At 71.7% G+C, this 56,961-nt stretch carries 46 protein-coding genes and 2 pseudogenes (1 of these 48 cut by a window edge); 20 read left to right on the top strand and 28 right to left on the bottom strand.

What is annotated here, in order from left to right:
- Positions 1-86 precede the first annotated feature (86 nt).
- Positions 87-1,355, top strand: a complete 1,269-nt coding sequence (locus ACFY6S_RS27760; protein WP_388818369.1) for an alpha-L-fucosidase — start codon at positions 87-89, stop codon at positions 1,353-1,355.
- A 44-nt stretch (positions 1,356-1,399) separates the two neighbouring features.
- Here the strand turns inward: ACFY6S_RS27760 and ACFY6S_RS27755 are convergent, their stop codons facing one another.
- Positions 1,400-2,365 (bottom strand): polysaccharide lyase family 1 protein, encoded by a 966-nt coding sequence (locus ACFY6S_RS27755; protein WP_388818366.1) that lies wholly within the window; start codon positions 2,363-2,365, stop codon positions 1,400-1,402.
- Between the two features lie 266 nt (positions 2,366-2,631).
- Here ACFY6S_RS27755 and ACFY6S_RS27750 point away from each other — a divergent pair, with 266 nt between their 5' ends.
- From ACFY6S_RS27750 to ACFY6S_RS27740, 3 genes are all read left to right on the top strand, one after another.
- Positions 2,632-3,252, top strand: a complete 621-nt coding sequence (locus ACFY6S_RS27750; protein ID WP_388818363.1) for a plasmid pRiA4b ORF-3 family protein — start codon at positions 2,632-2,634, stop codon at positions 3,250-3,252.
- A gap of 120 nt (positions 3,253-3,372) precedes the next feature.
- The gene (locus tag ACFY6S_RS27745) at positions 3,373-4,065 is read left to right on the top strand and encodes a TetR/AcrR family transcriptional regulator (RefSeq protein ID WP_388818360.1); all 693 of its coding nucleotides are present in this window, start codon (positions 3,373-3,375) and stop codon (positions 4,063-4,065) included.
- A 176-nt stretch (positions 4,066-4,241) separates the two neighbouring features.
- Positions 4,242-5,069 carry a lipase family protein gene (locus ACFY6S_RS27740; protein WP_388818358.1) on the top strand — a complete coding sequence of 276 codons (828 nt, stop codon included), beginning with the start codon at positions 4,242-4,244 and terminating at the stop codon, positions 5,067-5,069.
- Between the two features lie 66 nt (positions 5,070-5,135).
- Here ACFY6S_RS27740 and ACFY6S_RS27735 read toward each other — a convergent pair whose 3' ends face one another.
- Positions 5,136-5,867 carry a BPL-N domain-containing protein gene (locus tag ACFY6S_RS27735; RefSeq protein WP_388818355.1) on the bottom strand — a complete coding sequence of 244 codons (732 nt, stop codon included), beginning with the start codon at positions 5,865-5,867 and terminating at the stop codon, positions 5,136-5,138.
- 293 nt (positions 5,868-6,160) lie between these two features.
- Here ACFY6S_RS27735 and ACFY6S_RS27730 point away from each other — a divergent pair, with 293 nt between their 5' ends.
- On the top strand, positions 6,161-7,675 hold the full coding sequence (locus tag ACFY6S_RS27730) for a carboxylesterase/lipase family protein (protein ID WP_388818352.1): 1,515 nt from the start codon (positions 6,161-6,163) through the stop codon (positions 7,673-7,675).
- 237 nt (positions 7,676-7,912) lie between these two features.
- Here the strand turns inward: ACFY6S_RS27730 and ACFY6S_RS27725 are convergent, their stop codons facing one another.
- The 4 genes from ACFY6S_RS27725 to ACFY6S_RS27710 form a co-directional block, all read right to left on the bottom strand.
- Positions 7,913-9,115, bottom strand: a complete 1,203-nt coding sequence (locus ACFY6S_RS27725; protein ID WP_388818349.1) for a glycoside hydrolase family 1 protein — start codon at positions 9,113-9,115, stop codon at positions 7,913-7,915.
- 101 nt (positions 9,116-9,216) lie between these two features.
- Complete coding sequence (locus ACFY6S_RS27720) at positions 9,217-10,134, bottom strand: carbohydrate ABC transporter permease (protein ID WP_388818346.1); 918 nt, start codon at positions 10,132-10,134, stop codon at positions 9,217-9,219.
- Positions 10,131-11,123 carry a carbohydrate ABC transporter permease gene (locus ACFY6S_RS27715; protein ID WP_388818342.1) on the bottom strand — a complete coding sequence of 331 codons (993 nt, stop codon included), beginning with the start codon at positions 11,121-11,123 and terminating at the stop codon, positions 10,131-10,133. The genes ACFY6S_RS27720 and ACFY6S_RS27715 overlap by 4 nt, the downstream gene beginning before the upstream one ends.
- 5 nt (positions 11,124-11,128) lie before the next feature.
- Positions 11,129-12,373 carry a sugar ABC transporter substrate-binding protein gene (locus ACFY6S_RS27710; RefSeq protein ID WP_388818339.1) on the bottom strand — a complete coding sequence of 415 codons (1,245 nt, stop codon included), beginning with the start codon at positions 12,371-12,373 and terminating at the stop codon, positions 11,129-11,131.
- 232 nt (positions 12,374-12,605) lie between these two features.
- Between ACFY6S_RS27710 and ACFY6S_RS27705 the strand changes: the two genes are divergently transcribed.
- On the top strand, positions 12,606-13,604 hold the full coding sequence (locus tag ACFY6S_RS27705; protein WP_388818336.1) for an acetylxylan esterase: 999 nt from the start codon (positions 12,606-12,608) through the stop codon (positions 13,602-13,604).
- Positions 13,605-13,748: 144 nt separating this feature from the next.
- Here ACFY6S_RS27705 and ACFY6S_RS27700 read toward each other — a convergent pair whose 3' ends face one another.
- From ACFY6S_RS27700 to ACFY6S_RS27665, 8 genes are all read right to left on the bottom strand, one after another.
- Positions 13,749-14,804, bottom strand: coding sequence for a LacI family DNA-binding transcriptional regulator (locus ACFY6S_RS27700; protein ID WP_388818333.1), 1,056 nt, complete (start codon positions 14,802-14,804; stop codon positions 13,749-13,751).
- 164 nt (positions 14,805-14,968) lie between these two features.
- Positions 14,969-16,831, bottom strand: coding sequence for a glycoside hydrolase family 76 protein (locus ACFY6S_RS27695; protein ID WP_388818330.1), 1,863 nt, complete (start codon positions 16,829-16,831; stop codon positions 14,969-14,971).
- Positions 16,832-16,937: 106 nt separating this feature from the next.
- Positions 16,938-19,244: an AbfB domain-containing protein gene (locus ACFY6S_RS27690; protein WP_388818327.1), complete on the bottom strand. Its 2,307-nt coding sequence runs from the start codon at positions 19,242-19,244 to the stop codon at positions 16,938-16,940.
- Between the two features lie 347 nt (positions 19,245-19,591).
- Positions 19,592-20,419: an aldo/keto reductase gene (locus ACFY6S_RS27685; RefSeq protein WP_388818324.1), complete on the bottom strand. Its 828-nt coding sequence runs from the start codon at positions 20,417-20,419 to the stop codon at positions 19,592-19,594.
- 120 nt (positions 20,420-20,539) lie between these two features.
- Entirely contained in the window at positions 20,540-21,955 is a 1,416-nt protein-coding gene (locus tag ACFY6S_RS27680; protein ID WP_388818321.1) for an NAD-dependent succinate-semialdehyde dehydrogenase, read from the bottom strand.
- A gap of 346 nt (positions 21,956-22,301) precedes the next feature.
- Entirely contained in the window at positions 22,302-23,582 is a 1,281-nt protein-coding gene (locus ACFY6S_RS27675; protein WP_388818318.1) for an NAD(P)/FAD-dependent oxidoreductase, read from the bottom strand.
- Between the two features lie 69 nt (positions 23,583-23,651).
- Positions 23,652-25,769 (bottom strand): MMPL family transporter, encoded by a 2,118-nt coding sequence (locus ACFY6S_RS27670; protein WP_388818315.1) that lies wholly within the window; start codon positions 25,767-25,769, stop codon positions 23,652-23,654.
- 157 nt (positions 25,770-25,926) lie between these two features.
- Positions 25,927-26,424 carry a MarR family winged helix-turn-helix transcriptional regulator gene (locus ACFY6S_RS27665; RefSeq protein ID WP_388818312.1) on the bottom strand — a complete coding sequence of 166 codons (498 nt, stop codon included), beginning with the start codon at positions 26,422-26,424 and terminating at the stop codon, positions 25,927-25,929.
- Between the two features lie 396 nt (positions 26,425-26,820).
- On the opposite strand from ACFY6S_RS27665, the gene ACFY6S_RS27660 reads away from it, so the two are divergent.
- The 4 genes from ACFY6S_RS27660 to ACFY6S_RS27645 are packed head-to-tail and all read left to right on the top strand — an operon-like array spanning position 26,821 to position 31,535.
- Positions 26,821-27,894, top strand: a complete 1,074-nt coding sequence (locus ACFY6S_RS27660) for a polyprenyl synthetase family protein (RefSeq protein ID WP_388818309.1) — start codon at positions 26,821-26,823, stop codon at positions 27,892-27,894.
- Positions 27,895-27,952: 58 nt separating this feature from the next.
- A complete protein-coding gene (gene crtI / locus ACFY6S_RS27655) occupies positions 27,953-29,485 on the top strand; it encodes a phytoene desaturase family protein (RefSeq protein WP_388818306.1) in 1,533 nt (510 codons plus the stop codon).
- Entirely contained in the window at positions 29,482-30,495 is a 1,014-nt protein-coding gene (locus tag ACFY6S_RS27650; RefSeq protein WP_388818303.1) for a phytoene/squalene synthase family protein, read from the top strand. Before crtI ends, ACFY6S_RS27650 begins: the two co-directional genes overlap by 4 nt.
- On the top strand, positions 30,492-31,535 hold the full coding sequence (locus tag ACFY6S_RS27645; RefSeq protein ID WP_388818299.1) for a DUF5914 domain-containing protein: 1,044 nt from the start codon (positions 30,492-30,494) through the stop codon (positions 31,533-31,535). The genes ACFY6S_RS27650 and ACFY6S_RS27645 overlap by 4 nt, the downstream gene beginning before the upstream one ends.
- A 5-nt stretch (positions 31,536-31,540) precedes the next feature.
- Here ACFY6S_RS27645 and ACFY6S_RS27640 read toward each other — a convergent pair whose 3' ends face one another.
- From ACFY6S_RS27640 to ACFY6S_RS27620, 5 genes are all read right to left on the bottom strand, one after another.
- Positions 31,541-33,091 (bottom strand): FAD-dependent oxidoreductase, encoded by a 1,551-nt coding sequence (locus tag ACFY6S_RS27640; RefSeq protein WP_388818296.1) that lies wholly within the window; start codon positions 33,089-33,091, stop codon positions 31,541-31,543.
- A gap of 228 nt (positions 33,092-33,319) precedes the next feature.
- Positions 33,320-34,579 carry a lycopene cyclase family protein gene (locus ACFY6S_RS27635; RefSeq protein ID WP_388818293.1) on the bottom strand — a complete coding sequence of 420 codons (1,260 nt, stop codon included), beginning with the start codon at positions 34,577-34,579 and terminating at the stop codon, positions 33,320-33,322.
- Between the two features lie 143 nt (positions 34,580-34,722).
- Positions 34,723-35,052 carry an antibiotic biosynthesis monooxygenase family protein gene (locus ACFY6S_RS27630; RefSeq protein WP_388818290.1) on the bottom strand — a complete coding sequence of 110 codons (330 nt, stop codon included), beginning with the start codon at positions 35,050-35,052 and terminating at the stop codon, positions 34,723-34,725.
- Between the two features lie 81 nt (positions 35,053-35,133).
- Positions 35,134-35,955 carry a tyrosinase family protein gene (locus ACFY6S_RS27625; protein ID WP_388819763.1) on the bottom strand — a complete coding sequence of 274 codons (822 nt, stop codon included), beginning with the start codon at positions 35,953-35,955 and terminating at the stop codon, positions 35,134-35,136.
- Between the two features lie 198 nt (positions 35,956-36,153).
- Positions 36,154-37,566, bottom strand: a complete 1,413-nt coding sequence (locus tag ACFY6S_RS27620; protein WP_388818287.1) for an NADP-dependent succinic semialdehyde dehydrogenase — start codon at positions 37,564-37,566, stop codon at positions 36,154-36,156.
- 376 nt (positions 37,567-37,942) lie between these two features.
- Here ACFY6S_RS27620 and ACFY6S_RS27615 point away from each other — a divergent pair, with 376 nt between their 5' ends.
- From ACFY6S_RS27615 to ACFY6S_RS27600, 4 genes are all read left to right on the top strand, one after another.
- Positions 37,943-38,416: a DUF5709 domain-containing protein gene (locus ACFY6S_RS27615; protein ID WP_388818284.1), complete on the top strand. Its 474-nt coding sequence runs from the start codon at positions 37,943-37,945 to the stop codon at positions 38,414-38,416.
- Between the two features lie 228 nt (positions 38,417-38,644).
- The gene (locus tag ACFY6S_RS27610) at positions 38,645-39,517 is read left to right on the top strand and encodes an NAD-dependent epimerase/dehydratase family protein (RefSeq protein WP_388818281.1); all 873 of its coding nucleotides are present in this window, start codon (positions 38,645-38,647) and stop codon (positions 39,515-39,517) included.
- Between the two features lie 307 nt (positions 39,518-39,824).
- Positions 39,825-41,183 carry a cupin domain-containing protein gene (locus ACFY6S_RS27605; RefSeq protein ID WP_388818278.1) on the top strand — a complete coding sequence of 453 codons (1,359 nt, stop codon included), beginning with the start codon at positions 39,825-39,827 and terminating at the stop codon, positions 41,181-41,183.
- Positions 41,184-41,441: 258 nt separating this feature from the next.
- On the top strand, positions 41,442-41,861 hold the full coding sequence (locus tag ACFY6S_RS27600; RefSeq protein ID WP_388818274.1) for a hypothetical protein: 420 nt from the start codon (positions 41,442-41,444) through the stop codon (positions 41,859-41,861).
- Here ACFY6S_RS27600 and ACFY6S_RS27595 read toward each other — a convergent pair.
- Positions 41,839-42,255 carry a hypothetical protein gene (locus ACFY6S_RS27595; protein WP_388818271.1) on the bottom strand — a complete coding sequence of 139 codons (417 nt, stop codon included), beginning with the start codon at positions 42,253-42,255 and terminating at the stop codon, positions 41,839-41,841. The two genes, ACFY6S_RS27600 and ACFY6S_RS27595, sit on opposite strands and share 23 nt — an antisense overlap.
- Positions 42,256-42,759: 504 nt before the next feature.
- Between ACFY6S_RS27595 and ACFY6S_RS27590 the strand changes: the two genes are divergently transcribed.
- Positions 42,760-43,140 carry a DoxX family protein gene (locus tag ACFY6S_RS27590; RefSeq protein ID WP_388818268.1) on the top strand — a complete coding sequence of 127 codons (381 nt, stop codon included), beginning with the start codon at positions 42,760-42,762 and terminating at the stop codon, positions 43,138-43,140.
- Positions 43,141-43,276: 136 nt separating this feature from the next.
- Here the strand turns inward: ACFY6S_RS27590 and ACFY6S_RS27585 are convergent, their stop codons facing one another.
- From ACFY6S_RS27585 to ACFY6S_RS27565, 5 genes are all read right to left on the bottom strand, one after another.
- Positions 43,277-43,786, bottom strand: coding sequence for a hypothetical protein (locus ACFY6S_RS27585; protein ID WP_388818265.1), 510 nt, complete (start codon positions 43,784-43,786; stop codon positions 43,277-43,279).
- Positions 43,787-44,051: 265 nt separating this feature from the next.
- Positions 44,052-44,492 carry a VOC family protein gene (locus tag ACFY6S_RS27580; protein ID WP_388818262.1) on the bottom strand — a complete coding sequence of 147 codons (441 nt, stop codon included), beginning with the start codon at positions 44,490-44,492 and terminating at the stop codon, positions 44,052-44,054.
- Between the two features lie 253 nt (positions 44,493-44,745).
- Positions 44,746-44,946 (bottom strand): ferredoxin, encoded by a 201-nt coding sequence (locus tag ACFY6S_RS27575; RefSeq protein ID WP_388818259.1) that lies wholly within the window; start codon positions 44,944-44,946, stop codon positions 44,746-44,748.
- Between the two features lie 73 nt (positions 44,947-45,019).
- Complete coding sequence (locus tag ACFY6S_RS27570) at positions 45,020-46,237, bottom strand: cytochrome P450 (RefSeq protein ID WP_388818256.1); 1,218 nt, start codon at positions 46,235-46,237, stop codon at positions 45,020-45,022.
- Positions 46,238-46,406: 169 nt separating this feature from the next.
- The gene (locus ACFY6S_RS27565) at positions 46,407-47,912 is read right to left on the bottom strand and encodes an MFS transporter (RefSeq protein ID WP_388818253.1); all 1,506 of its coding nucleotides are present in this window, start codon (positions 47,910-47,912) and stop codon (positions 46,407-46,409) included.
- Positions 47,913-48,034: 122 nt separating this feature from the next.
- Between ACFY6S_RS27565 and ACFY6S_RS27560 the strand changes: the two genes are divergently transcribed.
- Positions 48,035-48,493, top strand: coding sequence for a MarR family winged helix-turn-helix transcriptional regulator (locus ACFY6S_RS27560; protein ID WP_388819761.1), 459 nt, complete (start codon positions 48,035-48,037; stop codon positions 48,491-48,493).
- A 348-nt stretch (positions 48,494-48,841) separates the two neighbouring features.
- Here ACFY6S_RS27560 and ACFY6S_RS27555 read toward each other — a convergent pair whose 3' ends face one another.
- The 3 genes from ACFY6S_RS27555 to ACFY6S_RS27545 form a co-directional block, all read right to left on the bottom strand.
- Positions 48,842-51,076 (bottom strand): MMPL family transporter, encoded by a 2,235-nt coding sequence (locus ACFY6S_RS27555; RefSeq protein WP_388818250.1) that lies wholly within the window; start codon positions 51,074-51,076, stop codon positions 48,842-48,844.
- A gap of 483 nt (positions 51,077-51,559) precedes the next feature.
- Positions 51,560-52,645 (bottom strand): response regulator, encoded by a 1,086-nt coding sequence (locus ACFY6S_RS27550; RefSeq protein ID WP_388818247.1) that lies wholly within the window; start codon positions 52,643-52,645, stop codon positions 51,560-51,562.
- Positions 52,638-52,868, bottom strand: coding sequence for a hypothetical protein (locus ACFY6S_RS27545; protein ID WP_388818244.1), 231 nt, complete (start codon positions 52,866-52,868; stop codon positions 52,638-52,640). The genes ACFY6S_RS27550 and ACFY6S_RS27545 overlap by 8 nt, the downstream gene beginning before the upstream one ends.
- A gap of 380 nt (positions 52,869-53,248) precedes the next feature.
- Between ACFY6S_RS27545 and ACFY6S_RS27540 the strand changes: the two are divergent.
- From ACFY6S_RS27540 to ACFY6S_RS27525, 4 genes and pseudogenes are all read left to right on the top strand, one after another.
- Positions 53,249-53,931: pseudogene (locus ACFY6S_RS27540) on the top strand (ATP-binding cassette domain-containing protein); the annotation flags it as partial.
- A 62-nt stretch (positions 53,932-53,993) separates the two neighbouring features.
- Positions 53,994-55,397 carry a salicylate synthase gene (locus tag ACFY6S_RS27535; RefSeq protein WP_388818241.1) on the top strand — a complete coding sequence of 468 codons (1,404 nt, stop codon included), beginning with the start codon at positions 53,994-53,996 and terminating at the stop codon, positions 55,395-55,397.
- 848 nt (positions 55,398-56,245) lie between these two features.
- Positions 56,246-56,551, top strand: a complete 306-nt coding sequence (locus ACFY6S_RS27530; RefSeq protein WP_388818238.1) for a hypothetical protein — start codon at positions 56,246-56,248, stop codon at positions 56,549-56,551.
- Between the two features lie 272 nt (positions 56,552-56,823).
- A pseudogene (locus ACFY6S_RS27525) lies at positions 56,824-56,961 on the top strand (aldo/keto reductase) (its annotated part continues 407 nt past the right edge of the window); the annotation flags it as partial.

Raw genomic sequence — 56,961 nt, 5'->3', positions numbered from 1 at the left:
CCTCGTGCGCGCCGCGCCACCCGGGGTGCGGGCGCTTCACGGCCGTACCACCACCCCTCTCACCGCGCCTTACCGAGGAGCCGAGCGTGGCCATGCAACCGTGGTTCTCCGAAGCCAAGTTCGGTGTCTTCCTCCACTGGGGGATCTACGCGGTCGACGGCGTCCAGGAGTCCTGGTCGTTCTTCGAGGGCGACGTGCCGCACGACCGGTACATGGCCCAGCTCGACCGGTTCACCGCCGCCCGCTACCAACCCCGTGAGTGGGCCGCGCTGTTCGCCCGGGCCGGCGCCCGCTACGCCGTACTGACCTCCCGGCACCACGACGGCGTGGCGCTGTGGGACACGGCGCACGGCGACCTCGACGTCGTACGGCACACCCCGGCCGGCCGCGACCTCGTCGGTCCGTACGCGGAAGCGCTGCGCGAGCACGGTCTGAAGGTGGGCCTCTACTACTCCCACAGCGACTGGAACCATCCGGACTACGCCTCCCTGCGGCACGAGGGCCGCCCCGGCTGGGCGCGGTTCAACCCGTACGCGGAGGCCCCCGAGGGGCAGGAGGACCCGGCGGCGTGGGACCGCTATCTGGCCTACCGCGACGGCCAGGTGGGGGAGTTGGCCCGGCGGTTCCGGCCGGATCTGCTCTGGTTCGACGGAGAGTGGGAGCGCACCGGGGAACAGTGGCGGATACGTGAGCTGGCCGGGCTGATCCGCGCGGAACTCCCGGAGTGCGTGCTCAACGCCCGGATGCTCGGCGAGGGCGACTACGCCACCCCGGAACAGGGCGTGCCGATCGACGCCCCCGACGGCCCCTGGGAGCTGTGTCTCACCGTCAACGACTCCTGGGGCCACCGCCACCACGACGACAACCACAAGTCCACCACCCAGCTGGTCCGCTACCTCGCCGAGACCGTCGGCGCGGGCGGCAATCTGCTGCTGGCGGTGGGGCCGAGGGAGGACGGCACCCTCCCCGCCGAGCAGGTCGAGCGCCTCGAAGGCATCGGCGCGTGGATCGCCGCCCACGCGGAGGCGGTGTACGGGACGGTGGCCGGGCTGCCCCCGGGACACCACTACGGCCCGAGCACCCGCTCCGCCGACGCCCGCACCCTGTATCTGACGCTTTTCGACATCCCGCGCGGACCGGTCGGCGTACGGGGGCTGCGCACCCCCGTACGCCGGGTCAGTGTGCTGGGCACCGGCACCGAACTCGGCCACCGGGTCACCGGCGGGCTCCACGAGGTGCCCGGTGTGCTGTGGATCGACCCGCCGCCGGCCGCCGACCTCGACGCGCACGCGACCGTGCTCGCCGTCGAACTCGCCGGCGAACTCGACCTGTACCGGGGCGCCGGACGGTCCTGACCGTCCGGCGCGCGGTACGGCCGGGGCGCCGGGCCCCGTCCGGATCAGATCTTGCCGGTCCCCGCCCCCGCCGTCACCGAGGCGACGACGGTCGAAGCGGGCTCGGCCGTGTAGCTGTACGGAGGCGTGGTGAAGCTGCCCGTGCCGGAGATCTCGGTGGCCGCCCCGCCGAGGTCGTTCCCGCGCAGCACGGCGTAGCCGTCCACACTGCTGCTGCGGCTGGTCGTCACGGCGATCTTGGTGTCGCGGAAGACATTGTTCTCCACCAGCATCTGCGCGCCCATCCGGGAGTGGCAGGCGGTGTCGGCGCCCTGGACGTAGTTGTCGTAGAAGTGACCGGTGCCGAAGCGCAGGCTGGGCAGCCGGGAGTAGACGTTGCTGAACGAGTTGTGGTGGTACGTGACCCGCAGATGCCCGGTGTCCTCCGAGGCGTTGCTGTCACTGTGGCCGACGAGCGATCCCTTGTAGTGGTCCTTGAAGGTGTTCCAGGAGACGGTGACGTTGTCCGACGCGTGGGTGATGTCGAGGAGACCGTCGTAGTAGTCCTTGTCGTGGTCGCGGTCGGCCGAGAAGGCGTTGTGGTCGATCCACACCCGGGTGGACTTCTGGACGGTGATGCCGTCCGAGGGCGCGACCGGCTTGCTGATGTTGAGATTGCGGACGACGACGTTGGTCGATTCCTTGATGCGCAGTCCGCCGCCGGTGAAGCCGGAGCCCGAACCCACGCCCAGGACCGTGGTGTTCGAGCCCACGTCGACCTGACCGGTGAGGCTGATCAGCCCGGATACCCGGACGACTTTCGCTGAGCTGCCCGCGACCGCCGAGGTGAAGGCGGAGAGCGTACTGACGGTGACGGGGCTGGCGCTGCCGCCGCCGGTGGTGCCCGCCGCGTAGCCGATGGGCGTGGTCTCGGCGGCCGCGGCGGACTGCTGCGGTATCGCGCCGAGGGCGAGGACGGCGGTGGCCGAGGCGAACAGGGCGGCGGCGCGGCGGCCGGTGATGGTGGGCATACGTGGGGTGTCCCTTCGAAGCGGATGGGGCGCGTTTTCCAGGGCGTTCTCCTCCTTGTCGCCGTCGGAGCCCGAAAGGTTGCAGGGTCGCGGCACCGGGTCCGTACCGCCCCGTACCCCGGACTGCCCCGCCGAACGGACATCCGGTCCCGCGCCGCCCCGCGCCCACCGGGGCGAGCCGGAGCGCCGTCGGGCAACCGCCTCCTACGACCGGCCCCGGTCGCGGGCGGCCGGGCCGGATCGAGGGCGCTGGCAGGATGACGGCCATGGCGAACACCAGGCGCGCGCAGCCCCGCTCCCGGACGGCACCGGGCCACACCGTCCACCGGATCAAGGCCGTCCTGCGTGACTCGCGGCCCCCGGTCTGGCGCCGTCTCGAGGTGCCGTCGGCCGTCACGCTCCAGCAGCTGCACCACATCGTCCAGGCCGCCTTCGGCTGGGAGGACGCGCACATGTGGGCCTTCAGAACCCCGAAGAACCGCTGCCGCCACCGCGCCTCGCGACGGGAGCCGACGATTCTCAGCCCCGACGCCACACGCCTGGAGCAGCTCGCGCCGCGCCCCGACGACCGGCTGTCCTACCTCTACGACTTCGGGGACTGCTGGGAGCACAGCCTGCGCGTCGAGGCCGTCACCCACCCCGAGCCCGGCACCGCCTACCCCCGCTGCCTCACCGGCCGCCGCGCCTGTCCGCCGGAGGACTCGGGCGGGATCCGGGGATACGGGTATCTGCTCGACGTACTCGCCGACCCCAGCCACGAGGAGCACGAGGAGCGGCTGCGTCGGCTCGGCCTGGACTCCGCCGACCAGTTCGACCCGGCCGCCTTCGACCTGGAGCGGATCAACGCCGCACTCGCCGGGTGCGCCGCCGTACCGGCCGGGAGCTGAATCCACAGCTACCACGACCCCACCGCCCGGCCGGTTCCACCGTGGCTGCCGCGGTGGACCCCGCCCCACTGAACCGCGGTGACGAGCTGGCGCAATACCGCCGGGGATAGGCTGTGAGGCATGCACACCGAGCCGCCCCGGACCGCGCGACCGGGCGGCCCGGCCCCGGCCCCCGGCGCACCGCCCGCGCTGCGCGCCGACGCGCTGCACAACCGCGGCCGCATCGTCGAGGCCGCCCGCGAGTCCTTCGCCGCCCGGGGACTCGACGTCCCGATGGCCGCCATCGCGCGGCGCGCCGGCGTCGGCATCGCCACGCTCTACCGGCGCTTCCCCACCAAGGAGGCGCTGATCACCGAGGCGTTCGCCGAACAGCTCGGCGTGTGCGTCTCGGTGGTCCACGAAGCGCTGGCCGACCCCGACCCCTGGCGCGGCTTCCGCACGGTCATCGAGAGGGTGTGCGCCCTGCACGCCACCGACAGAGGCTTCACCGCGGCGTTCCTCTCGGCCTTCCCCGACGCGGTCGCCTTCGACCGGGAGCGCGACTGCGCCGAGCGGGGCTTCGCCCTGCTCGTCCAGCGCGCCAAGGACGCCGGGCAGCTGCGTGCCGACTTCGCGCACGAGGACCTCGCCCTGATCCTCATGGCCAACAGCGGCATCACCGCCGACTCCACCGAGGCGGCCCAGGCCGCCTCCCGTCGCCTGGTGGCGTACCTGCTGCACTCCTTCCGCGCCGTCCCCGACACCTCGCCGGCCCCGCTCCCGCCACCGCCGCCGCTCCGGCTCACCTCCCTGCTCGGCCCGCCGCCCCCGTAGGCGCGGCTCCGCGAAGGGGAGCGGCTGAGGGAGGGGCGTCGACCGCCCGGCGGCAACGGGGAGGACGGCCGGGTATCTCCATCCGTACGGGTGATCCCGGGCGCGAGTTGTTCATCTTCGTCCCCATACGCCGCTAGGTTGCCGGGCGAACCTAGCGGCTATCACTGAGGACACCGATGACTTTCCCCGCCATGGACCACTCGACGACCCGTTACTCCCTCCCGCACGCCTACTGGATGGCGCAAGCGGCCGGGCTCGCCGCGCTGGACCGGGACGCCATCGACTCCCGGGCCGGCGAGTGGGGCTTCCGGGAAGTGCGGCACTTCGAGTCGACGCACCGGATGCCGTTCCCCATCGAGGACACCCAGGCGTACGTCATGGCCAGTGATCGCATGATCGTCACCGGCTTCCGGGGCACCGAGGTGCTGAAGATCTACGACTGGCTCACCGACGTCAACACCCCGCCCGTCCCCGGACCGGCGAACAAGGGCTTCGTCCACTACGGCTTCCACCGCGCCCTGGAGTCCGTCTTCCCCCGGATCCGCGACACCATCCAGGAACTGCGCACCGACGGTCAGACCGTCTGGTTCACCGGGCACAGCCTCGGCGGAGCCCTCGCGATGCTGGCGGGCGCCCGTCTGTACTTCGAGGAGCCCAAGCTGCTGCCCGACGGCGTCTACACCTTCGGCCAGCCCCGCACCTGCGAACGGCTCCTCGCGAGCGCGCACAACACGGCCTTCAGGAAGCGCTGCCACCGCTTCGTCAACAACAACGACATCGTCCCCCAGCTCCCGCCCGAGCCGGTCTACACACACGTCGACGCGATGCGCTACTTCGACGCCGACGGGAAGCTCCACGACACGATGCCACTGCTGGCCGGCTTGAAGGACCGGGTGAAGGGGGTGGGCGCCGACCTGTTCGCCCCGGAGACCGACGCGGTCAAGGACCACCATCTGACCAACTACCTCGCCGCCTTCGAGAAGAACCTCACCAGGACCGGCTGAGCGCCGCACCGGACTCCGCGCCCTCGGCCGCCGGGGCCGGCCACAGGACGGCCCCGGTACATCCGGTCAGTTGTCCAGTACGGCGGCGACGAGGTCCACCGCGAGGTCGTGCGTGTCCTGGAAGGGAAGCGCGGCATCCGTGAACCAGTCGGCGGTGGCCTCCGGGTGCGGCCCGACGACGGCGACGCGGCCCGCGCCGTACGGGGTGACGAGCGCGGCGGTGAGGCCGTTGGTGTAAGTGGCCAGCACGGTAGGGTCCGTATCCGGTTCGGGTGCGAACCAGGCGCCGTCCTGGAAGAAGAGTGTGCGGCGCCGCCCCCGCCAGTCGACTTCGACCAGGGCGTCGTCCTCGGTGGTGACCGTGGCGCCGTCCGAGCAGATGTACTGGTCGACCGTGCCGGACAGCAGACCGAACCCCTCGTCCGGCCCGGCGAGATAGCCGCCGAGACAGAAGCCCAGGTAGCGGCCGCCCTGCCCGACGAAGTCACGGATCGCCTCCTTGTGCTGCTTGAGCTGCCGGTAGGCGGGCGAGAGGGAGCCGCCGCCGGGCTGCGCGTACAGCCGGGCGCCGGCCAGTGTGCCGGGCGACAGCGGGAGGTCCCCCCGGGGCCCGACGGTACGGACCTCCAGGCCCCAGGGACCGTTGGCCAGGAGGCCGACGACCGTGTCGGCACAGTCCCTGTCCTCCTGGGTACGGCCCCGGTACACCAGCGCCACGGGACCCGCCCCGGTCGGCGCGGACGGGCGGGACACACCGAGGGTACGGCGCAGCGAATCGAGGATGCCGGAGGATTTCATGGCTCCCTGCCAGGTTGTTCGTGCGCGGCGGTCCGCGTGGTCCACGGTCGGCGGAGAGCCGTCCGGCGCCTTTCTCCGCCCCGCGCGACGCGTACGCGATGCTCCCCCGTTCGCTGGGGGACACGATGTTCCCCTGCCGCGTGGGAGCCGGACTTCCCTTTATGGCACCCGCTCCGTGCCGGGCGCGACCGTCCGCCGAGAGGGAACGTTCATCCCTCACCCGTATGCCGTCGGGCCGCCGCCGTGACAAACCCCTTCGTGTGTGGCCGGAGACTGTGGCAGGGTCATGGCGCATGGACGACACGTGGGGGGCCGGAGCCGATTTCCGCACGACGAGCGGACCGGTGCGTGGCAGGCGCTCGCCCGAAGGTGTCACAGCCGTCCTCGGAATCCCCTACGCCACGGCGCCCTTCGGCCCCGGCCGTTTCCGCCGGCCGCGGCCCGCCGCCGGTTGGCGCGGGCGGCGGGACTGCGGCGCCTTCGGGCCCGTCGCGCCGCAGTCGGCGGAACTTCCGGGTTCACCGGTCTGGCGCCCCGGGGACGAGGACGTTCTCACCGTCAACGTATGGGTACAACCACGGCCGGACGGTGGCCCGTTGCCGGTACTGGTCTGGATCCACGGTGGCGCCTACACGTTCGGCTCCTCCGCCCAGCCCGATTTCGACGGCACCGCGCTCGCCCGAGCCGGGGTGCTCGTCGTCAGTTGCAACTACCGGGTCGGCTTCGAGGGGTTCGGTCATGTGCCGGGCCTCCCCGACAACCGCGGCCTGCTCGACCAGGCGGCGGCCCTGCGCTGGGTACGGGAGAACATCGCAGCTTTCGGCGGTGACCCCGGCAATGTCACGGTCGCCGGGCACTCCGCCGGAGCGGGATCGGTCGCCTGCCTGATGGCCATGGAGGAGACGCGCGGCCTGTTCCGCAGGGCCATCGCCCACAGCGTGCCCGACGCCTTCCTCACCGTCGAGGCCGCCGTAGCGACCACATCGAGGATCGCGGCCGAAGCCGGGGTGGCCCCGACGGCGGAGGGGCTGCTCTCGGCCTCGCCGGGGCGGCTGGTGGCCGCTGCCGACAGAGTCGCCGGACGCTTGGGTGACGACCCGGTGGTGGCGATCCAGGCATACGACCCGGTCGTCTTCCAGCCCGTCGTCGGCGGCGAGGTGCTGCCCGCGGATCCGCTCTCCGCCCCGGCTTCCGGTATCGCGCGCGACGTGGACCTCCTGGTGTGCCACACGCTGGAGGAGTACTGGTTCCTGCACGAGATCGGAGGGGTGCGGGAGGTCACCTCGGAGGCGGAACTCGTCGGCTTCGCCCGGGCCCTGCGACTGTCCGGCCGGGTCGTCGAGGGCTACCGCGCGCTGATGCCGGACGCCCCGGTGCTCGACCGGTACCTCGCGCTGTCCGGCGACGCCCGGTTCGGCGAGTACAGCAGCCGGCTCGCCGAACGTCACGCGGGGGCGGGCGGCCGAGCGTATCTGTCCCGCTTCGCCCGCCGACGTGCGACTCCGAGCGGCGAGACGCGTCCCTGGCACACCGCCGACATCCCGTTCGCCTTCGGCAACCTCGACGCCGACGGCGCCGCCTTCCTCATCGGAGGGGCGCCCGACGAACAGGACCGCGCCCTGTCCCGTCGCATGCTGCGCGCCTGGGTCGACTTCGCCACCCACGGCGACCCGGGCTGGCCGCCGGTCACCGCCGATGTCACCCCGGTGAAGGTCTGGGCCGTCCCCGGGGACCGCATGGCCGACGACGGCGACTCGGCCGTACGCGCGCTGTGGCGGGGCGTCCCGCTCGATCTCCAGCGACGGTGAAGGCCGCACGGCGCCGGGCGACTCGCAGGTCGGGCCTTCCCGCGCCGACGGGCCCGGTACGGCGGCCGGTTCACGACCTGTCCCAACGGTCCCGGCGCGGCGGCCGGTGCACGACCTGCCTCGACAGGCCCGGCGCGGTGCCGGTGCACGAGCGGACCGGTCCCGGTGACCGTCAGGTGACACCGGGACCGGTACGGGCGGGAGCCGGCCCCGCGGCTCCCGGTCGGTGGGCCGGCCTCAGCCTGCCGTACGGGGGAGCGCGCGGGTGCGGCCCATCGCGCCCAGCCAGGTGGCGGACGGCTTGGGCAGCCGCTCGAAGGTCTCCGGGTCCCAGCCGATCAGCCCGAACGTCGGCTTGTAGGAGCCCCACTCGTAGTTGTCCAGCGCGCTCCAGGCCAGGTAACCGTGGATCCGCAGGCCGTCCTGGAGGGCGGCGGCGACCTCGTTCAGCGCGCCGGTGTAGTAGTCGATCCGCCGGCCGTCGTCGCCGGTCGCGATGCCGTTCTCGGTGACGATCAGCGGCATGTCGGGGCCGGCGATCTCGGCGGTGTGGCGCAGCGCGTGGCCGACCGCCGACGGGTAGTACTCCCACTGCGTGAGGGTGCGTTCGGCGTCCTCGGGAGTGGGGATGGGACCGTCGGCGCCGATCCGGGTCCGGGTATAGGACTGCACACCGATCCAGTCGTCGTCGCGGGCGGCTTCGATGAAGATGTCCTCGCGGGGGTGACGGTAGGCCGCTGTGACCTCCTCGGCACCGGGAAGCGCCTGGTAGACCTGGTTGGCGATGGTCCAGCCCACCCGGATGCCGGGGTTGATCGCCCTGACCTCCTTGACGGCCGCGTGGTGCGCGGCGATCACGGCGTGCGTGGTCTCCTCGTCCGGGGTCGGCAGCCCGGCCGGCGGGAACCCGATGTCGCCGCGCTTGGCCTGGCCCGCCATGACAGCGATCATGTTGGGCTCGTTGATGGTGCAGACATGGCCGACGCCCTCGGCGATGACCGGCGCGCAGGCCGCCACATACCGGGCGAACAGCTCGGGGCCGTCCTCCGCGGTGAAGCCGCCGCGCTCCTCGAACCACCGCGGCACGGTGAAGTGGTGCAGGGTGACCATCGGACGCAGGCCACGCTCGACGGCGCCCTCGACCATGCGGCGGTAGTGGGCGAGTTCGGCGCGGGAGAACGCGCCCTCGGCGGGCTCGATGCGCGCCCACTCGATGGAGAACCGGTAGTCGGTGAAGCCGAGGCCGGCCAGCACGTCCATGTCCTCGTGCCAGCGGTGGTAGCTGTCGCAGGCGTCCAGGCTGGGTTCCTGGATGTGGGTGCCCGCGGTGTGTTCCTTGACCCACCAGTCGCTGTTGGTGTTGTTGCCCTCGATCTGGTGGGCGGCCGTGGAGGCTCCCCACAGGAAGCCTTCGGGGAACGGGACCTGGGTGTGCGTCATCGCGAAACGTCTTTCCGGTGGGGGAGGGGAGTGGCGGGGTGAGGAAGCAGATGAAGGAGTTGAAGGAGATGAGAGGCCGGCCGGAGACCGGCGGTGGCGGGCTACTTCATGCCCGCCGTGGCGATGCCCTGGGTGAAGTGCCGCTGGAGGGCGATGAACACCACCAGGACCGGCAGCACGATCAGGAAGGAGCCGGCCATGAGCATGCCGTTCGAGCCTCCCGCCTTGTTGGGGTCGGTGGCGAACGTGGCCAGGGCCACCGGCAGGGTGTATTTGCCGGGGTCGTTGGTCGCGATGAGCGGCCAGACGAAGTTGTTCCAGGACCCCAGGAACGTGAAGATCGAGAGTGTCGCCAGCGCGGGCTTCACCAGGGGCATCACGATCCGCCAGAAGATGTACCACTCACCGGCGCCGTCCATCCGGGCCGCTTCCAGCAGCTCGTCCGGTATCGACTGCATGAACTGGCGCATCAGGAAGACCCCGAAGGCTCCGGCGGCGAACGGCAGCACCAGACCGGCGTACGAGTCGATCAGCCCCATCTTGCTCATCAGCACGAAGAGCGGGAGCAGCATCAGGTTGCCGGGCACCATGAGCGCGCCGAGCACCAGCCCGAAGATCTTGTCGCGCCCGACGAACCTCAGCTTGGCCAGGGCGTACCCGAGCATCGAGCAGAACACCAGGTTCGACACGGTCACGAGGACCGCCACGATCACCGAGTTCATGAAGTAGAGCGGCAGATCGAGCTTGTCGAGCAGGTCCCGGAAGTTGTCCAGGGTCCACTCGGTCGGTATCCACACGGGCGGGCTGGAGGTCAGTTCGCCGGGTGTCTTGAAGGCGGACAGGGCCATCCACAGGAACGGCGCCGACATGATCAGCAGGCCGAGCGCGAGCAGCGCGTAGACGAGGACCCGCCTCTTCCCCGATCGGGCACGGCGGCCGCGGGACCGGTCCGGCTCGGGGGACCCGGCCTGCTGCGAGGGCGCCGTCACCGCGGCCCCCGGTGCACTGGTGGCGCTCATTTCGTGTTGTCCTTCAGCAGTCGGAGCTGGAGCACCGTGATGCCCATGATCACTACGAAGAGGACATACGCCATGGCGCTCGCATAGCCCATGTGGAAGAAGTTGAAGCCCTCGCGGTACATGTTCAGCGAAATGGTGAGTGTGGAGTCCGAGGGACCCCCCTGCGTCATCACGAACGGCTCCTCGAACACGTTGAGGTAGCCGATGGTGGTGATGACCGTGGCATAGAGCAGTGTGGGCCGCAGCAGCGGGACGGTGATCCGGCGGAACTCCTGCCAGAGCCCGGCGCCGTCCAGCCGCGCCGCCTCCCGTACCTCGGTGGGGATCGCCTGGAGCCCGGCGATGAAGAGCACCATGACCGTTCCGAGATTGCGCCAGACCGCCATCGCGATCATCGAGGGCATGGCAAGGGTCTCGGAGCCGAGGAAGTCCGGTGCGGTCAGCCCCACTTCGGAGAAGAGGCCGGCGACGAGTCCGTCGCTCGGGTCGAGCACGAACCGCCAGACCACGGCGACCGCGACGATGGTGGTGACCACCGGGGCGTAGAAACCGACGCGGAAGAAGGTACGCGCCCGGTCGATGCCGTTGTTCAGCAGCACGGCGACGAGCAGTCCCAGGAAGACGGTCAGCGGGACACCGACGACCACGAAGTACGCCGTGTTGAAGAGGGACTTGAGGAACTTGTCGTCGTTGAAGAGATCGACGTAGTTCTCGAAGCCGATGAAGTTCGCGTCCAGCGGGCGTGTGACATTGCGCAGCCCGAAGTCGGTGAAGCTCATCACCAGCGTGGCGAGGATCGGGACGGCCATGAAGACCAGGAAGAGGACCAGGAAGGGAGTGGAGAACAGCCAGCCGGCCATGTTCTGCACGCCCATCGTGGACTTCCGGCGCCTTCGCGGCTCCTCGGGCCCGCCGGCCGGGACTGCGAGCGCCCCTGTCCCGGCCCGTGCTTCGGCCGTCCGTGCGGCCTTTCCTGTCGTGGTGCTCATGGCTCCTACTTCACGAGCCCTTCGATCTGGGACTGCGCGGTCCGCAACGCGTCCTCGGCGGACGCCTTGCCCTGCGTGACCTTGGCGATGGCCTGGTCGACCTTGTCCGTGATCTCCGTCCACCGGGCCAGCGAAGGCGACGACTTGGCGGTGTCCATCTGCTTCTTGAAGACCTGGAGGTCCGCGTCGTCGGAGAGGTCGCCGGAGGTCCAGGCGGAGGTGTTGGCCGGCAGGTCCTTGGTGCGCTCGTACCAGTCGGCCTGCCCCTTGGTGTCGGTCAGGTACGTGAGGAAGCGGGTCGCCGCCGCCTTGTGTTCACTGTCCTTGGAGATCACCAGGGAGGAGCCGCCGGCCATGGAGACGGAGGACGCGTCGGCGGGCACGTTCGCCACCGCCCACTTGCCCTTGAGCTGCGGCTGGCCCTCGTTCAGCAGGGTGACGTGCCAGGGCCCGCCGAAGAACATCGGGACCCGGCCGTTGCCGAAGTCCTTCACCACGTCATAACCCGGTTGCACGGACTTGTTCGACAGCCCCTTGTCGAAGTACGAGCCGTACTCCTTGAGCGCCTTGACGGCCTGGGGGCTGTCGATGACGGCCTCGCCCTTGGCGTCGACGATCTCGCCGCCGGCGGAGTAGAGGAAGGAGTAGAAATTCTGCACGGTGTCCAGGCCGCTGGGCTGGATGGACAGGCCCCACTTGGTGCCGGCCTTGCCCTGGTAGGCGGTGGCGAGGTCGCGCATCTCCTTCCAGGTGGCCGGAGCCCTGTCGATCCCGGCCTTCTCGGCCAGGTCCGTGCGGTAGTAGAGGACACGGGTGTCGACGTACCACGGCACGCCGTACGCCTGGCCGTCCACCTCGCCCTGCTTCCAGGCGGAGGGGAAGAAGTCCTTCTTGTCGAAGGTCCCGGTGTCGACCGGCTCCAGAACACCCAGCTCCGCGAACTCGCCGAGGTAGCTGCCGCCCATCTGCGCCACGTCCGGCAGGGTGCCGGCGGCGGCCGCGGAGACCAGCTTCTGATGGGCGACGTCCCAGCCGACCGGGGTCACCTTCACGGTGATGTTCGGGTGGGCCGCGGTGTACTCCTCGGCCACGTCCGCGAGCTTCTCGCCCTCGGCTCCCATGGCCCAGACGGTGATCGTCTGCTTCTCGTCCGCGGCGACGTCACCGCCGCCCGAGCCGCCGCACGCGGTGATGCCGAAGGCGAGAGCGACTGCGATACCGGCCGGGAGGGTTCTGGCGGTGCGGGGCATGGAGGGCTCCTCCTTGAGCAATCCGAATGTATGCGCTGCCTGTAAGCGCATACATCACTCTGCGGCAGATGGCTGGAAATACGCAAGAGGGTGCTGGTCACGCTCGTGCAACGGGTGCGACATCCGCACGGTCGACTTTGAACGGTAAGCGCATATTTTGCGGTCAAGTGGAAGGTGTGACCGATTTCGCTCGCCGCCGGACGGTCCCGTGCCGGCCGATAGTGTGGAGATCATGGCCTCGTTCGTTCATGACTTCCCGTTCGACCCCGCCCACGGCTGGACGTCGGACCGGCTGTCGGCGGCGCCCGCGCCCCTCGCCCCGGACGATTTCGCCTCCTTCTGGCGGGCCCGTCACGAGGAGGCCCGCCAGGTCGCCACGGATCCGGAACTCGGGCCGGCCGAGGGCGAGCGCGACGGCGCACGCATCCACGGCGTGACCTTCACCTCGGTCGGCGGGGTGCGGCTCGGTGGCTGGTTCGCGCTCCCGGCGGAGGGTCCGACGGAGTACGGATTCGTGATCGGACACGGGTACGGAGGCCGCCTGGAGCCCGGCCCCGACCTGCCGTTGCCGCTGCCACGCGCCGCCGCGATCCTGCCCTGCGTACGGGGCATGGGCTCCCGCGGTCTGACGGCGGGCATCCCCGACACGGCCGACGAGCACGTCCTGCACGGCATCGCCTCACGCGACACGTACGTCATCGGTGGCTGTGTCGCCGACCTGTGGTGCGCCGCCTCGGCCCTGCGCGAGCTGGTCCCTGAGCTGGCGCCGGACGCCGGCGGACCGCCGCTCGGCTACCTCGGGGAGAGCTTCGGCGGCGGACTCGGCGCGCTGGCCCTGCCCTGGGACGACCGGTTCGGGGCCGCCCAGCTGACGGTACCGACCTTCGGCAACCACCCGCTGCGGCTCACCCTCCCGTGTACCGGCAGCGGGGAGTCGGTCCGCGCTTACCACCGGCAGCACCCGGAGGTGACCGAGGTGCTGCGCTACTTCGACGCCGCCACGGCCGCCACCCGGCTGGAGCTGCCCACCCTGGTCGCCGCCGCGCTGTTCGACCCGGCCGTGCCGCCACCGGGACAGTTCGCCGTGCACAACGCTCTGGCGGGCCCCCACGACCTTCATGTCATGAGCGCGGGCCACTTCGAGCATCCGGGGCTCGACACCGAGAAGGAGGAGCTGCGCGCCGCGCGGCGACGCTTCTTCCACGAGCACCTGGTGGGCGGAAGCGGCTGACGCGGGGGAACGGATGCGCGTCAGGGCGTGTTGCGACGGTGGCGCCCTACGCCCACCGCCGGCCGGGTGCGGGCGGCGGTGGGCGTGCGAGCGGTACCGGGGGCGGTACGGGGCGGTGCGGCGGTACGGGGCAGTGGCGCCCCCTCAGCCGCAGCCGCAGCTCGCACGCCGCACGAGCGAGACCGGCAGCATCAGCGACACCGGTTCCCGGCCGCTGTCGGCCAGCCGCCGCACCAGCAACTCCACCGCCTGCTCGCCGAGTTGGCGGATCGGCTGACGCACGGTGGTGAGCGAGGGCCGCACGATCCGGCTCAACGGGATGCCGTCGAATCCGGTCACCGCCATGTCCTGGGGGACCCGAACACCGCGCCGGTCCAGTGCGTGCAGGGCTCCCACCGCCATCTGGTCGTTGGCGAACAGCATCGCCTCCGGTCGTTCGCCCGCTCGGTCGAGCAGCGCTTCGGCGGCCCGAGCGCCCTCCGCCTGGGTCATCATCCCCGCCCGCACGTCCGGGGCGTCCGGCACCGGCAGCCCGGCGTCGCCGCAGGCCGCCCGGAAGCCCGCGAACCGTGCCTCCGCGTCCGGCGAGCCGGCGTCACCGCCGACGAACGCGAGCCGGCGCAGCCCGTGGTCCTCGATCAGGTGGCGGGCGAGCGCGCGCTCGCCTTCGGCGTTGTCGACCACGATGTGGTCCAGGTGGTCGATCTCGCGCGGCCCGGCGAGCATCACGATCGGCAGCCGGTTCGAAATCACCTCCAGATCCTCGGTCGGCACCGTCCGCGCGAGGACGGCGAAGCCGTCGACCCGCCCCGCGACCTTCGCGACCAGGCTCTCCGGGCCGCCCTCCAGGGACGCGGCGATCAGCAGCGCGTAGCCGTGCCGCCGCGCCGCCCGCTCCATGCCGCGGATGATCTGGTCGGAGTACAGCATCACGGCGTCGTCCGCGTCGCTCTCCGCCTCGGCGTCGGCCTCCGCGTCCGGATCGGCGTAGTCGGGGAAGCAGAGACCGAGCACACCGGTGGAGCGGCTGGCCAGGCCCCTGGCGCTCCCACTGGGCACGTAGCCCAGCTCGCGGGCCGCCTCCAGCACCCGCTCGCGGGTCTTGGCACGCACCGAATCCGGGCTGCGGTAGACCCGCGAGACCGTGGCGATGGAGACGCCCGACCGCTCGGCGACGTTGTACACCGTGGGGGCGCTCACCCGACCGACCGTCCGCTTCTTCTTCCGTACTGTGTACGTGCTGATGCAGGTACCGAAACTCTGTGAAAGCGCATTCACCCTAGATCGCCTGCCATGCGGCGAGCAAGACCGCACCGCCCCCGACGCCCGGGGGGCCGTCCGCCCGCTGCCCTTCCGGCCCGCTGTCAGCCCACGGTCCGGAGCCCCTCCGCGGCCGTCAGCGCCTCCAGAGCGCTCGCCTGGGTGCGCCAGTCGGCCGGGTTGGGCGGCGTGCCGGACCAGCGCTGACCGAGGCGGTTGAGGGAGTCCCGGTCGGTGGCCCAGATCGAGTCGGCCTGCTTCCTGATGTACGCCCGGTAGGAGGCCGCCCCGGTGGCGTCCGCCAGGTCGGCGAGGTGCCGCATGAAGACGCCCTTGAACTGCTTCTGGTTGTCGTCGCAGGAGCGCGTGGAGACATCGCACGACTCGGTCAGCACACCACCGCTGGTCAGCGCGGGCGAGGACATCGCCGCGTCGGCGAGGCGCCTGGCCGTGTCCAGATACCGGTCGCTCCCGGTGGACCGCCACAGCTGGGTGAAGGCGCCGATGGCGAGGCCCTGGTTGTAACTCCACACCGTCTGACCGTTGTTGCCGCAGTCCCTGGTCAGCCCGTCATTGACCAGGCCCGAGGAGTTGATCATCCCACTGGCGAGGTACCAGTCCGCTGCCGTGGCCGCGCGGGCGCCCCACACGGTGTCGCCGCCGATCCGCTCGTGCAGCGAGACGGTCAGCCACAGGTACAGCCCGTTGGTCACGGCGTTCTTGTAGGTGTGTTCCCGGTCCCACCACACTCCGCCGCCGCACGTACCGGTGTCCCAGTGCCGCTGGACGTAGTCGGTGATCGTGACGGCCTCGTCCAGGTAGCGGCGCTCGCCCGTGTGGTCGTACGCCGCCAGCCAGGCCACCGCCCACCAGGCCGCGTCGTCCACCGCGCGGCTGATGAAGTGACCCTCGACCGGGTCCGAGCTGCGCCCGCCCGCGGGGAGGACACCGCGGTTCTGCTCGAAGGTGCGGGCGATCGCCCAGTCGTAGTCGTGCCGTCCGGTGCGCGCGGCGAAGTCGGTGATCGAGGTGAGCGCGACCGCCGAGTTCCACCAACTGCTGCGCCACCAGCCCTCATCGGTGTGATAGGACGCCATCAGCGCATCCGCCGCCGCGCGCGCCCGGGTCGGCGCGGGCCTGGCCCAGGCCGTGCAACTCCCCTCCTGGTGGGAGGACTCACGGCCGCAGGCACGGACCGCCCCGCCGTGGAGCAGGCCGCGGGGGTCCCGGGTCGCGAACATGACGGTGCGGGCCGACGTGGCCCCGGACGGTACGCTCGTACGGCCGAGAGAGGAACCCTCGGGCCAGCTCGTCCCGTTGTCCCAGGAGCGGTCGAGCCAGATCTCGTCGCCGGCGCCGCCGTCCGCGACGACTCCCCACGCCATGCCGCTTCGCTGGTCGACATGGAGACTGATGGCGCGTCCGAAGAGGGTGGTCGACGGTACGGGGGTGTCGTCACCCGAGGCGGTGGCGGGATCGGCTCCGTCGCAGGACGAGCCGTCGCACACCGTCGGGCGCGCCCAGTCGGTACAGGCGACGCCCGCGGCGTCGCCGCAGGCGCGGATCCAGCCGCGCCGATGCCCCACCGGGTCGGAGATGTTGTACATCAGCGTGCGCGTGCCGGTCCGGGTGCCGGGGACGCTCGCCCTGCCGAGCAGCGCTTCCCAGGTGGCGCCACGGTCCCAGGACCGGTCGAGCCACACCGAGTCGCCGCTCGCGCCGTTGTCGATGCTCGCCCAGGCCATGTTGTCCGGGTCGGAGACATGCAGCCGCAGGGCCCGGCCGTTGATGTTCCTGCCGGGCACCGGGAAGGTGTCCTGCCGTGCCTTCGAGGGATCCAGTGTGTCGCACGCCAGGGCGCAGACCGGCGTCGCGGCGTGGGAGGGAGCGGGGAGGGCGACGAGGCCGGTCAGGGCCAGGAACAGGGCGAGGAGGGCGCCGATGACCGGACGGGTCCGCGCTGACATGACGTACCGCCTTTCATGAGGACCGTACGTGCGAGGGAGGGGGAACGGCCGCCGGTGCACAGGCGGCCGTTGCGGGTACGCGCCCGCTGTCCGGGAGCGACCGTGCTCAGGGAGCCCAGGGGGCCGTGATCGCCCAGGTGGTGTCCGGGACGAGCCCCGCCGGGTTGTCCCAGGTGTGGGTGCCGCCCTGCTGGGCCAGCCACAGTCGCGCGTCGATGTGCCGCAGATACTGGCGGGGGAAGGCGGCGGCCGACAGCCGGATGCCGTCACTGCCCCGCACCGGGCACCAGGTCGCGTCCTCCTTGTAGAGCGCGGAGTTGTCGCTCGCGTCACGCCGGACACGGAAGTCGCGGTGGCGCAGGTACTCACCGGGGTAGTTGCGGGACTCGAAGGAGTAGCAGAGTCTGTTGGCGAGGCCCGGCTTCACCTTCCAGGTGGCGTCCGCCTTCAACAGGCCCGTACTGCCCGCGTTCACCACCTCGGTGAAGCCGAGCCCGTCGTAGTGGCGGAGGTAGCGGTCGGTGTGGCCCGGTGTGGTGACCCGGATCGACACGTACTGCTCCAGCGGCAGTTCGACCTTCGGGCCGACCGTGCGGGACGCCGCGATCAGTGCCTGGTTGGCGGCGCGCACGCGGGTCTCGTCGACCTTGACGACCTGGCGGTCGTAGGTCAGCAGGCCGTTGGTCTCGTTCTCGACGTCGGTGATCTGTGTGTAGACGGCCGCCGAAAGGCCGTTCCCGGGAAGGGAGTTCTCCCGGATCCCGTCGAGCAGCCCGGCGAGCCGGTCGTTCAGCGCGGGCAGGCTGGGCTGGTCCTCGTAGCCCCAGCCACCACCGGGGTACCACTCGTGACCGGAGATCCGGAAGCCGAGGCCGCCGTACTCGCCGAGCACGGACGCGCGCACCGGCTCCGTCGGAGTGTTGCCGGGCCCGACGTAGTTGTGGTGGTCGACCACGTCGCCGTTGCCACCGTCCCGGGCGCCGCAGCAGTTGACGCCGCTCATGTTGTCCACGAGCCGCGACGGGTCGTACGACCTGACCATGTCCGCGACGCGCGCCTGGTCGTACTGGCCCCAGCCCTCGTTCTGGTCGACCCACAGGACCAGCGACGGCGAGCTGCGGTGCTGGTCGATGACGGCGCGGTACTCGCTCTCCCACTGGGTGCGGGCCGCGGCAGACGGGCTCTTGCCGGTGTCCATGGCGGGCATGTCCTGCCACACCAGCAGTCCCAGCCGGTCCGCCCAGTGGAACCAGCGCTGCGGCTCGACCTTGATGTGTTTGCGGACCATGTTGAAGCCGAGGTCCTTGTGTTTGCGCAAGTCGTAGGCGAGGGCCGCGTCGGTCGGCGCGGTGTAGCCGCCGTCCGGCCAGAAACCCTGATCGAGCGTGCCGGTCTGGAAGACGAACGAGCCGTTGAGCACCGGCCGCCGGACGCCGCCCACGTCCCGCACCGCGATGGACCGCATCCCCGCGTACGAACCGACCCGGTCGGCGCCGGCGCCGGTGAGTTCGGCCGTCACGTCGTACAGGAAGGGGTCCTCCGGCGTCCACAGGCGGGCGTTCGGCACCGGCACGGAGAACTCCTGACCGGCCGTCCCCGTCGCGCCCCCCACCCGCGTACCCCCGTCGGCGACGGTGACCCTGACGCCCGCGCCGTCCGCCCCGGTCACGCGCACCGTCACCCGCAGGGCGCCGTCCTGGAGTTCCGGGACCATGTCGAGCCGGGTGATGTGCGCGGCGGCGGTGGGCTCCAGCCAGACGGTCTGCCAGATCCCGGAAGCGGCGGTGTAGAAGATGTCGCGTCCGGCGTGCGGGGTGACGTCCTGGATACGCTGCTTGCCGACCGCCTGGCCGCCGGTCTGCGTGGGGTCGTACGCGGAGACGACGATCGTGTCGGCGGAGCCGCCGCTCAGCAGCGGCGTGATGTCGTACGAGAAGGAGTCGTAACCGCCGCGGTGGACCGCGCCGGCCTGCCGTCCGTTGACCCAGACCGCGGTCTCCCAGTCGCAGGCCCCGAAGTTGAGCTGGACGCTCCGGCCGTTCCAGTCCGCCGGGACGGTGAAGGTGCGCTTGTACCAGAGCTTGTCGTTCTCGGTGATCTTCCGCTGGATGCCGGAGAGCGCGGACTCCGGCGCGAACGGCACCCGGATCCGCTCGTCGAACACGGCCGGCTGCGCGGCGTCGCGAGAGGTGATCGCGAAGTCCCAGATACCGTTGAGATTGGCCCAGTCGGGCCGGGTGAGCTGCGGCCGCGGATACTCCGGCAGCGGACGGTCCACCGGGACCTGGCCGGTCCACGGGGTCGTCATCGGCGCGGGCTCGGGGACCCAGGCGGACGCGGCGGCCCGGGCGGGAGCCACGGGTGGGACGAGCAGGCCGGTGACGGCGAGTGCCAGCGCCGAGGCGGCGGTCATGCCGCGCCGCCAGATCCGCCGGGCCCGGGGGAGTCGGTGAGTACGGGTGGGTAAGAGGCTCGGCACGGTGATCGCTCCAGGGTTTCGGTGGCACACGGAGGAACGCAACCCGAAGGACGGTGGAACTCGCGCGGCGCGGCGGAAACGAGCCGTGCGAACACCACAGCAGTTCTCGGGCCATGTGTCCAGACCTGTCGCGGACAACGTTGTCGGACGCGTGCGACCGCACGGCGCCCCCGGCAGCCGGGAGCGCCGTGCCGGTGCGTGTGTCCGGCCCCGGGGCCCGTGCCGGTGCCCGGGGCCGCGCGCCGGACCGGACCGTACCCGACCGGCGCGGGAAGCCGGTGTCAGCCGTTGAACCTGTCCGGGTCGGGCCCGGTGCGCTCGTCACGGTTGAGGGCGGAGATCTCGGCGACGTCCCCGTCGGTGAGATCGAAGTCGAAGAGGTCGAAATTCTCCTGGATGCGCTTCTGCGTAACGGACTTGGGGAAGACGATGTCCCCTCGCTGCACATGCCAGCGCAAGGTCACCTGCGCCGTCGACCTGCCGACCCGCTCCGCGATGCGGGTGATGGTGGGATCGTCGAGCACCTTGCCCTGCGCGATGGGCGACCACGCTTCTGTGGCGATGTTCTGCTCGGCGCCGAAGGACCTGACGGCGTCCTGGGTGAGGTAGGGATGCACCTCGATCTGGTTGACGGCGGGCACCACCGTCGTGCTCTCCAGCAGCCGACGCAGGTGATGCGGCTGGAAGTTGGAGACTCCGATCGCCTTGACCCGTCCGGAGCGGTAGATCTCCTCCAGGGCCTGCCAGGTCTCCACGAAGTCCCCCGAACCCGGCAGCGGCCAGTGGATGAGGAAGAGGTCCAGATACTCGAGACCGAGTTCCTCCATGGTGCGGTCGAACGCCCGGAGGGCCGCGTCGTGCGGGTGCGCGTCGTTGTTCAGCTTGCTGGTCACGAAGACGTCGGAGCGGTCGAGACCGGAGTCGCGGATCGCCTGGCCGACCTCCTTCTCGTTGCCGTACATCTCCGCCGTGTCGATGTGCCGGTAGCCGGTCTCCAGAGCCGCCAGAGTGGTCTCGCGCGTCTCGTCCGGCGGGATCTGGAAGGTCCCGAAGCCGAGCTGGGGGATCGTCACACCGTTGTTGAGGGTGATGTCAGGTACTGCGGGCACAGTGGCTCCTTGCTGTCGGCGCCTGGAAAGGCGGGGGAGTACGGGCCTGGTGGGTCGTGGGTTGTCGACGTGATGACCTGTCCGCCGACCGATCGGCGGACGGTCGCCGTCAGCGGGCCGTCAGCCGGCGATTCCGCGCAGTGGCGCGTCGGGCGGGAGCACACGGACCAACTTGCGGTTGACGAATTCCCGCATGCCGAGCTTCGAGAGTTCCCGCCCGTAGCCCGAACGCTTGATTCCGCCGAACGGCAGATCGGGCTGGGTCGAGGTCGGGTGGTTCACCCAGACCATGCCGGTCTCCACGCGTTCGGCCACCCTGCGGCCCCGCTCCACATCCGCGCAGAAGACGGATCCGCCGAGGCCGTACTGACTGTCGTTGGCGAGGGCGATCGCCTCCTCCTCGTCCTGGACCCGGTAGATCACAGCGGCGGGGCCGAACAGCTCCTCCGCGTACGCGCGCATGCCGGGCTTGACGCCGGTGAGGATGGTCGGTTCGACGAAGGCACCGGGACGGTCGATCCGGCCGCCGCCGATCCGCAGTTCGGCTCCCTGCTCCACCGTCTCGCGGATCTGATCCGCCAGGTCCGAGGCCGCCCGTTCGGAGGAGAGCGGCCCCAGCGTCGTGGCCTCGTCGGCCGGATCGCCGGGCTCCAGCGCCCCGAAGGCGCGGCGCATGCCCTCCACGAAGTCGTCGTAGACGTCCGCCAGCACGATGAACCGCTTCGACGCCACGCAGCTCTGCCCGGTGTTCGCCATCCGGCCGGCCACCGCGGCACCGACCGTACGGTCGAGCCCCTCGCCGTCGAGGACGATGAACACGTCGCTCCCGCCCAGCTCCAGCAGACTCGGCTTCATGTTGCGCCCGGCCCGTTCGGCGACCTGGGCTCCCGCCCTTTCGCTGCCGGTCAGCGACGCCCCCTTCACCACGGGACTGTCGATGATGCGCGAGATCTCGTCGTGGCTCACGAACAGGTTGGTGTAGACGCCCTCGGGCGCGCCCGCGTCACGGAACAGCGACTCCAGGGCGAGCGCGGACTGCGGACATATCCCGGCGTGCTTGACCATGAGCGTGTTGCCCAGGACCAGGTTGGGACCCGCGAAGCGCACCACCTGGTAGAGCGGGAAATTCCAGGGCATGACACCGAGCAGGACGCCCAGTGGCTCATTGACCAGGTACGCCTCGCCCTCCTCGACGTCGAGCGGCTCATGGGCCGCGAAGCCGGGCCCGTGCTCCGCGTAGTACGTGAGGATGGAAGCGGCGAGGTCCACCTCTCCCCGCGCCTCCGGGATCAGCTTGCCCATCTCCAGGGTGATCAGCCGCGCCAGCGTCTCTTTCCGCTCCCTCATCAACCCGGCAGCGCGGCCGACCAGCGCGGCACGGTCCTCGACGGGCCGCTTCCGCCAGGCGTCGAAGGCGTCGGCAGCGGTTTCGAGCACCGCGTCGACCTCCGCTCCCTCGATGGTCGGGAACTCCGCGAGGGTTTCCCCGGTGTACGGGTTGACAGTGGCGAATGCGCTCTTGTGCTGCTCTGACATGGAATCTCCAGAACGACGGATGACGCAGGCGGCGGAACGACGCGTTCCGCCCACCCTGCGTGGTACCCGACCGAGCGGGTGGAAAACCGCCTATACATGTTTAAACCGGCAACAATCGCTCACGGGGGGCGGTGCGTCGGCCGCCGTCCGTCTCCTGCCCTCGCGACCGGTCGCCAAGGGTTCCGATCGGGGCCCGCCCGATCGCGATCGGGGCCCGCTCCACGGGGTCCGGCCGGTGTCCGGGCTCGGTCTCCCGGCTGCGGCGCGGATACCCGATCCGCATCCCGGCGAGCCGGCGCGTCCTCGGCAGCGGCGACCCGCCGTCCGCCCGAGGTGATCGGCGCGCTCAGAGGTGTTCCGGCCCCCGGCCGAAGACCTCGTTCAGCACCTCGCGGGCGGCCCGCGCACCGGACGCCAGCGCGCCCTGCACCGAACCGGTGGCACGGTGGTCCCCGCACACGTAGCGCCCGGCACTCCGCCGGGCCCGGCGGGTCAAGGGCCACGGCGGGGACATCACCGGCAGCGCGCCCTCGACCGTGTACGTGGAAACCGGCTCCCAGGACGCCGTGTCGGTGCCGTACACCTCCGCGAGATCCGACAGCAGCGTGGCGCCCCGGCCCGGCGTGTCTCCACCGAGCACCGAGGTGGAGACCAGCGAGCGCCCCGCCGGGGCATAGGTCGGAGCCACCTCGCTCAGCACGCAGGTGTTCAGGAAACGCCGTCGCTCGTCGAGAAGGAGCGTCGGTTCCCGCAGCGGCGTCATGGCGTTCGGCATCGCGTGGTAATAGGTCGTCACGGTACGGGTGGCGGCCACCTCCAGCCCCGGCAGCAGCCGGGCCGCAGCCGCGGGCCCCGTCGCGACGACGACCGCCTCCGCCGCGCGTTCCCTGCCGTCGGCGAGCAGCACTCCCGTGTCGGTGAGCGCCTCGACGGGCGTCTCCGGACACACCGTGCCCGGCGGCAGCCGGGCGGCGAGCTGACCGGGGACCGCGCCGATCCCCGCTGCGGGCAGACACTGGGTCCCGCGCAGCATGCTGCGCCAGACGAGATGGAAGAACCGCGAGGACGTTTCGAGGTCGTCGTCCAGGAACACACCGGCGAGGAAGGGCCGCAGGAACGCCTCGGTCAGTTCGTCGGAGATCCCCGCCCCGGCGAGCGCCGTCCGGGTCGTACGGTCCGCGCCGCGCCGGATCGCCGACACCGGGCCGAGCAGATCGCGCGCGCTCAGGACGCCCAGCGCCAGCAGGTCGCGTCCGGAGGCGAGCCGGCCCGGCAGCAGGTCCCGGGCCGAGCCCGGCCGCCGCGTGGGGTCGGTGAAGCGCGACCGGCCCGTCGCGCCGTGCACGAGGGCGCCGGGTGTGAAGGGGCGCAGTCGCAGCTCCCGGAGACGCATCCGCCGTTTGACCTGCGGATAGGAGGTGTTGAACACCTGGAACCCGCGGTCGAGGAGGAACCCGTCGCTGCGGTCCGTCCGCATCCTGCCGCCCACACCGTCGGACGCCTCCAGCACCTGGACGGTGCGCCCGGCCGCGCGGAGATCGGTGGCGCAGGCCAGCCCGGCGAGGCCCGCGCCGATCACGATGACGTCGGAGCGGGACCTCTGCGTGCCGTCGCCGTGGTCGCCCATGGAACGCACCCTATGACGCGGCGCGTCCCGGCGCCCCCGCTCCGCGTCCGAGCCGCGGGGCGCGGCTCCCTACCCGCCGACGCGCGCGTCCGGGGCCGGGCGGGGCTCCGGGGCCGGGCGGCTGAGGACGCCGGGCCACCACGCCTTGGGCCCGATGTCGCGTACCAGGGCCGGTACGAGCAGCGAGCGCACGACCAGGGTGTCCAGGAGGACGCCGAAGGCGACGATGAACGCGATCTGTACGAGGAAGGCGAGCGGGATGACGCCCAGCGCGGCGAAGGTCGCGGCGAGGACGACACCGGCCGAGGTGATGACGCCTCCGGTGGCGGTGAGGCCCCGCAGGACCCCCTCGCGCACGCCATGGTGGAGGGACTCCTCCCGGACCCGTGACATGAGGAAGATGTTGTAGTCCACGCCGAGCGCCACCAGGAAGACGAACCCGTACAGCGGGACCGACGAGTCGGTGCCGCCGAAGCCGAACACATGCCGGAAGACGAGAGCCGAAACGCCGAGCGTGGCGACGAAGTTGAGAGCCACCGTCACCACCAGCAGCAGTGGCATCACCACCGAGCGGAGCAGCCCGACGAGGATCACCAGGATGATCGCGAGCACCACCGGCACGATGAGCGAGCGGTCGTGCTCCGCGGTCCGCTGCGTGTCGTACTGCTGGGCGGTGTACCCACCGACGAGGGCGTCAGCGCCCGGTACGGAGTGCACGGCTTCGCGCAGCCGGACCACGGTGTCCTTGGCCGCGTCGCTGTCGGCCGCGTTCAGCAGGGTCGCGTCGATCCGTACCCGGCCGTCCGCGACCAGCGGCTCGCCCGCGCCCGGCTTTCCTCCTTCGGTCACCGGCGTGGCCGAGGCGACGCCGTCGGTGGCCTCGACGGCGGTCGTGACCTCGGCCAGTCGGCGCGCGTCGGCGATGACGACCGCCGGGTTGCCCGAACCGCCGGGGAAGTGCTCGCCGAGCACCCGCTGAGCGGTGACCGACGGGGCGTCGTTGACGAAGATCTCGTCGAGGGGCACGCCCTTCGAGGTGAAGGTCGGGGCGAAGGCGGCGCAGGCCAGCAGCGCGGCGAGAGAGACCGCCCACACCTTGCGGGGCGCGCGGTCCACCCGTGCGGCGATCCGGACCCAGATGCCGTGCCCGTTCGACGTGTCGGCGGCCGGCTCGGGTTTCGCGGGCCAGTACGCGCTCCGGCCGAGCAGGACGAGAGCGGCGGGCAGGAAGGTCAGCGCACTGAGCACGGCGCAGACGATGCCGATCGCGCCGACCGGGCCGAGCGCGCGGTTGTTGGTGAGATCGCTGATCAGGAGCGCGAGCAGGCCGAGCGCGACAGTGGCGGCGCTGGCGGTGATCGCGCCGGACGACTGGCGCAGCGCGGCGCGCATGGCCGCGATCCGGTCGCCGCCGAGCCCGAGTTCCTCGCGGAAGCGGGCGGTCAGCAGGAGTGCGTAGTCGGTGGCGGCCCCGATGACGAGGATGGACAGGATGCCCTGGACCTGCCCGTCCACCCGCACGATCCCCCGGTCGGCGAGAACGTAGACGACCGCGCAGGCGAGCCCGAGGGCGAAGACCGCGCCCACGATGATGACCAGCGGCAGCAGCACACTGCGGTAGACGAGCAGCAGGATCAGCAGCACCACGGCGAGGGCGACTCCGAGCAGCAGACCGTCGATACCAGCGAAGGCGTCGGAGAGATCGGCCTGGCTGGCCGCCGGGCCCGCGACGCGCGCGGTCGTCCCGGCGACACCGTCGGCGGCCCGCTGGATCCGTTCCACGGTGGGGCGCAGCTCGTCGCCGAGGTCGGGCCGCAGCGGTACGACGCCCTCCAGCGCCCGGCCGTCCTCGGACGCCAGGGCCGGTGAGACGGCGCCCCCGACGCCGGGATCGTCCGCGAGGGAAGCGAGGGCGGCGGTGGCGGCCTTGCGCCGTTCGTCGCCCATCCGGCCGTCGTCGGCGGTCCACACGACGATCGCGGGCACCGTCTCCTGCTGCTGGAAGGCCCGTTGGGCGTCGATGACCCGGGTGGACTCCGCGTTCTGCGGCAGGAAGGCGGCCTGGTCGTTGGTCGAGACCTCACCGAGTTTGCCCGCGTACGGACCGAGGGCGCCGCCGACGCCCAACCAGACGACGAGCAGGACGACGGGGACCAGCCAACGGGCCCATCGCGGGGTGCGGGACATCGCTCTCCTCCAGAACGTACGACCGGTGCGTACGGAAGTCTCCGTGAACTATTTCAACGACTAAGAATCTCAATCGTTGAAATATATTAGACGTTCCGGGACGGACGGCCGAGCAAGGGGTACCGAGCGAGGGGGACCGACGGCGACGGACGCGCGCTCACCCCTTCGCGTTCCGCATACCCTCCAGCTCCCCGTTCATGATGGTGAGAAACCGCAGGACGACCGACAGCTCGTCCTCGCTGAAGGGCTCCCGAGCCCGCCGGGTCGCCTCCGCCAGCGGCTGGAAGAAGGCACGCGCCACGGAACGGGCCCCCGCCGCGTAGTGCAGGTGGACCACCCGGCGGTCGTCGCTGTCGCGGGAACGGCGGATATGACCGGCCCGCTCCAGCCGGTCGAGACAGGCGGTGACGGCGCCCGAGGTCAGCCCGAGATGGTCCCGCAGCCGACCGGGCGTCAGCGGGTCGTCGGTGTCGAGGATCGCCGCGAGCGCCTGCACATCGGTGGCGTGGAGCCCGTGCCCGGAGGCGAATCCGTGGACCAGCCGGTTGATCTCGCCGTTCATCCGCCGCAACTGGATCGCGTACGCCTGGAGATCCGCTGGTGCCGGACGGTCCGGGGCTGCGTCCCCGGCCTCTCGGTCGTCTGTACTGGCCACGCGTCGACCCTATACAAGAGCCCACGAGCGTCTCACCGCCCTCGGGGACCGGGCAGCGCCCGGCCGGCCGTGCCGCTCATCCCGCCCGTACGCTCGCCGGTGCGGACGGCACCCGCCCGTGCCGGTCCACGGCTCCCGGCGGCGGACTGCGCCGAATGGCCCCCGCTCGCGGCCCCCGTTGGTTCTTCTGGCCGCTTCCGAGCCGCTCCCGGGCCGACCACGGGTAACGATGGCGACATGTGCGAGCCTGCCTTTGCTCCGGGGCGAGTCACCGCCACACCTCTCCACGGAGAGGCTGCCCGTTCCCTCACGTCCGCGGCACGCCCGTCCGCCCCTGCCCCGCCGTCCGCCGCGACGGCGGTCTCCGCGCTCCCCGTGGCGGCTGACCCCGACCCGGTGAAGACCGACGTCGCCGTGCTGGTCGAGGCCGAGCTGGAGCGGTGGTTGGGCACACGGCGTCAGGAGTTGCGGGACATCGACGCAGGCGCCGACCGGCTCCTCGCGGAGCCGCTGGCCCGGCTCGCCCTGCGCGGAGGGCAGCGGATGCGGGCCCGCTGCGCCGTGCTGGGCTGGCGCGCCGCCGGCGGGGCGAAGGAAGGCGCCGCGGCCCGCCCGGCCGCCGTCCTGGGCGCCGCCCTGGAACTGCTACAGGTCTGCGCGCTGGTGCACGACGACATCATGGACGGCTCGCGCACCCGGCGCGGCGAACCCACACTGCACGAGCAGTTCGCTGCCCACCACCGGGCGCGGGCCCTGCGCGGGGACCGCCCCGCCTACGGGACGGCGCGGGCGCTGCTGGCCGGGGATCTCGCGCTGGTCTGGGCCGAGGACCTCTACCGTGAAGTGCGGCTGCGCCCGGCCGCCCGCCGCCGGGCCGACGACTCGTGGCGGGCGATGCGCACCGAGATGGTGGTCGGCCAGCAACTCGACCTGGAACTGCAGGCGGGCCGCTCGGAGTCGGTCGCCGCCTCCCTGCGGATGGCCGAGCTGAAGACCGCGAGATACACCGTCGAGCGCCCGCTGCACATCGGAGCGGCGGCCGCGGGCGCCCACGGACCGGTGCTGTCCGCGCTGCGGGGGTTCGGCCTGCGCGTCGGCGTCGCGTTCCAGCTCCGCGACGACCTGCTGGGCGTCTTCGGCGACCCCGCGGCCACCGGCAAGCCGTGCGGTGACGACATCCGCCAGGGCAAGCGCACGTATCTCGTCAACCTGGCGCTGAGCCGGGCGCGGACACGCGGTGACACCGCCTCCGAGGACGTGCTGCTGCGCATGGGCGACGAGCGGGACCCCTCCGAGCGGAGCGTCGACCGGGTGCGATCCGTACTGACCGGCCTGGGCGCGGACCGGGCTGTCGAACAGCGCATCTCCCGGATGGTGCGGGAGGGCGTCGGACAACTGGCCGGCGCCGGCCTCGACCCGGACGCGGTGTCCGCCCTCGAACTGCTCGCCGCCCAGGTGTCCGTTCCATGAGCGCATACGAAGGCCACCCCTCAGCGACCACCCTCCCAGCGCGACGAAAGCAGGACCCATGAGGACCATCCCCGGGCCCACCGACCACGTCGTCGTCATCGGCGCCGGCCTGTCGGGACTGGCGGCCGCACTGCACCTGCTCGGCGCGGGACGCCGTGTCACCCTGCTGGAGCGCGCGGACCACGTGGGCGGCCGGGCGGGCTTCGCGCAGACCGACGGCTACCGCATGGACACCGGCCCCACCGTCTTCACCATGCCCCATCTGCTGGACGAGGCGCTGGCCGCGGTCGGCAGTTCGGTGGCCGAGCGCCTGGACCTGATCGCGCTGCACCCCGCCTACCGGGCGGCCTTCGCGGACGGCAGCAGCCTGGACGTACACACCGAACCGGAGGCCATGGAGGCCGAGGTGGAGCGGTTCGCCGGCCCCGCGCAAGCGGCCGGGTACCGACGGCTGCGCACCTGGCTCACCACGCTCCACGACGTGCAGATGCGCAGCTTCATCGACGCCAACTTCGACTCCCCGCTCGCACTGCTGGGCCCCGACCTGGCCCGGCTGGCCGCCCTGGGCGGCTTCGGGCGGCTGGGCCCCAGGATCGGCAGGTTCATCCAGGACGAGCGGCTGCAGCGGGTGTTCTCCTTCCAGGCCCTGTACGCCGGGGTGGCACCGGCCCGGGCCCTGGCCGTGTACGCGGTGATCGCCTACATGGACACCGTGTCCGGCGTCTACTTCCCGCGCGGTGGCATCCACGCGGTACCACGCGCCATGGCGGCCGCCGCCACGGACGCCGGAGCGGACCTACGGCTGAGCACCGAGGTACGGCGACTGGAGCGCGGCAGCGGCGGCCGGATCACCGCCGTCCACACGGCCCTCGGCGAGCGCATCGCCTGCGACGCCGTGGTGCTCACCCCCGACCTGCCGCTGACACACCGGCTGCTCGGCCGCGCACCGCGCCGGGCGGTGCCGCTGACCTGGTCGCCGTCCGCCTTCGTCCTGCACGCCGGGACCACCCGGACCTGGCCGGAACTGGCCCACCACACCATCTCCTTCGGCCGGGCCTGGGAAGGCACCTTCGACGAACTCACCCGCACCGGCAGCCTGATGAGCGACCCCTCGCTGCTCATCACCCATCCCACCGCCACCGACCCCACGCTGGCTCCGCCCGGCCGTCACCTGCACTACGTGCTGGCCCCCTGCCCCAATCTGGAGCGCGGACCGGCCGACTGGTCCGAGGTGGGTCCGCGCTACCGGGACCGGATCGTCGCCGAACTGGAAAGCCGGGGCCTGACCGGATTCGACGCCTCGGTGGAGTGCGAACGCGTCGTCACACCGGCCGACTGGGCCGGGCAGGGCCACGCCGCGGGCAGCCCCTTCTCCGCCGCGCACACCTTCGCCCAGACCGGACCGTTCCGCCCCCGCAACCTGGTGGCCGGCGCGCCCAACGCGGTCCTGGCCGGCTGCGGAACCGTCCCCGGAGTGGGCGTGCCCACCGTACTGCTGTCCGGCAAACTCGCGGCGGCTCGGATCACCGGCGCCGCCCGCCCCGTGCCACGCCGGCCGTCCACCGCCCCCCTCACCGGAGCCGCGCTGTGACCGCCCGGGAACTGGCCTCGGCCGGCATCACCGATCCCCGCCTCCGGGCCGCGTACCTGAACTGCCGGGAACTCAACGCCCTGCACGGCCGCACCTACTTCCTGGCGACCCGGCTGCTCACCTCGGACCGACGGCCCGCCGTGCACGCCCTCTACGGCTTCGCGCGCTGGGCCGACGACATCGTCGACGACCTCGGGGACGGCGCCTCGGCGGCGGAACGGGCCCGCGCCCTGGACGATCTGCAGAGGGATCTGGAGGCCGGGCTGTCCGCCGGACACGGCGACCACCCCGTGGTCGCCGCCCTGGCCGACACCGCCGAGCGCTACGGCATCGACCACCGGCACTTCACGGACTTCATGGCCTCGATACGGATGGACCTGGACACCACGGGCTACGCCACCTGGGACGACCTGGCCCGCTACGTCCACGGCTCGGCCGCGGTGATCGGCCTGCAAGTGCTGCCCGTACTCGGGACCTGCGCGCCGCGTGCCGAGGCGGCCCCGCACGCCGCCTCGCTGGGAATCGCCTTCCAACTCACCAACTTCCTCCGGGACGTCGGCGAGGACCTGGAACGCGGGCGCGTCTACCTGCCCGCCGACCGCCTCGCCGCGCACGGGGTGGACCGCGAACTGCTCACCTGGTGCCGCAGGACCGGCGGGAAGGACCTGCGGGTCGTCGAGGCGCTGCGCGAACTGGTCGCCTTCAACCGCGGCATCTACCGGCACGCCGCCCTCGGCATCCCCATGCTCGCCGCCGTCTCCCGCCCCTGCGTGAGCACGGCGCTGGTGCTGTACAGCGGCATCCTCGACAGGATCGAAGCCGCCGGTTACACACCGGTGCTGCGGCGCCGGGTCGCCGTTCCCGCCCACCGGAGGGCCGAGGTGGCCCTGGCCGGCCTGCTCCGGGTCTCCGCGGCCAGGACCCGGCACCGGCTGGCGACACGCCGAGCAGGCCCTTCAGCCCCGGCAGGCGAGAAGACGGCCCCGAGCGCCGAGGAGCACCAGCGATGAGCACCCGGCCCGACACCGGCCGCCCGGGAGCGTTCCGGCGCGGATTCCCGCTGAGCGTGATCGGCGGCACCAGGTGGGCCGACCAGCGGCCCACCTGGCAGGACGCCCGGCCCGCCGTCATCGAGGGCGCTCTGAAACGGGCCCTGGCCCGTCCGTCCGGCAACTGGTACGTCCTCGCCGGCTCGCGCGAGATCCGCACCGGCACGCCACTGGGCCGTACGGTCGCCGGCCGTGAGATCGTCGCCTGGCGGGACCGCGCGGGCACACTCCACGCCGCCCCCGGCGCCTGCCCGCACCTCGGCGCCCCGCTGTGCCGCAGCCCGCAGGTCGACGACCGGCTGGTCTGCCACTGGCACGGCCTGGCACTCGGCCCGCGGGGCTTCCCCGGCTGGGACCCCTACCCGGCCCACGACGACGGTGAACTGGCCTGGGTACGACTGGACGCCGTGGGCGGCGAGCCACCCCTGCCCGCGCCCGTGCTGCCCGCCCGGCCCGATCCGTCCGGTTCGCTGACCGCCGTGGCCACCGCGATCGGGGTCTGCGAACCGCAGGACATCATCGCCAACCGCCTCGACCCCTGGCACGGCGCCTGGTTCCACCCCTACGCCTTCGCCGATCTCACCGTGGTCGAGTCACCCGCCGCCCACGCCGCGCCGGCCGACTCCGATCCGGCGGCGGACCGCTTCGTGGTGCAGGTCGCCTTCCGGCTGCGCGGACGGGTGGGAGTGCCCGTGCGGGCCGCCTTCACGGCCCCCGACCCCCGCACCGTGGTGATGCACGTCATCGAGGGCGAGGGAGTGACCAGCGTCGTGGAGACGCACGCCACGCCCCTGGGCCCGGACGCCGCCGGCCGGCCGCGCACGGCCGTGGTCGAACTCGTCGCGGCCCACTCCGAGCGACGGGGATTCGCCCTGGCCCGCCGCGCCGCGCCGCTGCTGCGCCCGGCCGTCCGGCAGGCGGCCGGCCGGCTGTGGCGCGACGACCTCGCCTACGCCGAACGCCGCTGGCGACTGCGCGGCTCCGGCAGCCTTCCCGGGTAGGCGGCTCAGCGCAGCCCGGACAGCGCGCGCAACGCCGCGGACCGTCCGCCGTCGGGCACGGTCCACAGCGTCTGACCACGGACGCCCCAACGCGCCAGCAACGCGTTGGACGCCTGGAAACCGGTGGTCGCGGCCCGTTCCATCAGAGCCACCGGCAGTCCGCCGCGCACCGTGTCACCGGCCAGCACCAGACCCGGATGCCCGGTCGTCACCGACGGCCGCCGACCGTAGCCACCGACCGGGAACATCGGACAGTCGGCCCGCCACAGGTGGCGCTGGTCCACCGCACCGGCGGCCGCGGTCTCCGGATAGACCCGGGCCAACTCCTCGCGCAGACCGTGCTGTACGGCTGTACGGTCGGCGCCGGGGTCGACGGCGTAGGCGTGCAGTTCCACCACCGAGCCACCCCGCCGCGCACACCAGCGGGCCGCCTCGCCCTCCCAGCGCTCCAGCACACTGACATTGTCCAGCAGCCCGTATCCACTGGTCCCCAGGAACCCCGGCCGGTCCGCCGCGACCGGCCGGTCCAGCCACCACCGGGACACCAGGAACGGCGGGGCCTGACGCAACCCCGCGATCCGCTCCCGCCACGCCGCGTCCACCAGCTCGGGCGACCGTGCCACCAGTGCCCGCAGCCCGCCGCTGTCGAGTGCCAGCACCACCGCGTCGAAGTGCTCGCGCGCCCCGTCCTCGGGCACCACCGCGAAGCCGTCGTCCTCCGGGCCCACCGTGAGCACCCCCGCCCCGGTGCGCAGGCGCACCCCGTGCCCGGCCAGATAGGCCCCGAGCGGTTCCCACAGTGCCCGGGGGAACGGCTCGGTGGGCACGTCGAAGAGCAGCCCCTCGGCCGACCCGAGGAAGTAGATGTGGAACATCAGGAGCAACTCCGCCGCCGACAACTCGGCGGGGTCCGCGAAGAAACTGCGGGAGAACACCTCGAACGCCAGGTGCTGGGCCGCCTCCGGGAACCGCACCGAGCGCAGGAACTCCACCGCGCTCACCCCGTCGAGTTCCTCGTACACCGCCGGCACCGCCACGTCGAGCAGTGGCAGCGCGGCCCGCGGATTCATCGCGAACAGATCGCGCCAGCCGAAGGTGGGGCTCGACGCCACGAAGCCCAGCGCACTCCACGGAGGCGTGCGCGGTACCCGCCGGAAGCTGTCCCTGGCCCCGCCGGAGCGCTGGAGCGGATAGTCGGGAAGGCCCGTGAGCATGCCGAGCGCGGGATCCACCCGGCGCAGCAGCCCACGCAGGTTGTAGTACTGGCGGAAGAAGGCGTGGAAGCCACGGCTCATCGTCACCGTACTGCCGTCCGACAAGGTGGTGGTCCACCCGGCGAGCCGCCCGCCCAGCTCCTTCTGACGCTCGAACAGGTGCACAGCGACGCCGCGCTCGGCCAGCCCGGTGGCCGCGGCCAGCCCGGCGATCCCGCCGCCGACCACCGCGACCGACGGCGCGGGACCGGCCACCCGGTCGCGACCGCCGGCGGCCGGGTGACGCACCGCCTTCCGGTCCCGTCCCCGCCGCGCACCCGCGCCCGCCCTGAGCCGGTTCATCCGAACTCCCCGGGGCGCCGGGCCGAGGAGGCACGCACCACACCGGGCCGCCCGCCGGTCCTCGGCGACGGCGCAGAGCACCCGTGGTCGAACGCCGCCGGGCGCCCCCGCCCGTGAAGCAGAGTCATCGTCGCGCCTTCCCTCGGTTCGCGCCCACGGTGTCCGCTGGGACGCTACCGCGCACCGCGGACACCGGGGCGCGGACGCGCCGACCCGGTTCGCGCCTGCTCAGCGCCGTGGAGCAGCGCCCCGGTCCGGGTCTCGGCCACCGACCGGTCGACGGCGCCGCAGCGGCAGTTCCAGGCAGCTCAGGGCCATCGGCAGTACGGGCGACAAGAGGCCGACCGCGATCTCCTCGCGCAGCGAGGAACACCCGTCGAGGAAGCGGAGCAGCCGCCCGGCGGGATTACGCCCGAACAACTGCTCGAAGAAAGCGGCGCCCCCGACCCGTCCCGTGTCCAACGCCCGCAGCAACGCGGCGTCCATCGCCAGATGCCGGGCCCGGTGCGGTCGCGGCGGCAGCGGCTCGCGCCCCGCGAGCAGAGCATCCGCCACAGCACGGCTCTGGCGCTGGATCGTGGCGAAGGTGTAGCCCGTGGAAGGGCGGGTCGCCCCGCCCGAGGTTCCGATCCGGAAGACCCGCTCCCCGGCCCGACGCTCGAACCGCGCGTCGGTCATCGGAATGACCCCCTGCTCGGTACCGGTCACCTCGAATCCGGTGCGCGGTGTGCCCAGCCCCAGTACCTGCCCGGTGTAGTGGGTCAGAGCCGCGTCGTACTGCCGCCCGGTCAGCGGAGCGCGGGAGAACCCGGTGTACTCCACCAGGGCCTCGTGCTCGCTCAGCGGCAGCAGATAGCCGAAGGCCGCCCCCCTCTGCGGCTGCGGTACCCGGAAATCCATCAACACCGCCGCCGACGGGTCGAAGGCGGGCGCCTCGCTGCGGACGAACCAGCCTCGGAAGTGCTGGAACAGCGTGGTGCGGGCATCGGGAAGCAGACGGGACGGACGCGAATCGAAGACCCAGTCCGCGTGCAGACGCAGCGACCCCCGAGGCGTGTCCACATCCAGTTCCGCCGCCCCGCGACCGTCCCTGATGGCCGTGACCGCACCGGTGATCCGGCGCAGGCCCGGCGTGTCGGCGACGTCCCGGGCCACCAGGGCGGCCAGATCCGCCGACCGCAGCATCTTGTAGCGCAGGCCGCCCAGCGCGATGTCGTACCGCGACCCGTCCCGCCCGTACACCCGTACCTGCTCCCAGGACCGGTGCACCACCGCGTCGTACGGCCCGCCCGGCGGCTCCCACCAGCACCAGGTACGCGGCGCGCCCGCTCCGTCCGCCGCGGCGGGTTCGATCAGCGCGACGGCGGGCGTGCCGGGACCACCGCCCCGCGCCAGCCAGTGCGCCAGGGACAGACCCGCTGCCCCGGCCCCCACCACGGCAGCCACCACCGGCTCACCGGACGTCCCTGGTACGCACTCCTCCGCCATGGCGTCACTGTCGCACCCACGAGGCCCGGGGCCGCGGAAGGAGAGCCCGTGGCGCGAACCCGCGCGGCGGCACGAGCCCCTTCATCCGCCGGATGCCGCGCGACGAGAAGGCGGCGGCGAAGCCGCCGGCGCGACGACCTCTTCTACGAGTTCGCCGGCGCCGCCTGCTGCACCACCTCGAAGGACCACAGGGTGGACCCGCTCGCGGCCGGCTTGGGACGCTCGCCGCTCCCCGCGTCACCGCCCTGGTGGGCCGCCTTCATGGAACCTTCCATCCAGGCTTGGAAGGACGCCTCGTCCTGCCACCGCGTGTAGACGAGGTACTGGTCGGTGCCTTCGACGGGGCGAAGGAGTTCGAACCACTCGAAGCCGTCGGAGCTCTCCACGGCGTGGGCACGCGACGCGAAGCGCTTCTCCAGCGTCTCGCGCTGCTCGGCGGGGACTGTCAGTACGTTGATCTTGACTACGCTCATGCCCCCATCCTGCCGCATGGCGCTCGACGGACGAGGAGCGGAGTGGCCGGGCAGCGGGGCCCCTCGGGCGGGGCACCGCTGTCAGCGGTAGGAGTAGTGGAAGTCGGCGATGTCCCGGGTGTTCGGCTCGGTGACCCTCCAGGGGTCCATCACCACGTCGTCGCCGTGCAGTGTGGGGCTGTCGTCCTGGTGCGCGGGATGCCAGGTCCACCAGAGCCGGTCGACGTTGGCGTGGTGCATGTAGAAGAGCGGGTCGGCCGCCGCGGTGCTCAGGCGCGACATGGTGGCGCCCACCCACACGTGCACGTCGTCGTGCACGGACTCCAGCCCGTCGACGAAGGAGTTGAAGTCGCCGGCCCGCATCACCCCGTCGATCCGGTCGGTGATCCGCCGCAGCGCCTGCTGGTCGCCCGGCGAGCGGGCGACCTGGATCATGCCGCCCATCGGGCCGGGCACCGAGACCGCCGGCAGGACATCGGTCATCCAGTCCGGGATCCGCGGATCGGTCGTCCAGTCCCAGTACGGGATCGTGACGTCGGAATGGACACGGCGCAGGGCCGTCTCCACCTGATCCACGAAGACCCGGTGCCAGGGCAGGAACCGCTGCGCACCGAGGTCCGTCGGGGACGATGTCATACGGTGCTGGTCGTGGCCCATGTCGGCGTGGATCGCGACGATCTCCCCGAAAGCACCCGTCTGGTTGAGCACGTCGAAGGCGCCGATCAGCCGGGACCGCTCGGTGCCGGTGAGGTCCTTCTCGTTCTTGCGGACCTTCTGCGGCGGCTCCGTCCGGCGCAGAGCGGCCAGATCGGCGAAGGTCATCGCGCCCATACCCTGATGCGGTGAGGCGGGGTGCGCGAGCAGTTCGGGGTGAACGAGGGTGGCGAGCTGGTGCTCGGTCATCTGGGTCACGGCGGAATCCCGACTCTCGGTGGTCCGGTGCGGCGGAAGGTGGTCCAGGTCCGACCCGACCAGGATCGCCCTTCCCCGGCGGACACGCACGTCGAGCCGGGACCTGTCCGCGCCCGGACGCACGGGACCTGTCCGCGCCCGGACGCACGGGACCTGTCCGCGCCCGGGACACAGACGGTGGCCCGGCCGCTACGAGTGCGTGTCGTCCGGTTCCGCGCCCTGCCACACCGTGGTGGCGTTGCAGAACTCCTTGATGCCGTGGCCCGCCAGCTCACGGCCGTACCCCGAGCGTTTCACACCGCCGAACGGCAGCGCCGGGTGAGAGGCGGTCATGCCGTTGAAGAACACACCGCCCGCCTCCAGGTCCCGCACGAAGCGCCGCACATCCTCCTCGTCGCGCGTCCATACGTTGGAACTCAGCCCGAACGGGGTGTCGTTCGCCAGGGCGACCGCCTCCTCCGGCCCGCCGACCCGGTACAACGTGGCCACCGGCCCGAACGTCTCCTCGTGGTGGACCCGCATCGCCTCCGTGACGCCGGCGAGTACGGTCGGCTCGTAGAACCAGCCCCGTTCGTGCCCCTCGGGCCGCCGCCCGCCGCACAGCGCGGTCGCTCCCCGGTCGAGAGCGTCGCCGACCAGTTCCTCCAGATCGGCGCGGCCCTGCTCACTGGAGAGCGGCCCGACATCGGTGGACTCGTCCAGCGGGTCCCCGACGGTCAGATCCCGCATCCCCGCCGTGAACCGCTCGGCGAAGACCTCGTAGACATCCTCGTGCACGATGAACCGTTTGGCGGCGATGCACGATTGGCCGTTGTTCTGTACCCGGGCCGTCACCGCGGTGCGTGCCGCGCGCTCGACGTCCGCCGACGGCATGACCACGTACGGGTCGCTGCCGCCCAGCTCCAGGACGGTCTTCTTGACCTCGTCGCCCGCGATCGAGGCGACCGAGCGGCCGGCCGGCTCGCTGCCGGTGAGCGTCGCGGCGGCCACCCGGGGGTCGCGCAGGATGGACTCGATCGCGCCCGAGCCCACCAGCAGGGTCTGGAAGCAGCCCTCCGGGTAGCCCGCCCTGCGGAACAGCTCCTCCAGGTACAGGGCGGTCTGAGGAACGTTCGACGCGTGCTTGAGCAGCCCGACGTTGCCCGCCATCAGGGCAGGCGCGGCGAATCGCACGACCTGCCAGAGGGGAAAGTTCCACGGCATCACGGCGAGCACCACGCCGAGCGGACGGTAGTGGACGCGCGCGTGGGCCGCGCCCGAGTCGGCGACATCGGCCTCGTCGGGAAACTCGTCCGCCAGCAGCGCCTCGGCGCGCTGTGCGTACCAGCGCATCGCCTTCACACACTTGAGGGCCTCGGCGCGGGCCGCCGTGACGGGTTTGCCCATTTCGGTGGTCATCGTGCGGGCGATGTCCTGAGCGTCCCGCTCCAGCAGGTCGGCGGCGCGGTTCAGCAGCCTCGCCCGTTCGTCGAAGCCGGTGGTGCGGTACTGCCGGAACCGCTCGGCGGCGACGGAGACCCGGCGCTCGATCTCGTCCGCGCCGAAGGCGTCGAAGGTCTTGAGTGTCTCGCCGCTGGCGGGATTCACCGTCGCGATGGGCATGGGTGGCTCCTCTTCGTCATAGGACGCTTCCGACCCTTCCGCGCACCGCCCCCGCCCGCAACACGACCGGGGGCTCTCCTCCGGCCGGTCCGGGCACCCGAGGGTACGGGGTACGGGGGTACGGGCGGCGTGCGTGGGGCGTGCGGCCGACGGCCGGGGCGAGGATGATCGAGAGGGAGGGCGGACGCCGTACGTGACGGAACGTGTCGGCACGTCGACGCCGGGTGGGCGCGGATCGAGCCACCGCTTGCGCACGCGTTTGCCGGGTACGGGCACGGCGGGCCACCGCGTCGGCGGCCCGCCGGGGACCCGATCCGTACCCCGGCCGTCCGACCGCCGGGACGCACACGTCCCGCAGAAAGTGAGGAGAGCCGACATGAGCGGCGACAGCGACGAGACGATGGGCGACGAGGTCTATCAGCCGGACGACGCCGAGATCACCGAGGACGAGGGCATTCTCGACCCCGAGGACACGCTCCTCGACCGGGGCGCCGACCCGCACGACGAGGGCTGGTCCCCGCCCGAACGCCCCCTGGGCGTGGACCAGGTGGGGACGACGGCCGCGGAGCAGCGGTCCGGCGAGACCCTGGACGAACGGCTCGCCAAGGAGGTCCCCGACGAGCGGCCCGCCGCCGGGAGCGGCGTCGGGGATCTGCCGGGGGGAGAGGGCGAACCGCTGGACGAGGAGGTCGGCGACGACCGGGCCGGGCGACTGGTGGCCCCGGACGAGGGCGCGCACGAGGACGCCGAGAAGGACATGATCGCCGAGGACGTCGGCATCGACGGCGCCGCCGCTTCGGCGGAGGAGGCCGCCGTGCACCGGATACCTCCCACGGACACGGGCGAGTAGGGCTCGGGCCGCGACGGGCGACGGCTGTACGCCGAGCGGCTGGGCCCGGCCCCGGCGGTACCGGGCGGACCGGGCCGCCCGGCACGACGGGTGCGAGAGGGACGGACCCTGACGTGGTGAGCGCCGCGGCCGGTCCCGGGACATGTGGTGCCGGGGGCCCGGTGGTTGGTTTTGGGTGGGCTTGGGCAGGGTGGGGGTGTGTTGACGGTGCGAGGGAGCGGGGAGCCTGTGGGCGTAGTGGTGGTGACGGGGAGTTCGGGCCGGGTCGGGGAGGCTCTGGCCGGAGCGTTCGACGCGGCGGGCTGGGTGGTGCGCGGTGTGGACCGGGTACCGGGCCGTCGGACCGGCACGGTGGGGGACTTACGGGATCGCTCGGTGCGGGCGGGGGTTCTGGCGTCGGCTGATGTCCTGGTGCACGCGGCCGCGTTACACGCTCCGCATGTGGGGCGGGTGGCCGATGAGGAGTTCCGCGCGGTCAATGTCGGTGTGACGGCGGACTTACTGGAGGACGCTGTTCGTTCGGGCGTCGGGCGTGTGGTCTACATCAGCAGTACGAGTGTCTACGGGCACGCTCTGGTGCCCGTGGACCGCGCGGTCTGGGTCGATGAGCGGCTCAAGCCGCTTCCCCGGGACATCTATGACGAGACGAAGCTGGCGGCCGAGGACCTGGTCGCGGCTTGTGCCCTCTCCTCGGTCACGTTGCGTGTGGCGCGGTGTTTTCCGGAGCCGTTACCGGTGTTGGCCGGTCACTTGCTGCACCGGGCGGTCGATGTCGTGGATGTGGCGCAGGCGGGGGTTCTCGCCGTTCAACACCCCGCCGTAACAGGTACGTTCAATATTTCGGGTCCGCATCCGTTCCGCCGCGAGGACTGTTCCGCTCTGCACCACGAGGCGGGTGCGGTGCTCGCCGACCGGCTTCCGGACGTGGTAGCGGCGTTCCGTGACCGGGGATGGCCGGTGCCCGGTAGCTTGGACCGGGTGTACGACTCGAGCGCCGCGGCGGACGCGTTCGGATACCGGCCTGTTCGCGGGGTGCGGGAGCTACTGGGCGTGGGCGTTGACGGGTCGGAACTCGCCAGTGGTGGTGGCGCCCGGGGGTGAGCCCGGCGGGGCGGGTCTTCGGGGCGGGTCTTCGCGTGGGGGTGAGCGGCGGGGCGGTCCGCGCACGGGCGAGGGGCGAGTGGGGGCGGCGGACGCGAAGAGGCGGAAGCGCTACCGCGAGCCGGGGTGGTGTGCGATCATCGGCGACTCGTCCGGTGGTCTGCGCGCGATGAGGAGAGCGAACGTGTCGATGGAATTCGCCGATCGAATCGACTGGTTATCCACTGCGATGCCGGTCACCGAACGGATCGTCGGGGAACTCGGGGGCCGTTCCTACCCGCGCCGAGGGTTCTGCTATCGCGGGCACTTGACGGCCAATTCGGTCGCTGTCCTCGACTGGCTGGCCGGGACCGGGACGGACCTGACGGTCTCCAGTTGCGATCCCAACACCGCCGATCCGCTGGTGGTGAGCCGCCTGCGGGCGGCCGGCGTGCGTGTGTCGACCGACGAGAGCGACCTTGAGTCACTGGTGCGGGAGCGGCCGGAGTTGGTTTTCGACACCGGCGGCGACCTCACCGCGGCTCTGGTCGAACGGGGCTGTCCGCCGCTGGCGGCGGTCGAGTCGACGAGTACCGGCCTGTGGCGGCTGGACCAGCTGGAGCGTCTGCCGATGCCGGTGCTGGAGTGGGCCCGTATCCCGCTGAAGGAGAAGGTCGAGCACCGGTTCCACGTCGCCGCCGGGGTGTGGTCGGCCATCACCTGGCTGACCGGGCTGTCCATCGAGGGCCGCCGCGTACTGGTGGTGGGTTACGGCGAGGTGGGCAAGGGTGTCGCCGAGCGGGCCCACCGGATGGGCGCTCTGGTCACCGTGGCCGAGCCGGATCCCTCCCGGGCGCTGGACGCGCGGCTGCGGGGACACGAGACCGTGCCGTCCGCCACGGCCGCGGCGCACACCGCCGAGATCGTCGTCACCGCCACCGGCCGACCGGGGGCCGTACACGCGGATTGCCTTGAACGGCTGCCCGAGGGCGCGATCCTGGCGAACGCCGGACACTCGCCGCGGGAGATCGACCTGGACCACCTGCGCCGTGGAGGTCCTGGGCGCCCGGTGCGGCCCGGCATCGTCGAGTACCGCCTCGCCGGCCGTGCCCTGTTCGTGCTGGGGGGCGCGAGCCCGGTCAATCTGGCCGCGGGAACCACCTTCGGTGACGACCTGTGGGACCTGTTCTCCGGCGTCACCGCTCTGAGCTGTGACTGGCTGCTGAACGGCGACTGGTCCGAACTGCCCGCCGGGATACACCCGGTGCCCCCGCACATGCAGCACCGCATCGCCCGGTCGTACCTCGCGCGGCCGAAGCGCCCGGCGCACGTGGGCGTGATCGAGGAGCAGGACCCGGGGCCCGGCGATGGGCACGTACTTCAGGAACTCGTCGGTCCGCAGTGCCGCGACTACCAGCAGAACCACAGCGTCGCCCACTCGACACTGGCGCCCGGCGGCGTGATCACCGTCCACCACCACGAGCGGACCGAGGAGACCTACGTCGTACTGAGCGGTCAGCTGACCGTGTCTCTCGACGGCGTCGACCATCTCGTCTCCGCCGGCGGCTATGTCGCCATCCCGTCCCGCGTAAGGCACGGAGCGGTCGCCGGCGCCGAGGGAGCCCGTCTGCTCGCGGTGTCCACTCCGCCCTGGCAGGCGGAGGATCATCACGAGGCGCCGTGTTGAGGTCGCCGCGCCGTGCCGGGCGGCGCCGGTGAAGCGTGCCGCGCGTGCGGCGTAGGGCTCCGGGAGAGCGACCTCGGGCAGCGCCCCGAGTCGGGCCTGTCGCGGACTGTACGGCGCCGGTGGGCGCCGCGCTCCTCCGGAACGCGGCCCCCACCGTGAGATGCGTACGGGGAAGGTCAGCCGGCGCGGCCCGGGATCGCAGGGACACTACCTGAGCGGTTGTCGGGGGAGTCGCCGCTGAGGATGCCGCCGCCGTTCGTGGCCGTACTGCCGTTGTTCAAGGTGGTGTTGCCCTGGAGCGTGAGACTGCCGGTGCCGGCGGCCTTGACGATACGGAAGGCCGCCGTGCCGGGGGCTGTTGAGCGGGTGAGGGTGTCGGTGTCGCCGGTCAGCGTGATGGCGGTGGTGACGACCGGCAGGCCGTTCGGGCCGTCGGCGTCGCCGCTGTGCGGTGCCGTGATGGTGTACGCGCAGTTGCTCGCGAGGACGATGGTTTCCCCCTCCGGCCGTGTTCGCGGCGCCGATGGCGGCGACGAGCGCCGTCTCCGTGCACGCGACCGCGGCCGCGGCCGTGGTGGGAGCCAGGACGGCTGGGGCCGTGGTGGCCACCGCGAGGCTTCCGGCCGGAGCCGTGAGGGGGCGGGTATACCGCGTGTCAGGCTGCCGCGCAGGCGGTGACGGCGGCAGCGGTGGCCGCGGCGGCCGTGGTGGTGGCCGCGACGGTCGCGTTGGCGGAGGTTACCGCAGCCTCCGTGGCGGCCGTGGCGGTCGCGGCGGCCTCGGCGAGGGCGGCGGGAGGGTCGCCGGCTGCGATGGCCGCCGCGACCGCCTTGGCCGCCGCCGCCGAGGTCGCCGCGTCGGTCTTGGCCGCGTCAGCGGCTGCCGCCGCGTTGGCGACGGAGGCCGCGGCGGCGGTGGTGGAGGCCGCGCAGGCAACGGGGTCGGGCACGCCACGGTCCGTCTGCGCCACGCGCGTCGGGGTGCTGCCCGCGTTGGCGTGGGTCACGGTGGCGCCGCAGGCGATGAGCGCGCCGGTGGTGAGGGAGACGACGGCGATACGGTGCAGATTCATGGAAGGGGACTCCTGTCCGGAGAAGAGAGGCGGGCCCGGAGGCACCGGCACATGGGACCGGACCGCCAGGACCCGTGGGCACGGGAACCGGAACGGCTCTCCTACGAAGATGAACACCCGGCGCCCCCGGTGTCTTTTCGGCGGCCCACCGCTCCGACGGCAACGAGGCACCTGGAAGACACCGTCACCGTTCGGTGGAACTGCCTGGTCAAAGGCGTTGTGACGGCCGAGGGACCGCCGTTCGGCCGCCCGCTCACCGGCCTATCCAGGTCTCCTCGTACGAGTCTCGCCGGACCGCCAACCGTGGAGCGGAACCGCACCCGGGCGCAGGAGAACGGACGTGGTGCCGCGGTGCGGACGGGAGTCCCCCCCGGACGGTTGGTGGCTCGCGCCGCCGCAGTACCGCGCGAGCGGCGCGGGCCGGCCCGCGCACGGCGCGGGAGGGAGGTGGATGCCGGTCCCGCTTGTGAGTAGGGTCGGGAGCTGTCACCGGAGGAGGACACCATGAGTTCGGCGCCACGTTCCCCTTTGCTCCTGGCAGGGCTGCTGGCCGGAGCGGGGGTCGCTCATTTCGCCGTCCCGAAGGTCTTCGACGCCACGGTGCCACGGGTCCTTCCCGGATCGCCGCGCACCTGGACGTACGCCAGCGGGGCGGTCGAGTTCGCGCTGGCGGCCGGGCTGTTGCTGCCCCGTACCCGGCGCACCGCGGCGCTGGCGACGGCGGCCTTCTTCGTGGGGGTGTTCCCCGCCAATGTGCAGATGGCGGTGGACGCGCGCCATCGCTCCGCCCCGCTGAGGGCCGCGGCGATCGGTCGACTTCCTCTGCAGGTGCCGCTTGTGCGGTGGGCGAGGAACGTCGCGTCGGAGGGGCACGACCCGTCGTGAGGCAATGCCGCCGACCGGACGGCAGCGCGGAGCGTGCAGCCACCGCGACCGGCGAGTCCACGGCGGCGGCCGCGACGCGGGCGATGTTCGTAGGGGTGGGTATGAGCCCTGCGGGGGCACCCGCAGCAGCGGACGGCTACCGCGCGGCGGCTGTCCGCGCGTCCCTGGGGGAGAACACGGCGGCCGCTGTCGCGCGGCGCAGCTCCTCCAGTACGTCGATCTGCGCGCGTGCACGGTCCAGCAGGTCTCGCAGATGGGACCTGTCCGGACCGGCCCGCCCAGGAGCCGACGCGAGCAGGGTGAGCCACAGCAGGGATTTCCCCTCGACTCCCAGCCGCAGGGTTTCGAGTTCCACGACCGTGTCGAGGCCCGACCCCGGGTGCAGGACGCCGTTGGGCTTCAGCCTGCGCAGCCTTTCCCCCGCCCACCCCGCGCACACCTTGTAGCGACGGGGGCGCACACCGAGTCCCTCCATGATGCTCAGTAGCGCCTGCCGATCCTGAGAGATCTCATCGGCGATGTCCTCCAGGCGGGGGCCGTGCACCGTATGGCGATGGCGGTGGGCCAGGTGCCGCGCGAGGCCGGCGCCGAGGGTGGCCCCGGCCAGGTGGTCGTTCAGATAGATGCCCAGCACGTCGTGGTGCACCGTGAGCCCTCCCTCGGAGTTCTGCCGGTTCGCCCATCACCCATGCCCGCGATGCTCGTCCGCCGAACTCGTCCTTCGCGGGCGCGGTATGGGATCAGGGTCACCCATCGCGTCTCCCGACGCATCTGGATCTCTCGCCGCAGGGGAGCCGCCGGCCCGGACTTCCGCCCGCCGTGCGTCGCCCGGCGTCAACCGCTGTCCGGCGCCGCAAGGGAGGGAGGTAGCCGGACGCGCGTGCCGTACGCGCGGCGCCTTCGGCACCTCCTCAGCCGAGCTGCTCGGCCAGCCCGATGACGATCCCCTCGGGGCCGCGGAGGTAACAGAGCAGGTAGACGTCCTCGTACCGCACGATCTCTCCGACGAGTTCCGCGCCGTGGGCCCGCATTCGGGCGACGACGGTCTCGATGTCGTCGACGGCGAACATGATGCGGCGCATGCCCAGGGTGTTGGCCGGCGCGTCTTCCGGCTCGGCCCTGACGGCTCTCGGGCTGTGGAACTTCGCCAGTTCCACTCGTCCGTGGCCGTCCGGGGTCCGCAACATCGCCATGTCCTGCCGGATGTCTTCCAGCCCGACGACACGCGCCGCCCAGCGTCCTTCGAGCGGCCTCCTGCCCTCCAGCTCCATGCCGAGTTCGAGGAAGAACGCAATGACCCTTTCAAGATCGTCCACGACGATGAGGACGTTGTCCATCCGCTGGATCGTCATGCTGGGCATCCTCTCGTACGGGGGGCCACGGCGGTCGCATCCGCTCCCGCGACGGAGCCGATGACCCGCTCTCCCCATCCTCGGCCACATCCGCTTCGCCGACCACGGGGTGGTGAGGATCGTGGAATGCCGGCGAACGGCTCATACCACTCGAACGTCGATGGCGCCCGCTCAAGGTTCAGCGGCGCGACACGCGACTTCCGTGGGTGAGACGGCCGGCCCGGCGGTGTGGCCGGGCCGACCGGGCCGGGTGCTACTGGGGCGGCGTGAGTTCGATGGCGGCGGCCGGACACACCGCGGCGGCTTCACGGACCGCGGCGTGCTGCTCCTGCGGGGGCGCCGCGTCCAGCAGGACGACGATGCCGTCGTCGTCGCGCTGGTCGAACACCTCCGGGGCGATCAAGACGCACTGGCCTGCGCCACAGCACTTGTCTTCGTCGACAGTGACGTTCACTCGGGTTCTCCGTTCGTGGAGGCGGTGGAGGGCGGTTGAAGCCGCACGGGCCGTCGTGCGGCCGTAGTGGGGGTTACCAGCGCACCGGGACGGTACGCAGACCGCCGACGAGCAGCCCTTCCACCCGTTGCAGGTCTTCGACGGGCACGGCCAGTTCGAGGGTGGGCAGCTTGCGCAGCAGGACCTCCAGCACGACCTGGAGTTCGGTGCGGGCCAGGGACTGGCCGAGGCAGGAGTGCGGACCGGCGCCGAAGATGAGGTGCGGGTTGGGGCTGCGGCCCAGGTCCATCTCCTCGGCGTTGTCGAAGACACCCTCGTCGCGGTTGGCCGCGGGCATGCTGCAGATCACGGTGGTGCCGCCCCGCAGTGTCCGGCCGCCGATCTCGGTGTCTTCGGTGAGATAGCGCCGCAGGCCGAACCCGAGGTTGGTGTCGAAACGGAGCGCCTCTTCGACGGCGGTGCGCACCAGGGAGGGATCGGCGAGCAGCCGCTCCCACCGGCCGCGGTCCGCCAGGAGCATGGCGACCATCTTGCCGATCATGTTCGCGGTGGTCTCGTGCCCGGCGACCAGGAGCCCCATGGCGGTGGCCGGCAGCTCCGCGTCGGACAGCCCCTGGCTGGCCGCGGAGTCCTGGATGAGCGTGCTGATGAGATCGTCGGTCGGGTTCTCGCGCTTGGCGGCGATATGACCGGACATGTACTCGACGAACTCGACCTGGGCCCGCTCGATCTCCGCCGGGGTGAAGCGGGTGATGCTCAGCAGCGCGTCGGACCAGTGGGAGAAGCGGTCACGGTCCTGAGCGGGCACGCCGAGCATGTCGCAGATGACGTAGACAGGCAGGAGGAAGCCGACATGTGCCTTGAGGTCGGCGGGCGCGCCCGCCTCGATCATGTCGTCGACAAGCCGCTCGGCGGTCGCCGTCATGCCGGGCCGCAGAGCCGTCATGCGTTTGGCGGTGAACCACTTGCTGACGTGGCGCCGCCACTGCTGGTGCGCCTCGCCCTTCGCGGGCAGGGACAGCGCGTCCGAGCTGCCGGAGGCGACGGGTCCGCCCACGCCTTCGGGGGCGAGGCGAGCCGCGCCGTCCTGGGCGGTCGGGCGGGCGAAGCGCGGGTCGGAGAGCAGCGCCCTGACGTCTTCGTGGCGGGTGAGCAGTGTCGCCTCGTCGCCGCTCGGCAGTTCGACCGAGGCCACGGGGCACTGGCTGCGCAGCCGCTGCCAGTCGGCGGGAGCGTCCAGCGCGCCCTGCTGGGGAAGCGGGTAGCGCACGGTCTCTTGGCTCTGGCTCATAAGTGATCTCCTTCGGAAATGCGGGGCTTTCGTCCGGCGGGTGCCGCTGTGGGGCGGTACTGCGCGGGGATCGTGGGCGGTTCTCCCTTCGCTGGGTGACCGGGCCTTGCCGCCCGGGACGCATGTGGGGTCAGGCGGGACGGGGGCCGCTTCGGCGGCCGGGCGGTGTTCACCCCCGTGGTGCGCGCGGCGCCGCCGGGGCGGGGGGCGCGAGCCGGCCGGCTTCCGGCGCGGGGGCCGCGCCGGGCTCGCCCGGCTGCGGGGCGTCCTGAGCGGGGAGGGGCGCGACGACGCGGGGGATGGCCAGGGTCAGCAGGGCCGCGGCGAGGGCGGCGGCCCCGCCGACGATTGCGGCGACCCGGAATCCGTTCTCCGTCGGGACCGTGAAACCCCCGACGTCGTGGCTCATCTGGGCCAGAAGGACACCGATCACCGCGCTGGAGACCGAGAGCCCGATGGAACGCATCAGCGCGTTGAAGCCGTTGGCCGAAGCGGTCTTGGAAGCGGGGACCGACGCCATGATGATCGCGGGCATCGCTCCGTAGGCGAAGGCCACACCGATGCTGACGACACAGCTGAAGACGACGATCCCGGCAACGGAGGCCATCAGCGGCAGGGCGAGCCCGTAGCCGATCGCGATGATCAGGGAACCGGTCAGCAGGGAGGTGCGGGGGCCGAAGCGGGCGGAGAGCTTCGCGCCGAGCGGGGAGAAGGCCATCATGGCCAGTCCGGTCGGGACCATCCACAGGCCGGCGGACAGCATCGACTGGCCGAGTCCGTAACCGAGTTCCCTCGGCAGCTGGAGCAGCTGAGGGGCGACGAGGCTCTGGGCGAACATGGCGAAGCCGATCACGACCGAGGCCAGATTCGTCAGCAGCACCCGGCGTCGGGCGGTGGCCCGCAGGTCGACCAGCGGATCGGCGGTACGCAGCTCGAAGCGGCCCCAGGACAGGAGGACGATCACGGCGGCGGCGAACAGGCCGAGGGTGGGGGCGTTTGTCCACCCCCACTCGGCTCCTTTGGATACGGCGAGCAGCAGCGATACGAGGCCGATCGTGAGCCCGATGGCGCCGGGGATGTCGAAGCGGCCCCGCGTCGTGTCCGCGGGGACCGTCGGAACGAAGCGCATCACGGCGAAACCGACCAGCAGGCTGATGGCCGCCGAGCCCCAGAACAGCGCGTGCCAGTCGGTGTTCTGGGCGACGCCGGCCGCAAGGGGCAGACCGAAGGCGCCGCCGATGCCCAGGGAGGAACTCATCAGGGCCACCGACGACCCCATGCGCTCCGGCGGTACGACGTCGCGCATGGTGCTGATCCCGAGCGGGACGATGCCCATGCCGATGCCCTGGACGGCTCGTCCGACGACCATCGGGACCAGCGAGTCGGACAGGGCGCTCGTGAGGGAGCCCGCGACGAGCAGGCCGACACAGATCAGCAGCATCCGGCGTTTGCCGTGGAGATCACCGAGGCGTCCGAACACCGGTGTGGCGACCGCGCCGGTGAGCAGAGGCGCGGTGACGACCCACGACGCGTTCGCGGTGGAGGTGTCCAGCAGTTCCGGAAGCCGTGCGACAAGGGGGATGACGAGCGTCCCCATCAGGGAGGCCACGATGCCGGCAGCGGACAGCGAGGCGACTATCGCACCCGTGCGAGCCGGAGAGGCGGAAGCGTTCACGCATTGCACCGTACACACAAAAAGCATGATGCACAAAAGTTGCATGATGCTCTCCATGAGCATGATGCACAAAGGTGGCGTAGTGTGAAGATGTGCAGATGACAGAGCCGGAGGTGCCCCAGATGGATGCCCAGCAGGCGGGGGAACAGATCGAGCGGGAACTTCTGATCCTTACGCGCCACCAGGAAATGGCGTCACCACGCCGGCTGTACGGCAGCGAGGCCCTGGAGCGCAGTGCCTATGTGCTCCTCAGCCGGATCGAAGCGCAGGGCCCGATGTCGGTGGCCGACCTCGTCGACGCCTTCGGCCTCGCCGCCTCGACCTTCAACCGGCAGACGGCTGCTCTTCTCAGGGACGGACTCGTCGAACGGGCCCTCGACCCCAACGGCGGAGTGGCCAGAAAATTCCGCATCACCCAGAAAGGCACGGACGCGCTCAGGGCGGACCGCGGAACAGTGGTCGACGGGCTCGCCAGGGTGGTCACCGGCTGGACATCGGAGCGCCTCGACCGGTTCATCGCCGACCTTCAGCAATTCAACAAGGACATCGAGCGGCTTACCGGACGCCCCTGGCCGCGCTGACAGCGGGCCCATCTGGCTCCGGCCCGCCGGTGCCGACGGCGGTAGTTCGCTGTCGTCGCCGGTCACGGGTCTGGTGTCGCGTACGACTGGCTGACGCTGCGTCGGATCCCGGATCTCATGAGGTATCCCATGACCGGGGACGCCCTCGGAGACTCGGCCACCACGCCCTCACGGTCGGGGCGGTGAAATGCCCTTGAGCCCGGCGGCGAGCAGGAGATGCTCGCCGCCGGGCTCGGGTTTCTCGCCGTACCCCGTCCCCACGGGTCCGGCGAGTACGGGGCCGATACCGCCTTGGCGGCCCCGGTCCGAAGGGGTGGCCGCCTGCGGGAGGCGGCCACCGGGTGGTGGCTACTTGCTGAGGACGAGGCCGGGGTCGCTCTGGTCGGGGGCCGGTGCCAGAGGAGCGGGGTGCTTGTGGGTGATGGCTTCTCCTTCGATGTCGATGCTGGGCAGCACACGGTCGAGCCATCGGGGCAGACGCCAGGCGCGGTCGCCGAGGAGGGCGAGGACGGCGGGCACGATGGCCATCCGGACGACGAAGGCGTCGAAGAGGACGGCGATGGCGAGACCGAACCCGATCATCTTGATCATGGACTCGTCGGCGCCGACGAATCCGGCGAAGACCGCCACCATGATCAGCCCGGCGGCGACGACCACGCGGCCGCTGGTGCGGAACCCGGAGACGATCGCCTGTGCGGGCCGCTCACCGTGGACGTACGCCTCGCGGATCCGGGAGACCAGGAAGACCTCGTAGTCCATGGCGAGTCCGAAGACGATGCCCACCAGGAAGATCGGCATCATGGACATGATCGGGCCGGTCTGCTCGACGCCGAGGAGCGCGGCGCCGTGGCCGTACTGGAAGACCGCGACGACCACACCGAGCGAGGCCAGCACGGACAGCAGGTAGCCCAGGGCTGCCTTGAGCGGGACCAGGAGGGAGCGGAAGACGATGAGCAGCAGGACGATCGCCAGGCCGACCACGACGATGAGGTAGGGGACCAGCGCGTCCTGGAACTTCTTCGCGACGTCGATGTTCATCGCGGTGCTGCCGGTGACTTCGTAGGTGGCTCCGGACTGCCGCTCGATGCTGGAGCGTTCGGCGCGGATGGACTTCACCAGATCGATGGTCTTGCTGTCCGTGGGGCTGGTGGAGGGGGTGGCGGAGAGGATCGCCGCGTCGCCCGCCTCGTTGAACCGCGCCGGTGAGACGGAGACGATTCCGCCGGTCTCCGCGATGCGTTCGCTGATGACGGCGGTGGCTGCCTCGGGATCGTCGGCGTCCTTGGTGTCGACGACGATGGTGAGGGGGCCGTTGAAGCCGGGGCCGAAGCCCTCGGCGAGGGCGTCGTAGGCGCGGCGTTCGGTGGTGGAGGTGGGTTTGGCCTCGTCGCCCGGCATGCCCAGTCGGAGGTCGGCGGCCGGTACGGCGAGTGCGCCCAGGCCCACGACGCCGAGCAGCAGTACGGGCAGGGGGTGGCGGATGACCAGGCGTGCCCAGCGGCTGCCGGCGTTCTCCGTGTTGCCGGCGCTGTCCGCCTTGGTGCGGCGGGGCTTCTTGTTCTTGCGGGCGCGGCGGGCGAGGACGGCGTCGGGCCAGAAGCCCAGCAGGGCCGGGACCAGGGTCAGGCAGATGAGGACGGCGGCGACGACGGCGCCGGCGGCGGTGAGGCCCATCTTGGTGAGCATCGGAATGCCGACCACCGTCAGTCCGGCCAGTGCGATGACGACGGTCAGGCCGGCGAAGACGACCGCGGACCCGGCGGTGCCGACAGCCAGGGCCGCGGCGTCCCTGGGGGCGCGGCCCTTTCCGCGTTCCTCGCGGTAGCGGGAGACGACGAACAGGGCGTAGTCGATGCCGCAGGCCAGGCCCAGCATGGAGGCGAGGGTTCCGCTGGTCAGCGAGAGTCCGAACGTGCTGCCCAGGGCGATGATGGTGGTCATGCTGACGGCGACGCCGATGATCGCGGTCAGCAGCGGCAGCCCGGCCGCGGCCATGGACCCGAAGGTGATCAGCAGGACCACCGCCGCGATCGCGATGCCGATCATTTCCGCGGAGCCGCCCGCGGCAGGCTGCGTCGCCAGGGCGTCGCCGCCGATCTCGACGGTCAGGCCCGCGTCCCGGGCCTGGTCGACGGCCCGTTCGAGGTGTTCCTTGCTGGCGTCGGTCAGGTCACCGGCAGGGGTTTTGAAGGAGACGGTGGCGTAGGCCGTGGAGCCGTCCTCGCTGACCGCCTTCGCCTGGAACGGGTTCACCGCGCCGGCCACCTGCGGCCCGTCGGCGGCCTCGTCGACCAGATCCGCGATGGTGGCCTTGTGCCCGGCGGCGGTGACCTTCTCCCCGCTCGGCGCGATGAACACGATGCGGGCGCTCGCCCCGTCGGCCGCCGAACCCGGGAAACGCTCGTCCAGGAGATCGAACGCTTTCTGGGACTCGATGCCCGGCATGGCGAACCCGTCATCGGGAGCGGCCGGGGCCTTCACGGCGGCGAAGCCGACAGCCGCCAGGACGGCCACCCACAGGAAGGTGACGCACCATCGCCACCTGAAAGCGATCCGGCCCACGTGGTACAGAAAAGTTGCCATGGCGGTGGGAGAGCCTCCACATCAGCGGTACAGGACAAGGGGGAGAGGCTTTCTTCGTCCGCGTCGGCCGGGGGCCCGGGACGGCGTGCCTCACTGACCTCCACGATCCCGTCCGGCGCGCGCCGCCACGAGGGAGTACCCTCCCGAACCCGAGGTGTAGCCGGCTACACCCCCCACGCTGGACACGGCTGCTTCCGCAACTGGGCAGAGATCACCTTCCACGCCCAGCAGATCCTGCGGGAGAAACCGGAACTGGCCCTGAACCAAGACCTCGACGACCGGACGCTCAGCAGTCTCGACTCCGCCAGACGCCCCCGGAGCCACCCCGGCCGGTCCGGACCACTGCTGTAGCCGGAGGCCGAAGCCCGCGTACACGGAGGCTTCAGCCTCCGGCGGGTTCCGATGCCTCCGGAGCCCCGCAGGCCGCCGCTTCCACCGCGGCGGCGCTCTCGCTCGCACCGTCAGCCGGTGCGGGGGAGAGGTTCAGCCGGAGGGATGGCTGATGCGGCGCTCAAGGTGGATTTCGGTGAAGACGGTGACCTTCGCGCGCAGAGCCCACGGGTCGAAGGGCTTGCTGATGTAGTCCACCGCGCCGGCCGCGTACCCGCGGGCGGTGTGCTCGGGGTCGACGCCCATTGCGGTGAGGAAGATGATCGGCACGTCCCGGTTGCGGGGACGGCGTTTGATATGGGCGGCGGTCTCGTAACCGTCCATGCCCGGCATCTGCACGTCCATGATGATGACGGCGAAATCGCCGTGGTGCAGCAGTGCCTTGAGAGCATCCCGGCCCGACGAGACCGTGACGATGTCCTGGTCCAGCGTCTCCAGCACCGCTGTCATGGCGAGCAGATTGTCGGGCTGGTCATCCACGACGAGGACCTTGGGCATGGGCTGCGGCTGCGGCAGAGGCAGCGTCACCGGGCGTTCGACGGCTTCGAGCTGACGCTCCAGCAGATCACAGCGCGCCTCGGCGTCCGCCCGCTGCGCCTGCGCCTCCTGGAGTTCGTCTCCCAGCCGCTTCACCTCCCGCCGCAGGACGTCGCGCTCCCCCAGCAGTTCCGAGACATCGGAATGGGCGGCTGCCAGCCGGCCGGCGCGTTCTCGCTCTGCGGTGAGTGTCGCCTCCATCTGGTTGAGACGTACCTCCAGGTCGGCGATGCGGTGCTTGCGATCCAGCAGAGCGTCGCCCAGGACATCGCCGCGGACGCTGGAGCGGCGCGAGACGTGATCCGCGTCGGCCAGCTGCTGCTCGATTATCCGGACTGCGTGCTTCGGGGATGAGTTGGCGTCGAACGCCGACCCGTAGAGCTCGCGCACGAACTCGATGGTCTCGGGGGTGACGGTGGTGCCGCGGTGCTCCGCGAGATCCGTCATCATGTCCATGATTACTGCCCAGGGAGGTAAGCGAGTCCCGTTGAGATACCGGGAGAGCGTTCCCGGGTCACGCTGACGTCGCGCCGCGTACCGACGCACCGACACCCCCAGCCCCTCGAACAGCTCCCGCAGTACCTTGGCGAGAGCCCGTGACTCTTGCGTCAGATCCTGTCCAAGGGGGCGTAACTCACCCATGGCCGTGCCCCTTCCCGCACGTCTCGCCGGTTCCCGGGGTGATCAGGCGGTCGAAGAACGGAATGGCCAACCCGGTGACGGCCAGACCGGCGAGCACGCCGCGTGCGGCGCCTTCCCCAGCCAGCACGGACAGCCCCCCTGCCGTCACGCCGCTCAGCGCGCCGAGCAGCAGGATCAAGGCCGTTCTCAGCGGCAGCAACGGTCGGTTCACGCGCATCCCCATTCGTCTCTCCCGCGTCCGGAAACACGGGAGGGCGGTTCCCGCCCGGCAGACCGCCAAGAGGGTGATACACAGCATGGAGCGTCGCGAGGGCGTTGCAGTACGTCATCAAGGCAAGAAGCAACGAAATCCGCTGTTGCGCGGGGGCCTCCCACGCCCCAGTGCATTCGTTCGGGCAGATCAAGTCCCTGACCCCGCAGGGCGCTGCCAACGTGTTGCCGTGCAACATTGGCAACACGAATCAGGTACGGCATCTTCGGCACCCTCCGGTGCTGGCCCCCCGGGCCGACGCCGCGCTGCGGAGGATCGGCTGTCACGCGGCGGCCTTTCCGGGCCCGCGCATGGCCCGGGTGGGGGCCTTATGCGCCGGTGCCGGTGCCGATCTCGCCGCGGTCCTCGACGAGCCGCCCTTCCCTCAGCCGGCCGAACCGAAGACACCCCGTGCGCGAGCGTGGAGTTCGACGGCGTCGGCTTCCACTACGACGCCGGGACGGCCGGCGGAGCCTGCGCACGCCAGGTCCTGAACGACGTGACCTTCCGTCTGCCCGAACGCAGCATGACCGCCCTGGTGGGACCCTCCGGCGCCGGCAAGACCACGGTCGCCGCACTGATCGCCCGCTTCCGGGACGCCACGGAAGGCACCGTCCGCATCGGCGGCGTCGACGTCCGCGAGATCGCCGCCGACGACCTGGCGGCACACGTCTCCCTCGTCTTCCAGGACGTCTACCTGTTCGACGGCACCATCGAGGAGAACGTCAGGATCGCCGCCCCGGACGCCGGGCCCGCGGAACTGGCCGAGGCCGCGGCGCTGTCCGGACTCGACCAGGAGAACGAGGCACTGTTCGCCGAAGCCGTGCGCACTCTCGCCGGCCGCAAGACGCTGCTGGTCATCGCCCACCGGCTGAGCACCGTCGTCCACGCGGACCGGATCCTCGTCCTGGAGGACGGAGAGATCACCGAACGCGGCACGCACGACGACCTGATCACGGCAGGCGGCACCTACGCCTCCTTCTGGCAGCGCCGAAGCCGGGCCCAGGGCTGGCGGCTGGAGGCGGCGCGCCCATGATCTCCCACCCGGCACCTGATCCACCGGCCTCAGCGGCAGCGGTACGAGGAAGGCACGACACAATGAGCAACGGCCCCCGGAACACGTGGGACTCATGGGCGGACTCCGTCCCGCCGCTCGCATCCGCACACACCCTGGAAGCCGGCCACGACGCCGCGGCCACGGCGACCCGCCTCGCCCGGGCCGGCCTCGCCGAGCAGTACATGGTGTACGAGACGGAAGGCGGCGTCTGGCACTTCGCGGCCGGTTCCGCCGTCAGCCTCACCGCGCACGCCACCGGCATCACCGCGCGGGCGGCGGGACGGACATGGACCTCCCGCACCGACGGCAGGCCCTTGACGGCGTTCGCCGCGGCGCTGGACGCCCTGTCCGCGGCACACGGCCCCCACGCCGGCGGACGCCACTTCTACGGCTGGGCGGCCTTCGAACTGGCCCATCTCCTGCACGCGGACCCCGCGGCCGCCGGGGACGGACCGCTGCTGCACGCCCTGATCCCCTCCGTCGAGGTGACCCTCACAGGGAACGAGACCGTGGTCCGCGCGGTGGACGAGGAGTGGCTCCGCGAGGTCGCCGACCTGCTCGCCGAACCGGCCCCCCGACAGCCGCCGGAGCGGACGACGCCGGAGGGAGCCGAACACCTCATCGCCGCCGGCACCGCCGCCTACGGGAGTGCGGTGGCCCGAACGGTCGAGGACATCCGCGCCGGCCTCCTGGAGAAGGCCGTAGTCTCCCGGAAGGTCCCGCTGCCCGCCGGTCCGGCCGTGGACTTCCCCGCGACCTATCTCTCGGGCCGCCGGTCCAACACCCCGGCCCGCTCCTATCTGCTGGACCTCGGCGGCTACCGGGCCGCCGGATTCAGCCCGGAGACCGTCCTGGAGGTCGCGGAGAACGGCCGCGTCAGCACCCAGCCGCTCGCGGGCACCCGCGCGTACGGCCCCGACCAGGCGGAGAACGAGCGTCGACGCACGGAACTGATCAGCGACCCCAAGGAGATCCACGAGCACGCCGTCTCCGTACGCCTGGCCTGGGAGGAGATGGCGGCGGTGTGCCGTACCGGCTCGGTCGCGGTCGAGGAGTTCATGGCGGTCCGGCCACGCGGTTCGGTGCAGCATCTCGCCTCGCGGGTGACGGGCCGGCTCCGGAAGGACGGCGGACCGTGGGACGCCTTCGCCGCCCTCTTCCCCGCGATCACCGCCACCGGTGTCTCCAAACCCGCCGCGCTCCAGGCCCTGGCCCGCCATGAGGAAGGGTCCCGCGGCCTCTACGGTGGCGCGGTCTTCCGCGGCAGCACCGCGGGCGCTCTCGACGCCGCCCTCGTCCTGCGCACCCTCATCGGAGAGGGCGAGGAGACATGGCTGCGCGCGGGTGCGGGAGTCACCGCCCAGTCCCTTCCCGAACGGGAGATCGAGGAGACCTGCGAAAAGCTCCGCAGCGTCGCCCCGCACCTGCGGTTCTCAGCGGACTGACGGTGCACACGCGTTCGCGGGCTCCGCTCCGATCCCGGCGGCGGTCGGATGACGCTTCGTGCAACTGGCTTCGTCGCCGGCGCCGAAGCGGCTCCGTACGCCGGCCATGTGCTCGCTTCCACCGTCAGGGCGGCGAAGCATCGACCCGGCCGCGCGCGCAGTCGACAGGCGGCGATCACTGCCCCTGCGGGAACGATGACGCGGCGCATGCTTCTTCTCCCTGGGCCGAGGCCCCGGGGAACTCCCCCCGGGGCCCTCCGTGTCTGGTTCCGGTAGGCGATGCTGGGTGTCTCTGTCGGTGCCGGCCGCGACGACGGAGTGGCCCGTGAGGCCGGCAGCGACAGAGACACCCAGCGTCGCGAAGGAACCCGCCGCCGCCCCGCCATGCGGAGCCCCTCCACACCGATGCCGGCGAGCATCTCCCTCGCGGTCGCTTCGGCGCTCTCGGTGTCCCCTGACAAGGCGTCCCTGACCAGGCTCGCCCAGTCGCCGACACCGATGACCGCGCCGAAGCTGAGCAGCCCGTCGGGATCGATCCGGTTGACGGGGCCACCCTCGGCGTGGAGATAGGGGGTTCTTCTCCCTTCCCGACGGGTCGAGTTGGGTGAACGGCCGGCCTTTGGCGTCGCAGTAGCGGGCCTTGAGGTGGTAAAAGCCGGTAGGGTCCCGGTCGTTGCCGGCGAAGCGGGAGAGCCGGGCGACCGGTTCGGTGGACTGAGCGAGGAGGCGGACGCCTCGGGGGCTGTAGGCGTACGTGTTCACCTTGTTGCCGTCGACGTCGGCGAGCCCGATCGGTACAGATTTCAGATGATCAGATCCCTGACGCGAGCGAACCGGTGGGAATCCCCGTGGCGGCATCACTGACGTGTACGAAGACCCGTTCCCTCGAAACGGGTTCCGTCTACGCCTGGGAAACCGCAGAAGGAGATGCCGGAAACATCCTGATCGGCCTGATGGAGCCAGTCGCCCGCCCCTGCACTCCAGAGGGAACCACCCTCGGGGAGATGCTCCTGGACGGAAACGTCGGAAATGCGGAAAAATCCGATCCGGATCCGAAAGTCCGCCGCGCTTTCCTGATCGCGGCATCGGTGATCCTCCAGGAGAGGGAGCGGCAGGGATGCCTGCCTGACAAGATCCTGCGTACCTACTGGTAAGCGCCGCAACCGGTAAGTACCACGTCACCACCAGGCCCTGCTCTTTCGGAGCCCGGCCTATCGGCGTTCCACCGGGGAACGTGCTTCGGCTGGGTCGGGACGTGCTCGCGCGGCGGCCTGGACGCCTTCTTCACCCGTGAGGACCTGACCGCCTCCACGCGAACTCGGGTGGCGGTATCGGTTCCCTTGAAGGGAGTTGCCTTGCGGCGGTGGCCGCGACCCGCACCCCGTGCCGCTCGGCACCCTTGCCCTCGTGCGCACTCCACCCCCTACTGTCCGCCGGCACGGAGAGCAGGGCGCTGGGAGACAGCGGGATTCAGGTCAGTGCGCTCGGGTTCGGGTGCTGGGCCATCGGCGGTGAGTGGCAGGACGCGGACGGGCGGCCGCTCGGGTGGGGCAACGTCTTCGAC

This window comes from Streptomyces sp. NPDC012835 (genome assembly GCF_042900885.1).
In the GTDB taxonomy this organism is placed as follows: Bacteria; Actinomycetota; Actinomycetes; order Streptomycetales; family Streptomycetaceae; genus Streptomyces.
Note: the sequence above shows the minus strand (reverse complement) of the source record. Positions and strands in the feature narration are given on the sequence as shown.

Bases quoted from the DNA above. Each gene is read 5' to 3' on its own strand.
- ACFY6S_RS27625 (WP_388819763.1), bottom strand. From the start codon at position 35,955: ATGACCGAGCACCAGCTCGCCACCCTCGTTCACCCCGAACTGCTCGCG.
- ACFY6S_RS27535 (WP_388818241.1), top strand. From the start codon at position 53,994: ATGAGCAACGGCCCCCGGAACACGTGGGACTCATGGGCGGACTCCGTC.
- ACFY6S_RS27745 (WP_388818360.1), top strand. From the start codon at position 3,373: ATGCACACCGAGCCGCCCCGGACCGCGCGACCGGGCGGCCCGGCCCCG.
- ACFY6S_RS27580 (WP_388818262.1), bottom strand. From the start codon at position 44,492: ATGACGATCCAGCGGATGGACAACGTCCTCATCGTCGTGGACGATCTT.
- ACFY6S_RS27720 (WP_388818346.1), bottom strand. From the start codon at position 10,134: ATGAGCGCCACCAGTGCACCGGGGGCCGCGGTGACGGCGCCCTCGCAG.
- ACFY6S_RS27750 (WP_388818363.1), top strand. From the start codon at position 2,632: ATGGCGAACACCAGGCGCGCGCAGCCCCGCTCCCGGACGGCACCGGGC.
- ACFY6S_RS27675 (WP_388818318.1), bottom strand. From the start codon at position 23,582: ATGGGCGACCACGGCGACGGCACGCAGAGGTCCCGCTCCGACGTCATC.
- ACFY6S_RS27735 (WP_388818355.1), bottom strand. From the start codon at position 5,867: ATGAAATCCTCCGGCATCCTCGATTCGCTGCGCCGTACCCTCGGTGTG.
- crtI (WP_388818306.1), top strand. From the start codon at position 27,953: ATGAGGACCATCCCCGGGCCCACCGACCACGTCGTCGTCATCGGCGCC.
- ACFY6S_RS27555 (WP_388818250.1), bottom strand. From the start codon at position 51,076: ATGGCAACTTTTCTGTACCACGTGGGCCGGATCGCTTTCAGGTGGCGA.
- ACFY6S_RS27630 (WP_388818290.1), bottom strand. From the start codon at position 35,052: ATGAGCGTAGTCAAGATCAACGTACTGACAGTCCCCGCCGAGCAGCGC.
- ACFY6S_RS27725 (WP_388818349.1), bottom strand. From the start codon at position 9,115: ATGACGCACACCCAGGTCCCGTTCCCCGAAGGCTTCCTGTGGGGAGCC.
- ACFY6S_RS27595 (WP_388818271.1), bottom strand. From the start codon at position 42,255: ATGAATCTGCACCGTATCGCCGTCGTCTCCCTCACCACCGGCGCGCTC.
- ACFY6S_RS27615 (WP_388818284.1), top strand. From the start codon at position 37,943: ATGAGCGGCGACAGCGACGAGACGATGGGCGACGAGGTCTATCAGCCG.
- ACFY6S_RS27635 (WP_388818293.1), bottom strand. From the start codon at position 34,579: ATGGCGGAGGAGTGCGTACCAGGGACGTCCGGTGAGCCGGTGGTGGCT.
- ACFY6S_RS27730 (WP_388818352.1), top strand. From the start codon at position 6,161: ATGGACGACACGTGGGGGGCCGGAGCCGATTTCCGCACGACGAGCGGA.
- ACFY6S_RS27695 (WP_388818330.1), bottom strand. From the start codon at position 16,831: ATGTCAGCGCGGACCCGTCCGGTCATCGGCGCCCTCCTCGCCCTGTTC.
- ACFY6S_RS27545 (WP_388818244.1), bottom strand. From the start codon at position 52,868: ATGGGGATGCGCGTGAACCGACCGTTGCTGCCGCTGAGAACGGCCTTG.
- ACFY6S_RS27645 (WP_388818299.1), top strand. From the start codon at position 30,492: ATGAGCACCCGGCCCGACACCGGCCGCCCGGGAGCGTTCCGGCGCGGA.
- ACFY6S_RS27740 (WP_388818358.1), top strand. From the start codon at position 4,242: ATGACTTTCCCCGCCATGGACCACTCGACGACCCGTTACTCCCTCCCG.
- ACFY6S_RS27680 (WP_388818321.1), bottom strand. From the start codon at position 21,955: ATGTCAGAGCAGCACAAGAGCGCATTCGCCACTGTCAACCCGTACACC.
- ACFY6S_RS27705 (WP_388818336.1), top strand. From the start codon at position 12,606: ATGGCCTCGTTCGTTCATGACTTCCCGTTCGACCCCGCCCACGGCTGG.
- ACFY6S_RS27710 (WP_388818339.1), bottom strand. From the start codon at position 12,373: ATGCCCCGCACCGCCAGAACCCTCCCGGCCGGTATCGCAGTCGCTCTC.
- ACFY6S_RS27590 (WP_388818268.1), top strand. From the start codon at position 42,760: ATGAGTTCGGCGCCACGTTCCCCTTTGCTCCTGGCAGGGCTGCTGGCC.
- ACFY6S_RS27550 (WP_388818247.1), bottom strand. From the start codon at position 52,645: ATGGGTGAGTTACGCCCCCTTGGACAGGATCTGACGCAAGAGTCACGG.
- ACFY6S_RS27560 (WP_388819761.1), top strand. From the start codon at position 48,035: ATGGATGCCCAGCAGGCGGGGGAACAGATCGAGCGGGAACTTCTGATC.
- ACFY6S_RS27715 (WP_388818342.1), bottom strand. From the start codon at position 11,123: ATGAGCACCACGACAGGAAAGGCCGCACGGACGGCCGAAGCACGGGCC.
- ACFY6S_RS27620 (WP_388818287.1), bottom strand. From the start codon at position 37,566: ATGCCCATCGCGACGGTGAATCCCGCCAGCGGCGAGACACTCAAGACC.
- ACFY6S_RS27755 (WP_388818366.1), bottom strand. From the start codon at position 2,365: ATGCCCACCATCACCGGCCGCCGCGCCGCCGCCCTGTTCGCCTCGGCC.
- ACFY6S_RS27690 (WP_388818327.1), bottom strand. From the start codon at position 19,244: ATGACCGCCGCCTCGGCGCTGGCACTCGCCGTCACCGGCCTGCTCGTC.
- ACFY6S_RS27570 (WP_388818256.1), bottom strand. From the start codon at position 46,237: ATGAGCCAGAGCCAAGAGACCGTGCGCTACCCGCTTCCCCAGCAGGGC.
- ACFY6S_RS27670 (WP_388818315.1), bottom strand. From the start codon at position 25,769: ATGTCCCGCACCCCGCGATGGGCCCGTTGGCTGGTCCCCGTCGTCCTG.
- ACFY6S_RS27640 (WP_388818296.1), bottom strand. From the start codon at position 33,091: ATGAACCGGCTCAGGGCGGGCGCGGGTGCGCGGCGGGGACGGGACCGG.